This is a genomic window from Ramlibacter sp. (assembly GCF_035548915.1).
Taxonomy (GTDB): Bacteria; Pseudomonadota; Gammaproteobacteria; order Burkholderiales; family Burkholderiaceae_C; genus Ramlibacter.
The window spans coordinates 1-56,886 of sequence record NZ_DASZSE010000001.1 but is presented as its reverse complement, the minus strand read 5'-3'; the positions used below and the strand labels follow the sequence as shown (position 1 = coordinate 56,886).

The 56,886-nt window shown below is 66.7% G+C and carries 52 protein-coding genes and 1 other RNA gene (1 of these 53 only partly in view); 32 read left to right on the top strand and 21 right to left on the bottom strand.

The window, feature by feature from the left end; all coding sequences use genetic code 11:
- The 3 genes from VHA82_RS00265 to VHA82_RS00255 all read right to left on the bottom strand — a co-directional run.
- On the bottom strand, positions 1 to 716 hold the 5' portion of the coding sequence (locus tag VHA82_RS00265; protein ID WP_325539062.1) for a CoA ester lyase. It extends 175 nt beyond the left edge of the window; 716 of the gene's 891 nt are visible here — the first part of the coding sequence; the start codon lies at positions 714 to 716; its stop codon lies off the left edge, out of view.
- Between the two features lie 10 nt (positions 717 to 726).
- Positions 727 to 1,611 carry an FAS1-like dehydratase domain-containing protein gene (locus VHA82_RS00260; protein WP_325539061.1) on the bottom strand — a complete coding sequence of 295 codons (885 nt, stop codon included), beginning with the start codon at positions 1,609 to 1,611 and terminating at the stop codon, positions 727 to 729.
- 125 nt (positions 1,612 to 1,736) lie between these two features.
- Complete coding sequence (locus VHA82_RS00255; protein ID WP_325539059.1) at positions 1,737 to 2,480, bottom strand: TetR/AcrR family transcriptional regulator; 744 nt, start codon at positions 2,478 to 2,480, stop codon at positions 1,737 to 1,739.
- Between the two features lie 125 nt (positions 2,481 to 2,605).
- On the opposite strand from VHA82_RS00255, the gene VHA82_RS00250 reads away from it, so the two are divergent.
- The 16 genes from VHA82_RS00250 to VHA82_RS00175 all read left to right on the top strand — a co-directional run bounded on the left by VHA82_RS00250 (position 2,606) and on the right by VHA82_RS00175 (position 18,805).
- Positions 2,606 to 4,240, top strand: coding sequence for a 3-(methylthio)propionyl-CoA ligase (locus VHA82_RS00250; RefSeq protein WP_325539057.1), 1,635 nt, complete (start codon positions 2,606 to 2,608; stop codon positions 4,238 to 4,240).
- Between the two features lie 82 nt (positions 4,241 to 4,322).
- On the top strand, positions 4,323 to 5,549 hold the full coding sequence (locus VHA82_RS00245; RefSeq protein ID WP_325539056.1) for an ABC transporter substrate-binding protein: 1,227 nt from the start codon (positions 4,323 to 4,325) through the stop codon (positions 5,547 to 5,549).
- A gap of 20 nt (positions 5,550 to 5,569) precedes the next feature.
- Positions 5,570 to 6,469 carry a branched-chain amino acid ABC transporter permease gene (locus tag VHA82_RS00240; RefSeq protein ID WP_325539054.1) on the top strand — a complete coding sequence of 300 codons (900 nt, stop codon included), beginning with the start codon at positions 5,570 to 5,572 and terminating at the stop codon, positions 6,467 to 6,469.
- A 2-nt stretch (positions 6,470 to 6,471) separates the two neighbouring features.
- Entirely contained in the window at positions 6,472 to 7,482 is a 1,011-nt protein-coding gene (locus VHA82_RS00235) for a branched-chain amino acid ABC transporter permease (protein ID WP_325539053.1), read from the top strand.
- Complete coding sequence (locus tag VHA82_RS00230) at positions 7,479 to 8,243, top strand: ABC transporter ATP-binding protein (RefSeq protein ID WP_325539051.1); 765 nt, start codon at positions 7,479 to 7,481, stop codon at positions 8,241 to 8,243. The genes VHA82_RS00235 and VHA82_RS00230 overlap by 4 nt, the downstream gene beginning before the upstream one ends.
- Positions 8,236 to 8,943: an ABC transporter ATP-binding protein gene (locus tag VHA82_RS00225; RefSeq protein WP_325539049.1), complete on the top strand. Its 708-nt coding sequence runs from the start codon at positions 8,236 to 8,238 to the stop codon at positions 8,941 to 8,943. The genes VHA82_RS00230 and VHA82_RS00225 overlap by 8 nt, the downstream gene beginning before the upstream one ends.
- Before the next feature lie 25 nt (positions 8,944 to 8,968).
- Positions 8,969 to 9,466, top strand: coding sequence for a (2Fe-2S)-binding protein (locus VHA82_RS00220; RefSeq protein ID WP_325539047.1), 498 nt, complete (start codon positions 8,969 to 8,971; stop codon positions 9,464 to 9,466).
- Complete coding sequence (locus tag VHA82_RS00215) at positions 9,463 to 11,847, top strand: xanthine dehydrogenase family protein molybdopterin-binding subunit (protein ID WP_325539045.1); 2,385 nt, start codon at positions 9,463 to 9,465, stop codon at positions 11,845 to 11,847. The genes VHA82_RS00220 and VHA82_RS00215 overlap by 4 nt, the downstream gene beginning before the upstream one ends.
- Positions 11,844 to 12,722, top strand: coding sequence for a xanthine dehydrogenase family protein subunit M (locus tag VHA82_RS00210; protein ID WP_325539043.1), 879 nt, complete (start codon positions 11,844 to 11,846; stop codon positions 12,720 to 12,722). The genes VHA82_RS00215 and VHA82_RS00210 overlap by 4 nt, the downstream gene beginning before the upstream one ends.
- Positions 12,719 to 13,336: an SRPBCC family protein gene (locus VHA82_RS00205; protein WP_325539042.1), complete on the top strand. Its 618-nt coding sequence runs from the start codon at positions 12,719 to 12,721 to the stop codon at positions 13,334 to 13,336. The genes VHA82_RS00210 and VHA82_RS00205 overlap by 4 nt, the downstream gene beginning before the upstream one ends.
- 45 nt (positions 13,337 to 13,381) lie before the next feature.
- Positions 13,382 to 14,242, top strand: a complete 861-nt coding sequence (locus VHA82_RS00200) for an amidohydrolase family protein (RefSeq protein ID WP_325539040.1) — start codon at positions 13,382 to 13,384, stop codon at positions 14,240 to 14,242.
- On the top strand, positions 14,212 to 14,646 hold the full coding sequence (locus VHA82_RS00195; protein ID WP_325539038.1) for a carboxymuconolactone decarboxylase family protein: 435 nt from the start codon (positions 14,212 to 14,214) through the stop codon (positions 14,644 to 14,646). The genes VHA82_RS00200 and VHA82_RS00195 overlap by 31 nt, the downstream gene beginning before the upstream one ends.
- Positions 14,643 to 15,512, top strand: coding sequence for an alpha/beta hydrolase (locus VHA82_RS00190; RefSeq protein ID WP_325539036.1), 870 nt, complete (start codon positions 14,643 to 14,645; stop codon positions 15,510 to 15,512). The genes VHA82_RS00195 and VHA82_RS00190 overlap by 4 nt, the downstream gene beginning before the upstream one ends.
- 18 nt (positions 15,513 to 15,530) lie before the next feature.
- The gene (locus VHA82_RS00185) at positions 15,531 to 15,857 is read left to right on the top strand and encodes an NIPSNAP family protein (protein ID WP_325539034.1); all 327 of its coding nucleotides are present in this window, start codon (positions 15,531 to 15,533) and stop codon (positions 15,855 to 15,857) included.
- 31 nt (positions 15,858 to 15,888) lie between these two features.
- Positions 15,889 to 17,496 (top strand): hypothetical protein, encoded by a 1,608-nt coding sequence (locus VHA82_RS00180; RefSeq protein WP_325539032.1) that lies wholly within the window; start codon positions 15,889 to 15,891, stop codon positions 17,494 to 17,496.
- A 220-nt stretch (positions 17,497 to 17,716) separates the two neighbouring features.
- Entirely contained in the window at positions 17,717 to 18,805 is a 1,089-nt protein-coding gene (locus VHA82_RS00175) for a porin (protein ID WP_325539030.1), read from the top strand.
- Between the two features lie 180 nt (positions 18,806 to 18,985).
- On the opposite strand, the gene VHA82_RS00170 is transcribed toward VHA82_RS00175, so the two are convergent.
- From VHA82_RS00170 to VHA82_RS00155, 4 genes are read right to left on the bottom strand one after another with little or no spacing between them, the layout of a single operon-like run.
- Positions 18,986 to 19,969, bottom strand: coding sequence for a tripartite tricarboxylate transporter substrate binding protein (locus VHA82_RS00170; RefSeq protein ID WP_325539028.1), 984 nt, complete (start codon positions 19,967 to 19,969; stop codon positions 18,986 to 18,988).
- 21 nt (positions 19,970 to 19,990) lie between these two features.
- A complete protein-coding gene (gene leuD / locus VHA82_RS00165) occupies positions 19,991 to 20,626 on the bottom strand; it encodes a 3-isopropylmalate dehydratase small subunit (RefSeq protein WP_325539026.1) in 636 nt (211 codons plus the stop codon).
- 2 nt (positions 20,627 to 20,628) lie between these two features.
- Positions 20,629 to 22,026, bottom strand: coding sequence for a 3-isopropylmalate dehydratase large subunit (leuC, locus tag VHA82_RS00160; RefSeq protein WP_325539024.1), 1,398 nt, complete (start codon positions 22,024 to 22,026; stop codon positions 20,629 to 20,631).
- Between the two features lie 7 nt (positions 22,027 to 22,033).
- A complete protein-coding gene (locus VHA82_RS00155; RefSeq protein WP_325539022.1) occupies positions 22,034 to 22,885 on the bottom strand; it encodes an isocitrate lyase/PEP mutase family protein in 852 nt (283 codons plus the stop codon).
- 47 nt (positions 22,886 to 22,932) lie between these two features.
- Between VHA82_RS00155 and VHA82_RS00150 the strand changes: the two genes are divergently transcribed.
- Positions 22,933 to 23,664: a GntR family transcriptional regulator gene (locus VHA82_RS00150; RefSeq protein ID WP_325539020.1), complete on the top strand. Its 732-nt coding sequence runs from the start codon at positions 22,933 to 22,935 to the stop codon at positions 23,662 to 23,664.
- A 71-nt stretch (positions 23,665 to 23,735) separates the two neighbouring features.
- Here the strand turns inward: VHA82_RS00150 and ssrA are convergent.
- The 4 genes from ssrA to ompA all read right to left on the bottom strand — a co-directional run bounded on the left by ssrA (position 23,736) and on the right by ompA (position 26,316).
- Positions 23,736 to 24,133, bottom strand: a transfer-messenger RNA (tmRNA) gene (ssrA, locus tag VHA82_RS00145).
- A 15-nt stretch (positions 24,134 to 24,148) separates the two neighbouring features.
- A complete protein-coding gene (locus VHA82_RS00140; RefSeq protein ID WP_325539018.1) occupies positions 24,149 to 24,823 on the bottom strand; it encodes an HAD-IA family hydrolase in 675 nt (224 codons plus the stop codon).
- On the bottom strand, positions 24,823 to 25,533 hold the full coding sequence (gene ubiG / locus VHA82_RS00135; RefSeq protein WP_325539016.1) for a bifunctional 2-polyprenyl-6-hydroxyphenol methylase/3-demethylubiquinol 3-O-methyltransferase UbiG: 711 nt from the start codon (positions 25,531 to 25,533) through the stop codon (positions 24,823 to 24,825). Before ubiG ends, VHA82_RS00140 begins: the two co-directional genes overlap by 1 nt.
- A 105-nt stretch (positions 25,534 to 25,638) precedes the next feature.
- Entirely contained in the window at positions 25,639 to 26,316 is a 678-nt protein-coding gene (gene ompA, locus VHA82_RS00130) for an outer membrane protein OmpA (RefSeq protein ID WP_325539015.1), read from the bottom strand.
- A 241-nt stretch (positions 26,317 to 26,557) separates the two neighbouring features.
- Here ompA and gyrA point away from each other — a divergent pair, with 241 nt between their 5' ends.
- From gyrA to VHA82_RS00075, 11 genes are all read left to right on the top strand, one after another.
- Positions 26,558 to 29,194, top strand: coding sequence for a DNA gyrase subunit A (gene gyrA / locus VHA82_RS00125; RefSeq protein ID WP_325539014.1), 2,637 nt, complete (start codon positions 26,558 to 26,560; stop codon positions 29,192 to 29,194).
- Between the two features lie 10 nt (positions 29,195 to 29,204).
- Positions 29,205 to 30,299 (top strand): prephenate dehydratase, encoded by a 1,095-nt coding sequence (gene pheA / locus VHA82_RS00120; protein ID WP_325539012.1) that lies wholly within the window; start codon positions 29,205 to 29,207, stop codon positions 30,297 to 30,299.
- Positions 30,300 to 30,560: 261 nt separating this feature from the next.
- Complete coding sequence (locus VHA82_RS00115) at positions 30,561 to 31,433, top strand: prephenate dehydrogenase (RefSeq protein WP_325539010.1); 873 nt, start codon at positions 30,561 to 30,563, stop codon at positions 31,431 to 31,433.
- 31 nt (positions 31,434 to 31,464) lie between these two features.
- Positions 31,465 to 33,462: a bifunctional 3-phosphoshikimate 1-carboxyvinyltransferase/cytidylate kinase gene (locus tag VHA82_RS00110; RefSeq protein WP_325539008.1), complete on the top strand. Its 1,998-nt coding sequence runs from the start codon at positions 31,465 to 31,467 to the stop codon at positions 33,460 to 33,462.
- The gene (gene rpsA, locus VHA82_RS00105; protein ID WP_325539006.1) at positions 33,423 to 35,252 is read left to right on the top strand and encodes a 30S ribosomal protein S1; all 1,830 of its coding nucleotides are present in this window, start codon (positions 33,423 to 33,425) and stop codon (positions 35,250 to 35,252) included. Before VHA82_RS00110 ends, rpsA begins: the two co-directional genes overlap by 40 nt.
- A gap of 107 nt (positions 35,253 to 35,359) precedes the next feature.
- Positions 35,360 to 35,659 (top strand): integration host factor subunit beta, encoded by a 300-nt coding sequence (locus VHA82_RS00100; RefSeq protein ID WP_325539004.1) that lies wholly within the window; start codon positions 35,360 to 35,362, stop codon positions 35,657 to 35,659.
- Between the two features lie 26 nt (positions 35,660 to 35,685).
- Positions 35,686 to 35,967 (top strand): LapA family protein, encoded by a 282-nt coding sequence (locus tag VHA82_RS00095; RefSeq protein WP_325539003.1) that lies wholly within the window; start codon positions 35,686 to 35,688, stop codon positions 35,965 to 35,967.
- Entirely contained in the window at positions 35,957 to 37,090 is a 1,134-nt protein-coding gene (gene lapB / locus VHA82_RS00090) for a lipopolysaccharide assembly protein LapB (protein ID WP_325539001.1), read from the top strand. Before VHA82_RS00095 ends, lapB begins: the two co-directional genes overlap by 11 nt.
- Positions 37,087 to 38,019: a D-glycero-beta-D-manno-heptose-7-phosphate kinase gene (gene rfaE1 / locus VHA82_RS00085; RefSeq protein ID WP_325538999.1), complete on the top strand. Its 933-nt coding sequence runs from the start codon at positions 37,087 to 37,089 to the stop codon at positions 38,017 to 38,019. Before lapB ends, rfaE1 begins: the two co-directional genes overlap by 4 nt.
- Before the next feature lie 148 nt (positions 38,020 to 38,167).
- Positions 38,168 to 39,172 (top strand): ADP-glyceromanno-heptose 6-epimerase, encoded by a 1,005-nt coding sequence (gene rfaD, locus VHA82_RS00080; RefSeq protein WP_325538997.1) that lies wholly within the window; start codon positions 38,168 to 38,170, stop codon positions 39,170 to 39,172.
- Between the two features lie 93 nt (positions 39,173 to 39,265).
- Positions 39,266 to 39,706, top strand: a complete 441-nt coding sequence (locus VHA82_RS00075; RefSeq protein WP_325538995.1) for a ComEA family DNA-binding protein — start codon at positions 39,266 to 39,268, stop codon at positions 39,704 to 39,706.
- A gap of 93 nt (positions 39,707 to 39,799) precedes the next feature.
- Here VHA82_RS00075 and VHA82_RS00070 read toward each other — a convergent pair whose 3' ends face one another.
- Complete coding sequence (locus VHA82_RS00070; RefSeq protein ID WP_325538993.1) at positions 39,800 to 40,339, bottom strand: DinB family protein; 540 nt, start codon at positions 40,337 to 40,339, stop codon at positions 39,800 to 39,802.
- A gap of 63 nt (positions 40,340 to 40,402) precedes the next feature.
- Positions 40,403 to 44,119: a hydantoinase B/oxoprolinase family protein gene (locus VHA82_RS00065; protein ID WP_325538991.1), complete on the bottom strand. Its 3,717-nt coding sequence runs from the start codon at positions 44,117 to 44,119 to the stop codon at positions 40,403 to 40,405.
- A 69-nt stretch (positions 44,120 to 44,188) separates the two neighbouring features.
- Between VHA82_RS00065 and VHA82_RS00060 the strand changes: the two genes are divergently transcribed.
- Complete coding sequence (locus VHA82_RS00060; RefSeq protein ID WP_325538989.1) at positions 44,189 to 44,698, top strand: TRAP transporter small permease; 510 nt, start codon at positions 44,189 to 44,191, stop codon at positions 44,696 to 44,698.
- Complete coding sequence (locus VHA82_RS00055) at positions 44,691 to 45,986, top strand: TRAP transporter large permease subunit (RefSeq protein ID WP_325538987.1); 1,296 nt, start codon at positions 44,691 to 44,693, stop codon at positions 45,984 to 45,986. Before VHA82_RS00060 ends, VHA82_RS00055 begins: the two co-directional genes overlap by 8 nt.
- On the opposite strand, the gene VHA82_RS00050 is transcribed toward VHA82_RS00055, so the two are convergent.
- Positions 45,916 to 46,719 (bottom strand): aspartate/glutamate racemase family protein, encoded by an 804-nt coding sequence (locus VHA82_RS00050; RefSeq protein ID WP_325538985.1) that lies wholly within the window; start codon positions 46,717 to 46,719, stop codon positions 45,916 to 45,918. The genes VHA82_RS00055 and VHA82_RS00050 overlap by 71 nt on opposite strands.
- A 26-nt stretch (positions 46,720 to 46,745) precedes the next feature.
- On the opposite strand from VHA82_RS00050, the gene VHA82_RS00045 reads away from it, so the two are divergent.
- A complete protein-coding gene (locus VHA82_RS00045; RefSeq protein WP_325538983.1) occupies positions 46,746 to 47,714 on the top strand; it encodes a TRAP transporter substrate-binding protein in 969 nt (322 codons plus the stop codon).
- A 195-nt stretch (positions 47,715 to 47,909) separates the two neighbouring features.
- Entirely contained in the window at positions 47,910 to 48,554 is a 645-nt protein-coding gene (locus VHA82_RS00040; RefSeq protein WP_325538981.1) for a glutathione S-transferase, read from the top strand.
- 3 nt (positions 48,555 to 48,557) lie between these two features.
- Here the strand turns inward: VHA82_RS00040 and VHA82_RS00035 are convergent, their stop codons facing one another.
- From VHA82_RS00035 to VHA82_RS00005, 7 genes are all read right to left on the bottom strand, one after another.
- Positions 48,558 to 49,367 (bottom strand): class I SAM-dependent methyltransferase, encoded by an 810-nt coding sequence (locus VHA82_RS00035; RefSeq protein ID WP_325538979.1) that lies wholly within the window; start codon positions 49,365 to 49,367, stop codon positions 48,558 to 48,560.
- 4 nt (positions 49,368 to 49,371) lie between these two features.
- Positions 49,372 to 50,124, bottom strand: a complete 753-nt coding sequence (locus VHA82_RS00030) for a hypothetical protein (RefSeq protein WP_325538977.1) — start codon at positions 50,122 to 50,124, stop codon at positions 49,372 to 49,374.
- A gap of 23 nt (positions 50,125 to 50,147) precedes the next feature.
- Positions 50,148 to 51,920 carry a sensor domain-containing diguanylate cyclase gene (locus VHA82_RS00025; RefSeq protein WP_325538975.1) on the bottom strand — a complete coding sequence of 591 codons (1,773 nt, stop codon included), beginning with the start codon at positions 51,918 to 51,920 and terminating at the stop codon, positions 50,148 to 50,150.
- Positions 51,917 to 54,055 (bottom strand): carotenoid biosynthesis protein, encoded by a 2,139-nt coding sequence (locus tag VHA82_RS00020; RefSeq protein ID WP_325538973.1) that lies wholly within the window; start codon positions 54,053 to 54,055, stop codon positions 51,917 to 51,919. Before VHA82_RS00020 ends, VHA82_RS00025 begins: the two co-directional genes overlap by 4 nt.
- Positions 54,056 to 54,150: 95 nt before the next feature.
- Positions 54,151 to 54,405: a hypothetical protein gene (locus VHA82_RS00015; protein WP_325538971.1), complete on the bottom strand. Its 255-nt coding sequence runs from the start codon at positions 54,403 to 54,405 to the stop codon at positions 54,151 to 54,153.
- Positions 54,406 to 54,708: 303 nt separating this feature from the next.
- Positions 54,709 to 54,999, bottom strand: a complete 291-nt coding sequence (locus VHA82_RS00010) for a hypothetical protein (protein ID WP_325538969.1) — start codon at positions 54,997 to 54,999, stop codon at positions 54,709 to 54,711.
- The coding region (locus VHA82_RS00005; protein ID WP_325538967.1) for a LysM domain-containing protein at positions 54,999 to 56,886 on the bottom strand (1,888 nt) is incomplete at its 5' end. The genes VHA82_RS00010 and VHA82_RS00005, both read right to left, overlap by 1 nt.

Below are 56,886 nucleotides of genomic sequence, written 5' to 3'. Positions count from 1 at the left end.
GGAGAGAACGCCGTATTGACCGCCGTCACCTGCGACGGATGGATGCACAGCTTGGCGCCGAAGCCGAACGCGCGCGCCCGGCGGACGTCGGTCGCGAGGCGCGCTTCGTCGGTCGTCGTGACGGTCACGCCGTCGACCGGCGCGGGCAGCGCCGCGCGGCGCGACGCCGCCACGAGCGCGAAGCGCACGGATGCGAGCTCGGTCTCGTCGGGCTCGCATCGCATGCCGAGGTCCAGCTGGAAATCGAGATGCCCGAACGCAAGCCGCGCGACCTGCGGCGCGCGCGAGAGCGCATCCACGGCGTCGAGCCCGGCAAGGGATTCGATGAGCGGGAGCAGCAGCGCTCGCGGCCCGAGGGCGTTGCCGATGGCCTGCAGCGCGTCGGCGTGGCCGGCCTTGGGCACGACGACCGCGGCCAGGCCGCGCCGCGTCCACTCACCGAGCAAGCGCAGGTCTTCGGCATGCCACGGCGTATCGGCGCCGTTCACGCGCACGAGCGTGCGTGCGAGTTGCTCCGCGGTGAAAGCGGCGAAGCGATCGGCGAGCCGGTTGCGCGCCGCGGCCTTCTCGTCGGGCGCGACGGCGTCCTCGAGGTCGACGATCACGCAATCGGCGGCGCTGTCGAGCGCCTTGCCGAAGCGCTCGGGACGCGTGCCCGGCACGAAGAGAAAGCTGCGCGCTCGCGCGAGGCGGTGTTGCGTCGAATTCATGGTCATGTCACGCGCCTTAGTCGAAGCGGACGTCCGCCTGCATCGTGAGGAAGCCGTCGTGGTCGCACCCCCAGAGCCGCGCGCTCCTGTCGTCCTCGGCGAGCGCGCCGCACACGCGAAACGGGTGGATGTCCAGCGTGGGGCGGATCGCCTTGAAGCTGAACGACGCGAAGCGCACATCGGGTCGCTCCCGCCGCGCGAGGTCGGCCAGCAGCGTCGCGATGAGGGGCCCGTGCACCACGAGGCCTTCGTAGCCTTCCTCGCCGGTCGCATACGGCCGGTCGTAGTGGATGCGATGCGCGTTGAACGTGAGCGCCGAATAGCGGAACAGCAGCACGGGATCGGGGCGGATTTCGCGCGACCACGCGGCCGATTCGGGCGCGGGCCGCGGCGAGGGCGCGGCATCGCCCGGCCGGGTGGGCGCGCGATAGACGATGTCCTGCTCTTCGGTGAGCACGGCGCCGCGTTCGTTGCCGATCTCGTGGCGCACGGTGACGAACACGAGGTCGCCGGTGCGGCCGGCCTTGTGCGCGATCGACTGGATGGTGGAGACGCGGCGCAGCCGGTCTCCGAGCCGCAGCGGCGCATGCCACTGCAGCCGGCCGCCTGCCCACATGCGCCGCGGCAGCGGCACGGGCGGCATGAAGCCGCCGAGCTTCGGATGCCCGTCGCCGCGCAGCATGTGCTGCGCAGCCCGCGGCAGAAAGTAAAGCCAGTGCCACAGGGCGGGAAGCTCGCCCGCGGCGCCGAGCGGCGCAGGCTCGATGTCGAGCGTGGCGGCCAGGCCGCGCACGGGCGCTTCCGTCGCCTCGTCCTCGAGGACTTCGCTGCGGCCCTCCCAGCTCTCGAGCTCGGCCATGCGCTCGGGGGTGAGGGGCTCCTCTGCAGTCGTGTCGTCCATCGCGAGATGATGCCCGATGGGTGCCTGGGCCCGGTTGGAAAATTCCGAAGGCGGGCTTCGCCAAAATCGGACCGCGGCGAGGCGACGAGCACGTGGGCCCGTCGCCGATGCCGGGCCTATCTCGGCTAGAGCATGGCCGGCGCGCGTTGACGCTCAATGGCCGACTTGCCCTTTCGCGCCGCGGCCGAGGAGGCAATGACTGCGCTGGAACGGCTTCGCGCATCGCGCGCCGAGATCGCCTGGGAACGCGCCGCCGCATCCCGGATGCCTGCCGCGATGAAATGGATCAGCAACTGGTTGGCATCGACGGCCCCGGCAACCTTCTTGTCCTGGCACATGCGTTCGGCGCGCCCGTTCAGGGCTTGGGCCTGCATGCGCGCGCCGATGGCGAACAGGTAGCACCACACGGCAGTCCCCTTGTCCAGCGCCGGGATGGCGCGCCGGAATTCATCGACAAAGCGGTGGCCGATCGGGTCGAAGTACCGGGCGACGACCTTCCTGGAGCGTTCGTCGTTCGCGACGTCCACGGCCGCGACCATCTGGACGTACTCGGTGAGCTCGGCGCGGTCGCGTTTGGAGCCGCCCTCCACCGGGGTGAACAGGACCGCGAGCAGCTCCTCGAGCGAAGGGACCGGGTTCGTGGCAAGCAGTTCATCGAGCAGGTGCCCCCGATGCCCGACGCTCTTTTGCGAGCAGTACTCGAAGACCGCGTCGTAGAGGCCGTCCTTGCTCTTGAAGTGGTAGTGCAGCAGCCCCTGCGTCACGCCGGCCGCCTCGGCGATCTCGCGCATGGACGCGCCGGCGTAGCCGAGCGAGCTGAAGCAGTGGAGGGCGCCCCTCAGGATGAGTTCACGGGTTGAACTTGCCATGCGCGAGATTCCTCTGGTCGTCCGGGGCATTCTAGCCGCCACCCCCAAGGCGTTTGGTCGTTCGAGCAATTATGCTACGGTTCTTGATTGATCGACCAACCTGTTAACCCGAAGGAGCGCCGGCGATGGAAGGACTGATGCAGCAGCAGCCGTTGTTGATTTCAACCCTGCTCGAACACGCCTCGCGACACCACGGCGCGACGGCCGTGGTGTCCAGACGCACCGAAGGCGGGTTCTTCCGCACTACGTGGCGCGACACCGCGGTGCGGGCGCACCGTCTCGCACACGCGCTGGACGGCCTGCGGCTCGCGCCGGGCGAGCGGGTCGGAACTCTCGCATGGAACACCCACCGGCATCTCGAACTCTATTTCGGCGTGTCGGGCTCGGGCCGCGTGCTGCACACCATCAATCCGAGGCTCCACGCGCAACAGGTGGCGTGGATCGTCAACCATGCGCAAGACCGCGCCGTCTGCTTCGACCTCGCGTTTCTCGCGCTCGTGCGGGAAATCCTTCCACTGTGCCCGCACGTGCGCCACTGGATCGCGCTGTGCGAGGACGACCGGTTGCCCGCCGACACGGGCATCGCCGGCCTGGCGAGCTATGAAGCGCTGCTGGGCACGGGCACGGCCCGCTACCCCTGGCCGGCGCTCGACGAGAACAGCGCCTCGACGATCTGCTACACGAGCGGCACCACCGGGCCTCCGAAAGGGGTCCTGTACAGCCACCGGTCCGCCGTCCTCAATGCGTATGCGGCGGCGACCCCCGACGCGATGAACCTGAGCGCGCGCGACGCCGTGTTGCCGGTCGTTCCCATGTTCCACGTCAATGCGTGGGGCATGGTCTACGCCGCCGCGCTCGTCGGGGCGGTGCTGGTGCTGCCCGCGCAGGCGCTGGGCGGAGAGGCGCTGTACGAACTGATCGAGGCGGAGCAAGTGACGTTTGCGGCCGGCGTGCCCACGGTCTGGCAGGGCCTGCTCGATCACATGGCCTCGCGCGAGCTGCGCTTCACCGCCCTGGGGCGCGCCATGATCGGCGGCTCGACATGTCCGGAAAGCATGATCCGCGATCTTCAAGAGCGCCACGGCGTGCAGGTGATCCACGCATGGGGCATGACCGAAACGAGTCCGCTGGGCATCGTGTGCACGCCCAAGCGCGAGCACCTGGGCCTTGCCGCCGACGAGATGGTCGCGCTGTGCGCCAAGCAGGGGCGGGCGATCTTCGGGATCGACATGCGCATCGTCGGCGACGACGGCCATGAGCTTGCGTGGGACGGCAAGAGCTGCGGCGAGCTGCAGGTGAAGGGCCCCGCGATCGTCCGCGACTACTACGGCAACACGGAAGGCTCGCCGCTGCGGGATGGATGGTTTCCCACCGGGGACGTCGCGACCATCGATGCGCAGGGGTACGTGCAGATCACGGATCGCAGCAAGGACCTCATCAAGTCCGGCGGCGAATGGATCAGCTCGGTGGCGCTCGAAGCGGTGGCCTGCGCGCATCCGGCGGTGAAGTACGCCGCGTGCATCGGCGTCGCGCATCCCCGATGGGGCCAGCGCCCCGTGGTGGTTGCCGTGCTGAAACCCGGGGCCGCCCTCGGCCGCGACGAGCTGATCCGCTTCTACGAGGGCAAGGTTGCGAGGTGGCAGATCCCGGACGACGCGATCTTCCTGGACGACATGCCGCTCGGCCCGACGGGGAAGGTCCTCAAGTCGGCGCTGCGCGAGCTCGTGGCTTCGCGCGCGCCGCCTCGATCCCCGGGTTAACCCCGAAGCCGCACGGGACGCGGAGTGGGATCATCCGAAGCGGAAATTGACTGATCGACCGACCAAATATCAGGAGACAGGCATGCGCAGATCGATTCAATCCGGCCACGGTTTCATGCGCGCGGCCGCAGTGCTCATCGCCGCGGCCGCCCTCGCCGGCGCGTCGTTCCGCGCGGCGGCGGAACCCGGCGTCACCGACAAGGAAATCGTGATCGGCATGTTCGCGCCGATGTCAGGGCCGCTCGTTGCCTACGGTCTCGACCCGGCCCGCATCGCGCAGACGCTGTACGAAGAGGTCAACCAGAAGGGCGGCATCCACGGCCGGAAGATCCGCGTGGTGACTGAGGACGACAAGTGCCAGCCGAACCCGCTGGTGGCCGCAGTCAAGAAACTCGTCACCGTCGACAACGTCTTCATCCTCCATGGCGGCTCCTGCACTGCGGCGGTCACCGCGGCGCAGGAGTTCATCACGCGCGAGAAAGTCCCGCTCGTGATGCTCGCGGCATCCGGCGACAGCGGCGTCTTTCCTCCCACACGCTACATGTTCGGCTCGTTCATGGGCACGCAGCGCGCGCATGCGGCAGGGCTCACCGAGTTCGCCGCGAAGACGCTCAAGGCGAAGCGCCTGGGCGTCATCGTGCACGACGACGAATACGGCAACTCCAGCCTGGCCACCATCCGCTCGGCGGCGGAGCGCTTCGGGATGGAGGTGGTCGCGGTCGAGCGGATCCCGCTCAACATCAGCGACGTCACCGCGCCGATGCTCAACCTGCGCGCCGCGAAGCCCGATGCCATCCTCTCGGGCGGCTACCCGGCACCCTCGGTGCTCATCGTGCAGAAGTACGCCGAGTTCGGCATGTCCGCCACGCCCATCATGCTGATGATGCAAGGCGTGCCGACGCCCTCGGTGTTCGCCAAGAACGTGGGCAACGAAGCGGCCTTTCGCAATCTCTATCTCTCCTGGGGCCCGAACGACCTCGGCGACGAGGCGCTGCACCAGAAGTGGATCAACCTCTACAAGAGCAAGTACACCGACCGCGAGCCGGGCGGCTTCATGATCGTCGGCGTTCCACCCGCGCAGGCCATCATCGCCGCGCTGGAAAAAGCCGGCCCCAACCTGACGCGCGAGCGTTTCGTCGAGGCGATGGAGTCGCTCGAACTGAACTCCGAGCTCATGCCCGGCCCCATCAAGTTCGCGCCCGGCCGCCGCGACGCGACGCGCCACGAGAACGTCGTGAAGTTCGACGGCGTGAAGGTCACGCGCATGCCCGGCGTGTATTCGTGGAACGGCATGGACGGCAACAAGTAGGCGGGCGGTCCGCGCATCCCATGTTCCTCGCGGTCCTCCAGGCGCTCGTGAGCGGCCTCGTCACGGGCTGCGTCTACGCCCTCGTCGCGCTGTCGATCTGCATCGTCTACAAGTCGTCCGACCTGCTCAATTTCGCGGGCGGGGAGTTCGTGATGGCCGGCGGATACCTGGCCCTGCTGGGGTCCGTCGCCTTTGGCCTGGGCTATGCGGCGATCTTCCCGCTGGTGATCCTGGGCGCGTTCCTGATCGGCGCCGCGTTCGACCGCGTCACGCTCCACAAGGTTCGCTCGCTGTCGCGCACGGATCACGCGGCGCACGTGCCGATGATCGTCGCCACGCTCGGGCTGTCCTATATGCTCAAGGGCGCGGCGCGGGTCATCCCGTACACCGAGGAGCCGCGGCGGCTCGCGCCGCTTTGGAGCGGCGATGCGATCTTCATCGGGAGCGTGGTGCTGCAGCGCCAGGACGTCGTCATCGTCGGCGTGACCGCCGCGATCATGATGGGCCTGCTCGTCTTCTTTCGCTACACGATGGCCGGCAAGGGCCTGCGCGCCATCAGCCAAAGCCCGCGCGCCGCGGCCCTCGCCGGCATGCCGGTCTCGCGTTTCAGGATGGGCGCATGGGGGCTTGCTTCGGCCATCGCGGGCATCGCCGGCATCCTGCTCGCGTCCAAGCTGCTCGTGACGCCCGACATCGGGTCCATCGTGATGATGGCGTTCGCGGCGGCGGTGGTCGGCGGCATGACGTCGCTGCCCGGCTGCGTGGTCGGCGGCATGCTCATCGGCGTGCTGCAGAACCTGGTCGGTTTCCTCATCGCGCCGCAGGCCATCGCGATCACGCCGTTCTTCATCATCATGGCCGTGCTGCTCCTGCGTCCGCAGGGGCTCTTCGGCGACGGCCAGGCGCCGAAGAAGGTCTGAGCGTGTTCGGCAGCCCCTCCCCCAGGCAACTGGCTCCGGCCTTCGCCCTCATCCTCCTCGGGCTCATCCTTCCTCACCTGCTGCCCCAGTACTTCCTCTATGCGGGCAACCTCTTGATGATGTATGCGGTGCTCGCCCTGGGGTTCGACATCCTCATCGGCTGGTCGGGGCAATTCGCGTTCGCGCACATCGCCTTCTTCAGCGTGGGCATCTACGGCACGACCCTCCTGCACACCCGGCTCGGAATCCCGTTCGTCGTCGGCATGCCAATGGCCGCTCTCGCTGCGGGAGTGATCGGCTTGGTCATCGGCATCCCCGCGGCGCGCTTGCGCAGCGTCTACCTGGCCCTCGCCACGTTCGCGTTCGCGGAAAGCGCCTCCTGGGTGCTGCGCTCCTGGGATTCCGTGACGAACGGAACGGATGGCGTGAAGATCGTGCCCGCGAGCGTGTTCGGCTACATGGTGGGAACCGATCGCAACGCGTTCCCCGTGGCCGCGACGATCCTCGCTCTCGTTCTCGTCGCCACCAAGTTCCTCGCGCGCTCGGCATTCGCTCGCAGCCTGGCGGCCGTTCGCGAAAGCGAGCACGTGGCCACGGCGTCGGGCATCGACGTGGCGCGTACGAAGGTGCTGGCATTCGCCATCTCCGCGGTCTACGCGGGCATCGCGGGCGGCATGTACACACTGTTCCAGTCGTTCGTGAATCCCGACTCGCTCGATGCGACGCTCCTGATCCTGCTGCTGTCGATGCTCGTCGTGGGCGGCACCGGCTCCATCGCGGGCGTCCTCGTGGGTGTGGTCTCGATGGGCGTCTTGCCGGAGGCGCTGCGCTATGCGCCGCGCAACATGCTCGTGTGGCAGGAGTTCATCTACGGCCTCATCCTCGTCCTGTGCATGATGTTCATGCCGCGTGGCGTGTGGGGCATCATCCTGGCCCGACGCCAGCGCCGCGCTTCCTCGGCAGCCCGGCAGCCGGCCGCGCCCGCATCGCCGCCACCCCGGGAAGCCGCATGACGGCGTTCCTCTCGATCCGCGACCTTTCGATCCGTTTCGGCGGCTTGCAGGCGCTCGACCGCTTCTCGATGGACGTCGAGCGCGGTGCGATCCATGCGCTGATCGGCCCGAACGGCGCGGGGAAGTCCACGGTGTTCAACTGCATCTCGGGTTTTTGCAGCCGGTTCGACGGTGAAATCCTGTTCGACGGCGCGCCGCTCGAAGCCCGGCCCCACCGGCTTGTTCATGCAGGTCTTGCGCGCACCTTTCAGCACGTGGACCTGCTGCGCCAGCTCACCGTGCTCGAGAACGTGCTGGTGGGGATGACGTCGCGCGTGCGAAGGTACTGCGCCTTCACGCCGGGATTCGGGCGGGCCGCCGCCGAGCGCGACGCGATTGCGCAGGCGGACGAGGTGCTCGAGCGCACGGGGCTTGCGAGGTACCGCAACTTGCTCGCGGGGGAACTCGACTTCGGCCACCAGAAGCTGGTCGACCTCGCGCGCGCCGTGGCGGCGCGCCCGCGGCTGCTGCTGCTCGACGAGCCGGCGGCCGGGCTGCGCAACCGCGAGATTTCAGAAGTGGTGGAACTGCTGGGCGATCTCGCGCGCGGGCAGGGCATGACCATCGTGCTGGTCGAACACGTGATGCAGCTCGTGATGTCGGTGGCCGACCGGATCACCGTGCTCAGCTTCGGCCAGAAGATCGCCGAGGGCGAACCGCACGAGGTGAGGTCGAACCCGTCTGTCATCGAGGCCTACCTGGGACGCGAGCACCATGCTTGAAGTCGTGGACCTGCACGCCTCGTATGCCAACGTGGACGCGCTGGAGCGCGTCGCGCTGCAAGTGCACGCGGGCCAGATCGTCTGCCTGCTCGGTGCGAACGGCGCGGGCAAGTCCACCACGCTCAATTGCATCTCGGGCATGGTGCCGGCGACGCGCGGCCGCATCCGGTTCGAAGGCGAGGACATCACCAACCAGGCGGTGAACCGGATCGTCGCGCGGGGCATCGTCCAGGTGCCCGAAGGCCGGGAGATTTTCCCCAGCCTGAGCGTGGAGGAAAACGTCCGGCTCGGCGGTTGGCTCTATCGCCGCGACCGGCGGTTCGGCGCGGACGTGGACCGCGTGTACGGGCTCTTTCCCCGCCTGGCCCAGCGCGCGCGCCAATTCGCCGGCACGCTGTCCGGCGGCGAACAGCAGATGCTCATGATCGGGCGGGCGTTGATGGCGCGGCCCCGGCTCCTGATGCTCGACGAGCCGAGTCTCGGCCTGTCCCCGGTGCTGGTCGACCAGGTGTTCGACATCATCCAGCGCATCAACGCCGACGGCATTTCCATTCTGCTGGTCGAGCAGAACGCGCGCATCGCATTGCGCACGAGTTCGTACGGCTACATCCTGGACAACGGCGAGGTGAGGCTGCACGGCGAAGCGTCCAGCCTGGCCGGCAATCCGCGCGTGCAGGAAGCATACCTGGGGGGTTCTTGAATGACTCGAGTTGGCTGGAGTACCCATGGCAAGGAATGATCACGAGGCAACGGTCGAAGTCAGGCTGCGCGTGAACGGCATCGACCACGAACTGGAGGTGCCTCCCCGCTACGCGTTGTCCGACGTGCTGCGCGACCGGTTGCGCCTCACCGGGCTGCACACCGGCTGCGAGCAGGGGGTGTGCGGCGCGTGCATGGTGCTGGTCGACGGCGAGCCCACGGTGAGCTGCCTCACGCTCGCGGTCGAGGCGCAGGGCGTGGAGATCCACACCGTCGAACATCTCACCGGCCCCTCGTCGAACCCGGGGCGGCTGGAGCGCAGCTTCATGGAATGCGGCGCTTTCCAGTGCGGGTTCTGCACGCCCGGGTTCCTGGTCATCGGCCATCACATCCTGCGGCAGGCGTGGCGCGGCGACCGCGCGGCGATTCGCGAGTGCCTGAGCGGCAACGTCTGTCGCTGCACCGGCTATGAGCCCATCATCGACGCGATCGCCGCGGCCGCGCACGACGGAGAAGAGCCATGAGCGCGCGCGAGGAAATCGGCGGTGCGCCGTTCGTGTACCACGCCGACGGCGCGGCCCTCGTCACCGGTGAGGGCGCCTACATCGCGGACATCGCGCTGCCGGGCATGGTCGAAGTCGCGTTCGCGCGCAGTTCGATCGCGCGCGGGCGCATCTCCATCGACACCGAAGCGGCTTCGCGGATGCCGGGCGTGTTGCGCGTAGCCACCGGCAGGGAGATCGCCGCATCGGTCCCGAACCGCCTGCCGCGCGCATCGATGGTGCTGCATGCGAGCGAGGATGCGCCGGAAACCTTCAACCTGCCCGCCTACCCTCTGCTGCCCGTCGATGACGTGCATTTCGAGGGCGAGGCCGTCGCCATCGTCGCCGCGGAAACACGCTACCTCGCGGAGGATGCCGTCGAGGCGCTCGAAATCGACTACCAGCCCCTTGCACCGGTCCTCGATCCGGAAGCCTCGCTGGCGCCGGGCTGCGACCAGCTGTTCGAGGACGTCGCCGGCAACCTCGCACTGGAGGGCCGCTACGGCTCGACGCAGGAGCCCGGGACGGTGTTCGACGACGCGGCCCTGGTGCTGCGCCGCCGCTACCGCATGAACCGCAGCGGCAATCCGCCGCTGGAAACGCTGGGGGTCATCGCGCATTTCGAGAACCGGCGCCTGACGGTGTGGTCCACCATCCAGCGGCCGCACATCCTGCGCATCGCGCTGGCCGACATTCTGGGAATCCCCGCGTCGCGGGTGCGCGTCATCGCGCCGCAGAACATCGGAGGCGGCTTCGGCTGGAAGTCGCCGATGCACCGCGAGACGGCGGCCATCGCCTGGCTCGCGATGCAGCTCGAGCGCCCGGTGCGCTGGATCGAGGACCGCACCGAAGCGCTGAAGAAAGGCATTCACGAGCGCGACCAGATCTGGGACATGGAGGCGGCGTTCGATGCCGCCGGGCGCCTGCTGGCCTTGAAATCCGAAGTGATCGCCGACGTGGGAAGCGTGCTGGTCGACATGTACGGGCTCGTGCCGTCGCGCATCTCGGCGACCTTGCCGTTCCCCTACGACATCCCCTGGGTGCGGACGCACTTGCGGTGCGCCATCACGAACAAGGCGCCGATGGGACTCAACCGGCCCGCCGGCCGCATGCCCGCCGTGTGGGCGATCGAGCGGCTGATGGACGACGCGGCGCGCGAACTGAAAATCTCGCCCGCGCAGATCCGCCTCGACAACTTCGTGCGCAGCTTTCCCTATGCGTCGCCGATCGCGGGCGCGCTGGGCGGACGCCTCACCGATTCGGACTACGCCGGGACCCTGGGCAAGCTGCTGGACCAGTGGCGCTATGGCGAGCGCATGGAAGAGGCGAAGCGGCTGCGAGCGAGCGGGCGCTGGGTCGGCATCGGGCTTGCGGCGTGTGTGGAAATCTGCAGGCCGGTGTGCTCGATCGGCGGGGTGCTGTTCTACAACCAGCCGCAGTTCGCGGCCGTGACCTTGCGCATGTATCCCGACGGGTCCCTGTCCATCATGTCCGGCGACGCGCCGCAGGGGCAGATGCGGCACACGACGATGGCCAAGGTGGCGGCCGAGGAACTGGGCATCGACCCCGAGGTCATCGAAGTCCACACGGGCGACACGCTCCTCAGCCCGATCACCAACTCCAACACCGATGTCGCTTCGGTGTGCGCCGTGGCGGCCCGCAAGCTGCGCGCCCGGATCATCGGGATCGCGGCCCACCTCATGCGCGTCCCCGCCGACGAGGCGAACTTCAGCTGCGCCCACGGTGTCGTCACGCATTCGCCCGACGGACGCGTGCTGACGTACCGCGAAATCGCCTGGACGACGATCATGCGGCCCTTCCTGCTGCCTGCGGGCAGCACGCCGGACCTGATGGAGTCGGCCTACGTGGAAGCGCCGTACTCGCCGACCAGCTTCGCCGCGCATGCGGCCATGGTGGAGGTCGATCCGCACCTGGGCAAGGTGCGAATCCTCTCGTACGGATTCGTGGGGGACAGCGGCAAGAAGCTCAACCCGCGCGGGCTGCGCACCGCAATCATCGCCGGCATCGCCACCGGCATCAGCAACACGACGCACGAGGCCTACATCTACGACGAACAGGGCCAGCTCGTCACGTCCAACATGAAGGACTACGCGATGCTGACGGCGGACGAGATGCCGCTGGAGCTGGTCATCGGCCACAACGACACGCCGACCGCCGCGACGATCTACGGTCACAAGCGGATGATCTCCGAGGGCGTGCCCACCGGCGTGCCGCCCGCCATGGCCAACGCCATCATCGACGCATTCGGCGGGGCCGTGGACATCACCACCATCCCGTTTTCGCCCGGTGACCTGTGGGCCACCGTGAACGAAGCGGCGAGCGCAGCGAAAGGCCGGCGATGAAACCGGGTCCCTTCATCTACCACACGCCCCGGGCCATGGGCGAGCTGCTCGCGCTGCTGGCCAGCCACCAGGACGACGCCGCGATCATCGCGGGCGGCCAGAGCCTCGTGCCGCTGCTGCGCTTCCGGCTCGCGCAGCCGCAGCACGTGATCTCCCTCCGCGGCATGGCAAGCGAGTTCCCGGCGGTCGTCGTGGACAACGGCAAGCTGGTGATCGGCGCTTGCGTCACCTACGCCGCGCTCCAGCGCAGCGAGGCCGCGGCGCAGGCGTGCCCGGCGTTGCCCGCCGCGATACGGCTGGTGGCCACGCCCGCGGTGCGTTCGCGCGGAACCTTGTGCGGCAACCTTTGCCAGGCGGATCCCGCGTCGGAGCTGCCGGCCGTATGCCTCGCGATGGATGCACAGCTGCGGCTGCGAAGCGCCGGCGGCGAGCGGGTGCTTCCCGCGCGCGAGTTTTTCATCGGGCCCTACACCACGGCGCGGCGGCCCGACGAAGTGCTGGTGGCGGTCGAGATCGCCCGGCGCCCCGCGGCCGAGCGCTTTTCGATCAAGGAAGTCACGCGGCTGCGCGGCGGGTTCCCCATGGCCGGCGTCGCGGTGGCGCTGATCCCGGGCGCCGGCGATGCGGTGCAGTCGGTGGCCATCGCGTGCTTCGGCGTGCATGCCGTCCAGCTGCGCATCCCCGAGGCCGAAGCGAGCCTGAGGCGCAATGGATGCACGCCGCGGGGCGTCGCGCAGGCAGCCGATGCGATCGACGCCGCGGTCCATCCGCACGGCGATGCGTTCGCGTCCCCCGCTTACCGGCGCGCGGCGCTGCGCGAACTGTTCGCGCGGGCCATGGGTGAGGTGCGTGGACCGGCGCCGGAGCACGCATGATCCTCAAGAACGAATTCACCGTGCAAGCACCCGTCGACCGGGTGTGGGCGCTGCTGGACGACCTCGAAAGGGTCGTGCCGTCCATGCCGGGCGCGTCGTACCTCGGACGGGAGGCCGGTGACGAGCACCGCGTGGCGATCAAGCTCAAGGTCGGCGTGATCGCCACGCATTTCCAGGGGCGCGTGCGTTTCGCGCAGAAGGATCCCGTGCGCCACACGGCGCGCATCGAAGGCAGCGGCAAAGACACCGGCGGCAAGGCGTCGGCCTCGGCGGCGATCCTCGTCAACCTCGAGGACTTCGCGGGGCAGGCCACGCGCGTCCTGCTGGAGACGGACCTCGCGCTGACGGGCAAGCTCGCGCAGTTCGGCAGCGGCGTCATCGAAGACATTTCGGCGCGGATCATTTCGCAGTTCGCCGAGAACCTCCACCGTGCGGTCGAGGTCTCGCCGCCGCAGGCCGCGCCCCCTGCATCGCCACCGCCGACCCCGCAACCCGCGGCATTCGACGTGGGGCACGCGATGGCGCCGATCGCGCGGAAGCTGGCCTGGCGGTACCTGCTCGTGCCCGCGATCGCCTTCATCGCCGGCTGGCTCGCCTGCCGCTTCTTTCACTGACCCTCGACCCTTCATTTCCTCAACAAGAGAGAGCACTCGACACCCATGATCATCGATACCCATCAGCACTTCTGGCGCGTCGGCGAGCCGACCGAGAAATCCCCCGAGGACTACCGCATTCTCGCGACCCCCGTCGGCATCACGGGCGTCATCCTGCGATGGATGGAAACGCAATGGTCGCTGGACCTGGCGGCCGCCGAGCCCTGGATCGTCGGCGTGTGCGGGCAGATCGCGAGCGGCCCGCGGTTCGAGGAGGAGCTGGAGAAGTTCTCTGCCAACCCGCTGTTGCGGGGCATCTGCCTCATGGGCCAGGACATCGAGGACGTCGAGAGCGGCAGCCTGCTCTCCGACATGAAGAAGCTCGCGGCCAAGGACCTGCAGCTCGACCTCTTGCGCGTGTGCCCCGGGTTCTTCGGCGGGCCGAAGGCGATGCAGGCGATCTACAAGGGCACGCCCAGGAGCCTGGAGGGCATGTTCAGGATCGCGGAGAAAGTGCCGGACCTGCGCATCGTCCTGGAGCACACCGGCGGCATGGCGATCGACGGCCAGCCGATCAACAAGGAGTGGGAGAAGATCTTCCGCAGGCTGGAGGCGCATCCGCAGATCTTCGTGAAGATCTCCGGCCTGATGGAGCGGGTCGAGCGCGCGCCCGGCGAGCGCGCGACCGAGCGCCTGAGCTTCTATCGCCCGGCGCTCGAGGCGGTGTGGGACATCTTCGGAGAAGACCGCCTGATCTACGGCAGCGACTGGCCGGTGTGCGAGCACGCCGGGGATTTCATCGCCAACGGCCTGAAGATCCTCACCCCTTTCTTTGCCGAGAAGGGCTCGCAGGCAAGCGAGAAATTCTTCTGGAAGAACTCGCAGAAAGCCTACAAGTGGAAGGCCCGGCTGCCTTCCCAGCAGTAACGGCAAACGGAGACGAAGCCATGGAACAGCAAGACAACGAAAGCAAGAAGGCGCAACTGCTCGACGGCATGGCGAAGGAGCGGGGCTACATGCATCCCTCCTTCCTTTATCTGGCGGACAAGGATCTGAACTTCCTGGCCGCCTACAACGCGCTTTATGGCTGCGCCTTGAACGAAGGCAAGGCCCTTCCCGTCAAGACGCGCGAATTCATCGCCATGGGAATCCTCGCCTACCGCGGCCTGGCCGACGGCGTCTTCGAGCATGCCAAACGCGCGATCCAATACGGCGCCAGCGAGCAGGAGCTGCTGGAGGCATTCGAGACCATGGTCATCCCCGGCGGCACGCCCACCTTCGCGACCGGCCTCACGGCGTTGATGAGGATCCAGGCGGCGGGCAAATCATGAGCGGCGTACGCACCGAAAGCGTCACCTTCTTCTCAGGGCCGGGGGAGAAGATGGCCGGCACGCTGTATCGGCCCGATCCGGCGGACGACCGGCACGCGGGCGTCGTCTTCTGTCACGGCTTCAGCACCGTCAAGGAAGGCGTGCCGCCCGGACTGGGCGCCTACCTCGCCGCGGATGGCTACACCATGCTCGCCTTCGATTACCGCGGATTCGGCGGCAGCGGCGGCGCGCGGGGACTGCTGTCGCCGCAATACCAGGTCGAGGACACGGTGCATGCGCTGGAGTTTCTCGCGCAATGTCCCGGCGTGGACCCGCAGCGGATCGGCCTGTACGGAACGAGTTTCGGCGGCGGCGTGGCGGCCATCGCGGCCACGCTCAGCGACCGGCCCAAGGCGCTCGTCATCTCGGTCCCCGTGGTGTCGGGCAGCCGATGGCTCGGCAGCCTCACGCGACACTACGAATGGATGGAACTCATCCGGCGCTCGAAGGCAGCGTTCGCCCGGAAGGTGATGTCCGGCGACATCGAACTGGTCGATCGCTTCGAGATCATGCTGCCGAGTCCGCAGGCCGCAGCGCGCTACCCGGACAAGGTAATGATCTCCCTGGAAACAGCTTGCCACCTGATGTGCCATGAACCGGTGCTCATCGCGGCCGATATCCGGGTGCCGACCCTCATGATCTGTGTGCGGGACGACACGCTCACGCCCTACGACCAGATGGAGGACTTCCATGCCCGGCTCTCGTGCAAGAAGGCGCTCAAGACCTTCGAGCATGGAGACCATTGGGCCGTCTACGACACGGTGCTTCCCGACGTGGCCGCGGCGACCCTGGCCTGGTTCGGCACGCAACTTTGCGCCAGCGATTAGCAGACGAAGGAGAAAAAGATGATCCACGAACTGCGAATCTACAACTGCGTGCCGGGACGCATGCCCGACGTGCTGGCCCGTCTGGAGACCGCGGGCCGGCACTTCTTCAGGAAGCATGGCATCGAGCCGGTCGGGTTCTGGACGGTGATGGTCGGCGAATCGAGCCAGCAGATTTACTACATGCTGCGCTGGCAATCGCTGGCCGATCGCGAAGCGAAATGGGCCGCTCTGGTGAGCGACGAAGAGTGGCTCGTGAAGCGCCGGGAAACTGAAAGCAACGGCCCGATCGTGGCGTCCGTGTCCAACACCTTGCTCTCGCTCACCGCGTTTTCCCGACCTGTCTGACAGGCGTAGCGCTCCGGTACGCGAGCACCTCGTGGCGAACAGCGAAAACGCAGGCGATGGTGTGCTCACTACGCAGGTGACGAGCCTCGAGGATATCCGGCTCAGAGACGCCGCAAAGCGTGGCGACGCCCAGGCTTGCCTGGCGATGGCAGAGCGCCTCTTCAGCGGAAGCAAGCGGCTTTCCCGCAACTACCTCCTCGGGTTGGCATACCTCCAGCAGGAGCTGAACAGGAAGAGCAAGGCGGCCATCTTGCTTCTGGCGAACTCGGTTCCGCTCGATATCCTTCTGGCTCAGCAGTTGCACCCCTACCTGCGCGAGGCGGCGGCCCTCGGGTCGTGCCTGGCCACGCTCAAATTGGGCACGCTGCTTGCCCTGCGGAGTGAAAGTCGTGGCGAAGGCACACGATTGATCAAGAGATCCGGAATCTGTGAGGGCGTCATCGGCGATCTCGAGTTCGATGATCCCTGCGCGGTTGCGCGATTCCTGAAGCAGCTGCCGCCTCGAGTTGCCAATGGGCCCGAGTTGGCCTTGTGGGGAGCGCGCGCGGCTCTGAATGAGCAGAGCGTCGAGCACGCATGCTATTTCGTCGCGGTCGCAGCCAATTCAATGCCTCTCGACTACAGGCTTGCGAAGATCGTGTCGTCAACGGTGCATCTCGCCGCGGCTTCGCAGCGCACCCGTCTCGACTTGCCGGTCGACCTCGTGGAGCACAGCCTGCTCGCGTGCAGTGCCCGCGGTGAGATCGACGCCCAGTTCGTCCTGGGATGCGCTTTTGCGGGCATGCCGTATGGGCAACTGATGCCGCAGCGGATCGTACGAACCCGAAACTTCGAGAAGGCGGCCGCCTTGCTGCTCAGGGCTGCCGATGCCGGGGAATGCCAGGCTTGGTTGAAGCTGTCGCAGATGACCCCGAGTTTCCGCGGCGCAATCTCCAGCAAGGGAATTGCCAGGTTCTTTCTGGAAAAAGCGGCCCTCGCCGGCGTGCTGGAAGCTCAGACGAAACTGGGCGCGGCGCTCTTGAAGGAGGCAACCACGCTCGAGCGTGCCGAAGAAGGCATAGCGTGGCTCGGTCTTGCGGCGCGGAAGTCGTGCCCGATGGCTCGCGAACTGCTTCGGACACTTGTCCTTCCCATCCACGAGCTTGCGCCCGACTACGAGAAATCAATGGTTGAACGGATCAGGGCAATCGACCCGGAACTGGGCGTGCGCGTATCGCTGGCGCGAGCGTTGCACCTCACAAGACGCGAAGCCATGACCTTCAACGCCAGGCGCGACATCAGGCCATGGGGGCTTCGCATCCCGGGCGCGTCCCATGAAAACCCCAAAGGCCGACTCGCGCCTGTCGTGTCACCGGAGATGGAATCGGAGCTTCAACGGGCATCGGAATTCTTCGCCGCCTCCAGCTCGATCGAGGACATGCTGTTTGTGCAGAGAAGCCGCGCGCAGCGCCGCATCTTCAAACTGCTCTCCATCCCCGAATCGATTTTCTTCGCCGACGAGATCGGCAGATCTCTCTCGCACTACGGATATGGCCGCCATTGGGCATGCCGCTCGGCTCCTGTGCTGGCGAAGTTGTTTGGCGATACGCCTTATCCTGGACAAATCGACATGACAAGTACTAGAGGCGTTGACGGCTAATTCTCTTGTTATGTCGAGGAAGGAGTAGTTGTTTTGCGACGGTATGACAGCAGGCAAAGCGATTTGAACGTGAAATGGTTTTGCGACCGAGCACGGTGTCTGGTGCAATGAATTGCAAGTTCCGAAGACGGAATTTGCCTTCGCTCCACGGCGCGCGATGACGCAGGTTCCCGTCGGCGCGCCCGAAGCTCAATGTCCAAAACCTGGAGATAACCTTTCAATGAAAAAGTCCCTGATGGCATTCGCCGGACTTGCCGCGCTGAACGCCGGTCCGGCGCTCGCGCAGTCCTCGGTCACCCTGTTCGGCGTCGTTGACGCCACCCTGGCTCATGGCTCGGGCAGCGCCAGCAGCAAAACCTTTTTGACCAATTCGGGCTTCAGCAGCTCGCGTGTGGGTTTCCGTGGGACGGAAGACCTCGGCGGCGGCATGTCGGCCTCGTTCTGGCTCGAAGCCGGCGTGAACAATGACAATGGTGCTGGTGGCACAACCAACACCAACAATCAGTCGACAGGTGCGGCTCCCCCAGCCGCCGGTGGCCAAGGACTGACATTCAACCGCCGCGCGACGGTCAGCCTGGCCGGCAATTGGGGCGAATTACGCCTGGGCCGCGACTACACCCCGCAATACTGGACGCTGGGCTTGATGGATCCGTTCGGCAGCAACGGTGTCGGTACGAGTCAGACCGTCAACTCCCTCACCGTCCTGACAGCGGTCCGTGCATCCAACACGATCGGCTATCTTCTGCCCCGCAATCTGGGCGGCTTCTACGGCCAAGCCCAGTACTACCTCGGTGAGAACAATTCCAATGCGGGCACGCCCGCCGGCTCGACGAAGAATGACGGCAGTGGCTACGGCTTGCGCCTTGGCTTCGCGAGTGGCCCCTTCGATGTCGTTCTGGCACATGGCCTCACTCGGTACGCTGTCGGTGACTTTCACCAGAACAACATTGGCGCCGCGTACGACTTCGGCGTTGTCAAGCTGGTGGCGCATTTCAGTTTCGACAAGAACGACATAGCGACCAGCGGCAAGGGCCGTGGTTATCTGGTTGGCGGCCTGATCCCGGTTGGCGCCGGTCAAATCCGACTGTCCTACTCGCGCTACCAGATCGAATTGGCTGCCGCGAAGCCGACCGCAACGAAGTTCGCGATCGGCTACAACTACAACCTGTCCAAGCGCACGGCTCTCTACGCAACATTCGCGCACGTGAGCAATAGCGGTGGCTCGGGCCAAACCCTGAACGGCGCGACATTGGCGAGCCCCAACGACTCGTCGAGCGGCTACGACTTCGGCATTCGCCATTCCTTCTAGCAATCGGCAGCGAGCGCAACAGCCATTTCGCGTGATTCGCAACTCGATTCTCCCGGCGAAATCACGCCTACCTGTTGACCGGATGAAATTGCAAGTTTCTCCACGGTCAAATTTCGACCCGAACGCTTGCGCCGACGGGTCTTCTTTTTTTTGGTTCTTCGCCAAGCGCGCGCGGACCGCTCACTCGATCGGATAGCGCTTGGCCAGCGCGCCGAAGCGATCGCTTTCGGCGCGAACTTGTGCCGCAAATTCAGCGGTGGTATTGGCCACGGGCTCCGCGCCCGCTGCCGCGAACGCCGATTTGACTGCGGGTTCCTTCACCGCTTCGCGCACAGCGGCGACGATGCCCTGGATGACCGCGGGAGGCGTTCCCTTCGGCGCAAAGAGTCCGAACCAGGTGACGATACGGAATTGCGGAAACCCGGCTTCCGCCGAAGTCGGGACATCTGGCAGCGCGGTCGCGCGTTTGACGTCCAGGGTGGCTATTGCCCGCAGTGTTCCTGCCTTGTGGTAGGGCAGCGAAGCCGATATCCCCATGAAGGACATGTCGACTGCGTTGGAGATCATGTCGTTGATGAATGCGGAATTGCCGCGGTAGTTGGCGACGATGAGGTTCGGCAGTCCCGCCTCCTCCGCGAGCTGCCGGGCCATGAGGCGCGAGGTTGTCTCTCCCGATGCCAGCGAGCAGGGCTTGACCGAGACCTTGCAATAGTGGATGAACTCGGCGAGTGTCCTGGCCGGAACCTTGGCACTGATGACCGCCATGCCCGGCGATTGCGCAACGGACGTGATCGGCTCCAACCGCTCCAGCGGGTCGACGCCCTGCACGCCGGGCATGTATTTGGTCAGCACAATGCTCTGGACCTGCATCAGCAGGGTGTAGCCGTCCGGTCTGGCTTCGATGACTCGGCGCGTCCCGATGAGGCCGTCGGCGCCGGGCATGTTTTCCACTGTGACGGGTTGCCCCCACACCCGCGAGAGTTGTTGCGCCACCGCGCGAGCATTGGCATCCGTGCCTCCGCCTGCCGAATACGGCACCACGAGGGCGACGGGCCGCTCTGGCTTCCATGGCGCATTCTGCGCAGCCGATGGCACTGCTGCCATCGCAATCCATATCGCGCCCAAAGCCGCGGTGACGCGGCGGGTGATCGATTCCGGGTTCATGATTTCTCCTTCGGTTGTCGGCTACCTGGATGGCGGGTCGTTTCCCGTTTCCTCGACGGCCCAAGCCCAGGGGCGTTGCCGCCTGTCGTTTGCCTGCCAATGCGCTATGCGTTCAGCCGCACGCAATGTCAGGCCGATGCCATCCAGCCCCCGCAGCAGGAATTCCTTGCGCACGGGGTCGACGCTGAACGGGACAATGCAGCTTGAAATGCGGATTTGCTGGCGCGGCAGATCGACCTGGAAAATGCGCTCGCTTGCCGCGTCGTCCAGCAGAGTCGCCACGACCGGCGCTGGCAGGGCGATGGCCAGCATGCCGTTGTGGAAGCAGTTGTTGAAGAAGATCTCGCCGAAACTCGGTGCGATCACGCAGCGAATCCCGAGGTCCATCAAGGCCCAGACAGCGCCCTCGCGCGATGACCCGCAACCGAAATTCTCTCCCGCGACAAGGATCTTCGCCTCTCGGAAGGGAGCCCGGTTCAGGATGAAACCCGGGTCTTCGGTTCCATCGGCGCGATATCGCAAGGCCTCGAACGCGTAGGGGCCGAGCTCGGTGCGCTGAAGCGATGTCAGGCGTTCGACCCGGACGATGACGTCCGTATTGAGATTGGGAATGGGAAGAGGGACTGCAACGCTGCCGAGGAAATCGAAGACCTCCATGGTCAGAAACTCCTTGCATCGACGATGGCACCGGCCATGGCTGCCGCGGCGGCCATGGCCGGACTCGCCAGATGCGTGCGGGCCCGCGGGCCTTGTCGTCCCATGAAGTTCCGGTTCGAGGTCGAGATGCAACGTTGTCCGGGCGGGACGGTCTCGCCATTCGACCCGGCGCACATGCTGCAGCCGGGGCTGCGCCACGCAAAGCCCGCGCGCAGGAAGATCCTGTCCAGGCCGAGGCGCTCCGCCTCCTGCTTCACCGACTCGGAGCCCGGAACGATCCATGCCGTGACACCGGGCGCTACGTGCCTGCCTCGGACCACGTCGGCTGCCGCTTCGAGGTCCGACAGTCGCGCGTTGTTGCACGACCCGATAAACACCCAATCCACCGGTGTGCCGATCAAGCGGTGACCTGGCTCGAGCCCCATGTACTTGTAGGCCGCCACCGCGGCGCTGCGGTCGACAGGGTCCTCGAAGGAAGACAGTTCCGGCATCACTCCATCGATGGGGATGGCTTGTGCCGGACTGGTTCCCCAGGTGACTGTCGGTGCGACGCCGGTCACGTCGATGGTCACGTCGACGTCGAACCGCGCATCGTCGTCGCTGTGGAGCTCGCGCCAGTCGATGACGGCCTGCTCGAGCTGGGCGCCGGCAGGTGCATGGCGCCGGCCCCGCACGTACTCGATGGTTTTCGTGTCCGGCGCGATGACTCCGAAGCGCGCTCCCATCTCCACAGCCAGGTTGCAAACCGTGAGCCGACCCTCGACCGGCATCGCCCGAATGGCGGAGCCCGCGAATTCGATCGCGTGCCCCGTGCCGGCGGCGGCGCCCAGTGTTTGAATGATGTGCAAGGCGACATCCTTTGGCGTGACCCCCGCGCCGATCCTCCCCTGGAGGTCGATTCGCATATTCCCCGGCTTCTTCAGCCGCAATGTCTGCGTCGCCATCACATGCGCGCAGTCGGTCGACCCGATGCCGATCGCCAGTGCGCCCAATGCTCCGTTGGTGCACGTGTGGCTGTCGGCACAGGCGACACTCAGGCCGGGCAGCACGATCCCCAATTCGGGGCCGACGACGTGGACAATGCCCTGGCTGCCGGAGTTCACGTCCAGCAAGCGGATTCCGGCGGCGGCCGTATCCCGTTTCAGCGCGGCGTAGTGAGTACGCCCGGCGAGCGACGTGAGGCCGGTCCGTCCGGGAGCGCTGGAAACACCGTGATCCGGAGTCGCAAACGCGAGTCCGGGGTTGAACGGCCGCACGCCGCGACTTTCAATTTCGCGCATCGCATCCGGACCCGAGAAGTCATGGAGCAGGTGCCGGTCCACATGGATCAACGCCCAACCGTCTCCCAATTCCTCGATGACGTGGATGTCCCAGAGCTTGTCAAACAATGTTCGACTCATGGCTTCCTCAGGGCATCCTCAGGGCGTCCCACTCGTCGGAGCCGAAGCGCCGGTGCAAGTCTGCGATCGTCATGCCCGCGCCTTCGTGACCCGGATACCGGTGGCTTGCGAGTCGCTGGAGCGCGGCATCGCAGGATTCGATGATCGCCGTCACCAGAAGGCCGGGGACGAGGGCCAGTCTGTAGCCCATTTCTTCGGCGTCCTCGAGCCCGATCACGGGGCCGTTCCCGCCGGGAGCGATGCAATGCAGGCAAGGTCCCCGGATGAGGTTCGGAATGGCAGCGATCTCGTCGACGGACTGGGGTGCTTCCACGAAAGCCACGTCGGCCCCGATCTCGAGCGCGCCGTTTGCCCGCGCCACTGCTTCGTCGAAGCCCGCGACAGTGCGCGCATCCGTTCGCGCAATGATCAAGAAGTCAGGCGTGGTCCTTGCGCGCACCGCAGCGCGAATCTTGCTCAGATACTCCTCGCGTCCGACGATCTCCTTTCCCTCCATATGGCCGCATCTCTTGGGGGACACCTGGTCCTCCAGGTGAATTCCCGCCACGCCGCGCCGCTCGTATTCGCGCACCGTTCGTGTGACATTGAGTTCGTTTCCATAGCCGGTATCGGCGTCGGCCAGCACCGGGATGGCAACCGATCGAGCGATCACGCCTGCGTTCTCGACCATCTCGCTCATGGTGAGCAGCCCGAGATCGGGAAAGCCCCGCGACAAGGAAGTGCCCGCGCCCGTCATGTAGACCATGGGGAAACCGGCCTGCTCGATGAGTTTCGCCGTCAGTCCATCAATGGCTCCGGGACCGACCATCATGGGCCCTTTTTGAATGAGGTCGCGCAATCGTCCCGGACGCGTTTGCATTGGAAAGAGCTCCATGACAGATTGTCCTAAAAGATTGTAGGGCAATCGTGTCTGCAAAGCAAATGCGAGAATGGTTCGGGGGCCAGATCAAGACAATGCCTACGCCGCTCAATGAACACGGTCTGACGGTTGCCGCAACACAGAGGGGCGGCAAGGTGAATCAGCTTCACCTGTTGATTCGAAACGCGATTCAGGATGGGCAGTTCGCCCCGGGTCAGCGCCTGGTTGAATCCGACCTCACGGAAGAATTCGGCGTCAGCCGCGGTCCGCTTCGCGAAGCGCTTCGATTGCTTGCGAAAGAGGGGTTCGTCGACATCGTGCCGAACCGTGGCGCCGTCGTGCGGCGGCTCACGCTGGACGAGATTGCAAATACGATGGTGGTCCGAGAGGCTCTGGAGGGTCTTGCTGCCGCTCTAGCGGCCAAGAGGATTGGCGTCGAGGGGCATCGAGCGAAGCTCGAGCGATTGATCGCACAGCACTCTCTTGGGGAGCTCAAGCCGCTTGAAGAGTTCCTCAAGGAGAACAAGGCGCTTCATCAGGTTCTTGTCGAATTCGCTGACAACCCTCGATTGTCCGAGCTGATCGATCAGATGCATTTGAATTCCTTCCCGCGGCGCGTGGCCAGAGGTGCCGGCGACGAGGCGTATCGCCTTGCCTCGACGAAAGAGCATCTGGCCATTGCCCGGGCCGTCCTCAAGGGCGATGAGGACAAGGCAAGATTGGCGATGCAGAAGCACTTGCACAATGCGCAGCAACGCATCCTGCGTTTTCCGCCTTGACGGGAGGCGCTTTCCGACCCGATGAAAAACGCCGTCCACTGGATTCAGTTGGACGGCGCTGGAGGGATAGTTGGTGGAGCTGGCGGGAATCGAACCCGCGTCCGCAAGCCTTCTACGAACAGTTCTACATGCTTAGCGATCTGATTTGAGTCTCGCCGCCCGCGTCGCGCAGTCGCACGCTACGCAGGAAGCCAGTGCCCTATTTTCTCGCCAGGACCCAAGGCACCCGGGTCCAGGCCAGCCGATGTGAATGACCTCGCTGCTCGGGGCTTACGCCCTTTGCCCAGCCCATCGACAAGCTGGTGCGAGGAAGACGCGATTAGGTACCGTACTTAAGTTCGGGCACGAAATCGTCGTCGTTGGCTGCTACTTGGTTCGCAGTTGGTTTGTTTCAGCGGATTAACGAGGTGACTGAACCTCGGCATGCCCTGCTGCGTGTCCGAACCCACGTCGAGACCAGTGCAGCCCCAGGGAAGTACGTAGTTTACGCCGGAACGCCCGTTTTCAAGAGCGCGAGCAAATCGAGCGGACGCTGGATGTGGGCATCCGCACCCCAACTCGCGGTCTCGCCCTTCGCGCCGAGATACCCATAGCCCGCCACCACCGTGCCCATGCCCGCCGCGCGCCCGGCCATCACGTCGCGCTCGTCGTCGCCCACGTAGACACAGCAGTGCGCAGGCACGCCCAGACGCCGCGCGCCCTCGAGCAGCGGCTCAGGATGAGGCTTCGTGTGCGGCGTCGTGTCGCCCCCGATCACGGCACGCGCGCTGCGAAACAACGGCATCGCCTGCGTGAGGGGCCCCGCGAAGCGCATCGACTTGTTGGTCACCACACCCCACGCGACGCCGAGCTCCACCAGCGCATCCACAAGTTGCGCCACCCCGTCGAATTCGCGCGTGCGCTCTGTCAGGCAGGCCTCATAGTTGCGGAAGAACTCCTCGCGGTACACGGGGAACTCGGGATGATCCGGCGTCATCTCGAAAGCAACGCCCAGCATGCCCCGCGCGCCCGCACCGCACATCGGGCGATAGCGCTCGAACGGGATCGAGGGCAAGCCGCGGTCCGTGCGCAGCTTGTCGGCGGCGGCGCCCAGGTCGGGGGCGCTGTCGATCAGAGTGCCGTCGAGGTCGAACAGCACGGCTTGGAGATTGGCGAACATCAGGTCTTCCGCGCTGCGACGAGGTAATTCACGCTCGTGTCGCCGGACAGGCGATAGCGCCGCGTGAGTGGGTTGTATTCGAGACCGCGAGCCTGCTCCCAGTCGAGGCCGGCTCCCCGGCACCAGGCCGCGAGTTCGCTCGGCCGGATGAACTTCAGGTATTCGTGCGTGCCCCTGGGCAGCATGTTCAGCACGTACTCCGCGCCGACGATCGCCAGAAGGAACGCGCGGCCGTTGCGGTTGAGCGTCGAGAAGAAGGCTCGGCCGCCGGGCTTCAGCAGCGCCGAACACGCCCGCACGACGCTCGCGGGATCGGGCACGTGCTCGAGCATTTCCATGCACGTCACCACGTCGAAACTTCCGGGCTGCTCAGCGGCGAGTGCCTCCGCGCTCACTTCCCGGTATTCCACGTTGGGCGTGCCCGCTTCCAGCGCATGCAGCTGCGCCACGCGCAGCGCCTTCTTCGACAGATCGATGCCCAGCACCTGAGCGCCCTTGCGCGCCATCGAGTCCGAGAGGATCCCGCCGCCGCAGCCGATGTCCACGACGCGCTGTCCCGCGAGCGGCGCGAGCGAGTCGATCCAGCCGAGCCGAAGCGGATTGATCTGGTGCAGCGGACGGAACTCGCTCGCCGGGTCCCACCAGCGATGCGCCAGTTCGGAGAACTTGGCCAGCTCGCTCGGGTCGGCGTTCAGGGCGGCATCGGTCATGGCGCGCCATTGTCGCCGCAGCGGCTCAGCTTTGGAAACGGTGGAGGTGTAAAAAAGAAAAAGGCCCCGCAGTGCGAGGCCTTTCGTTGAGACGCAGAGCGTCGCTTACTGGCTCGAACGCGTGCCGACCACTTCGATTTCCACGCGGCGGTTCTTCGCGCGGCCTTCGGCGGTCTTGTTGTCGGCGACGGGCTGCTTCTCGCCCTTGCCTTCGGTGTACACGCGGTTCTTCTCGATGCCCTTGGACACGAGATAGGCCTTCACGGCTTCGGCGCGGCGAACCGACAGCCTCTGGTTGTAGGCGTCCGTGCCCACCGCGTCGGTGTGGCCGACGGCGATGATCACTTCGAGGTTGATCGCCTTCACCTTGTCGACCAGGTCGTCCAGCTTGGCGCGGCCCTCGGGCTTCAGCACGGACTTGTCGAAGTCGAAGAAAGCGTCGGCAGCGTACGTCACCTTGGTCGCGGCGGCCGGGGCCGGGGCCGGAGCCGGCGGCGGGGGCGGCGGCGGGGGCGGCGTCATGGCAGGCGGCGGCGCCATCGGAGGAGGCGGAGGAGCCGCGACCACGAGAGCACCATCGCAGCCTACAGCTGCCGTGGCGGGCGTCCAGTTGGCGTCACGCCAGCACAGTTCGTTGGTTCCGTTCTTCCAGACCAACTGGCCAGTACCGTTCTGCCAATTGTCCACGCGGTTGCCGCCGTCGGCCGCCCGCACCTGGGCGCCGGCCGACGTCGCCAACGCAGCGGCGGCGAACAGCAGCGCCACTTTGTTCAGTTTCTTCATGGTTCTCCTCTTGGGGGGAAAAAGCCGCAGCCGCGCTGCGTGAGCACTACGTGTTCAGTGACCAATTCACCAAATACGTCCAAACTATTGTGCCATACGGCCTTGGACAATCAACGGTTCAGGCTGGCACCCCACGTAGGACAAAACCTGAATCCGACCGCCTGTTGCTGCGCAGCGACATGGCCCGCGGAAGTAAAATGTCCGGCTTCGCACGCGTTCCAGCGAGCATCTCCTCCCCTTCATGACCCAATTCGCCAAAGAGACCCTGCCCGTCAGCCTCGAAGAGGAGATGCGGCGCAGCTACCTCGACTACGCCATGAGCGTGATCGTGGGCCGCGCGCTGCCCGACGCGCGCGACGGCTTGAAGCCCGTGCACCGCCGCGTGCTCTTCGCGATGCACGAGCTGAACAACGACTGGAACCGGCCGTACAAGAAGTCCGCGCGCATCGTGGGCGACGTCATCGGCAAATACCACCCGCACGGCGACCAGTCGGTCTACGACACGATCGTGCGCCTCGCGCAGGACTTTTCCATGCGCCACATGCTGGTGGACGGCCAGGGCAACTTCGGCTCGGTCGACGGCGACAACGCCGCGGCCATGCGCTACACCGAGATTCGCCTTGCCAAGATCGCGCACGAGATGCTTGCCGACATCGACAAGGAAACGGTCGACTTCGGCCCCAACTACGACGGCAGCGAGAAGGAGCCGCTCGTCCTGCCGAGCCGCCTGCCCAACCTGCTCGTGAACGGCTCGGGCGGCATCGCGGTCGGCATGGCCACGAACATCCCGCCGCACAACCTGAACGAGGTGGTCGACGCCTGCCTGCACCTGCTCGGAAACCCCGAGGCCTCCATCGACGAGCTGATGGAAATCGTGCCCGCCCCCGATTTCCCGACCGCCGGGATCATCTACGGCATCTCGGGCGTGCGCGAAGGCTACCGCACGGGCCGCGGGCGCGTGGTGATGCGCGCGAAGTGCCACTTCGAGGAAATCGACCGCGGCCAGCGCACCGCGATCATCGTGGACGAGCTGCCCTACCAGGTCAACAAGAAGACCCTGCAGGAGCGCATGGCCGAGCTCGTGAACGAAAAGAAGCTCGAGGGCATCAGCCACATCCAGGACGAAAGCGACAAGTCCGGCATGCGGCTCGTGATCGAACTGAAGCGCGGCGAGGTCCCCGAGGTCGTGCTGAACAACCTCTACAAGCAGACCCAGCTGCAGGACACCTTCGGCATCAACATGGTGGCCCTCGTGGACGGCCAGCCGAAGCTGTGCAACCTGAAGGACATGATCGACATCTTCCTGCAGCACCGCCGCGAGGTGGTGACGCGCAGGACGGTCTTCGCGCTGCGCAAGGCCCGCGAACGCGGCCACGTGCTGGAGGGCCTGGCGGTCGCGCTCGCCAACATCGACGAATTCATCCGCATCATCCGCGAGTCGCCCACGCCGCCCGTCGCGAAAGCCGAGCTGATGCTGCGCCCGTGGGATTCGTCTCTCGTGCGCGAAATGCTCACGCGCGCCCGCGAGGACGGCTCGGTGGTGAACGCCGACGACTACCGCCCCGACGGGCTCGAGAAGCAGTACGGCCTGGGCGCGGACGGCCTCTACCGCCTGTCGGACACGCAGGCGCAGGAAATCCTGCAGATGCGGCTGCAGCGCCTCACCGGGCTCGAGCAGGACAAGATCGTCGCCGAATACCGCGAGGTGATGGCCGAAATCGAGAACCTGCTGGACATCCTCGCGAAGCCGGCGCGCGTCTCCTCCATCATCGGCGAGGAGCTCGGCGCGCTCAAGCACGAGTTCGGCCAGACGAAGGCGGGCGCGCGCCGCAGCGTGATCGAGCAGAACGCGCAGGACCTCGCCACCGAGGACCTCATCACCCCGCAGGACATGGTGGTGACGCTCTCGCACTCGGGCTACATCAAGAGCCAGCCGCTGTCCGAATACCGCGCGCAGCGGCGCGGCGGCCGCGGCAAGCAGGCCGCCGTGACGAAGGAAGACGACTGGATCGAGCAGCTCTTCATCGCCAACACGCACGACTGGATCCTCTGCTTTTCCGACCGCGGCCGCATGTACTGGCTGAAGGTGTGGGAAGTGCCGGCGAGCTCGCGCGGCTCGCGCGGCAAGCCGATCGTCAACATGTTCCCGCTCGCCGAGGCCGAGAAGATCACGGTGGTGCTTGCGCTCACCGGCGAATTCAGGAGCTTCCCGGCCGATCACTACGTCTTCATGGCCACCTCGATGGGCACGGTGAAGAAGACCGCGCTCGACGAATTCAGCAACCCCCGCAAGGCGGGCCTGATCGCGGTGGACCTCGACGAAGGCGACTACCTGATCGGCGCGGCGCTCACCGACGGCCATCACGACGTGATGCTGTTTTCCGACGGCGGCAAGGCGGTGCGGTTCGACGAGGAGGACGTGCGGCCGATGGGCCGCAACGCGCGCGGCGTGCGCGGCATGGCGCTCGACCCGGGCCAGAGCGTGATCGCGATGCTCGTGGCCGAGGACGAGGAGCAAAGCGTGCTCGCCGCCACCGAGAACGGCTTCGGCAAGCGCACGCCCATCGCCGAATACACGCGCCACGGCCGCGGCACCAAAGGCATGATCGCGATCCAGCAGAGCGAGCGCAACGGCAAGGTCGTGGCCGCGACGCTCGTGCACACCGACGACGAGATCATGCTGATCACCGACCGCGGCGTGCTCGTGCGCACGCGCGTGAGCGAGATCCGCGAGATGGGCCGCGCGACGCAGGGCGTGACGCTCATCAGCCTCGACGACGGCTCCAAGCTCACCGGGCTGCAGCGCATCGTGGAAAACGACGCGGCCGACGCGGCCGGCGCCGAGGGCGAGGAGCCCGCGGCCGGCAGCGGCAAGTAGGCCTTCGCCCATGACGAGCCAGCCCACGCGAACCCTCGCCGAACTGCGCGGCGCCATCGACTCGGTCGATCGCGAACTGCTCGAGGCGCTCAATCGCCGCGCGGCGCTTGCCAACGAGGTCGGCGACCTGAAGCGCGCCGAAGGCTCGCACGTGTTCCGGCCCGAGCGCGAGGCCGAGGTGATCAACGGCCTGCAGTCGGCCAACCGGGGGCCCCTGAAGGACGGCAACGTCGCGAGCATCTGGCGCGAGATCATGTCGGCCTGCCGGGCGCTGGAGGCGCCGCAGCGGGTCGCCTATCTGGGGCCGGCGGGCACCTTCAGCGAACAGGCCGCGGTCCACTTCTTCGGCTCCAGCATCGAGCACATCCCCTGCGCCAATTTCGACGAGGTGTTCCACGCGGCCACGTCGGGCGCGGCGGATTACGGCGTCGTGCCGGTGGAGAACAACACCGAAGGCGTGGTCACGCGCTCGCTGGACCTCTTTCTCAATTCACCGCTGCACATCGTGGGCGAGGTGAGCCTGCTCGTGCGGCACCACCTCCTGCGCCGCACGAATTCGCTGGAGGGCGTCGAAGTGGTGCTCGCCCACCCGCAGGCGCTCGCGCAATGCCAGGGCTGGCTCACGTCGCACTTGCCGCGGGCCGAGCGGCGCGCCGTCTCGAGCAACGCGGAAGGCGCGCGGCTCGCGGCCACGAATCCCGCATGGGCCGGCATCGCGAGCGAACGCGCGGCCTCGCAGTTCGGGCTGCACATCGCCGCGCACGCGATCCAGGACGACGCCTTCAACCGCACGCGCTTCGCCGTCGTCTGTCTGCCGCAGACGCTGCCCGCGCCGGAAGCCTCGGGCAAGGACTGCGTGAGCCTGATCGTGTCGGTGCCGAATCGTCCCGGTGCGGTGCACGACATCCTCGTGCCGCTCAAGCAGCACGGCGTGTCGATGACGCGCTTCGAATCGCGTCCGGCGCGTTCGGGCCAGTGGGAATATTATTTCTACATCGACATCGCGGGCCATCCCTCCCAGCCGCACGTGGCCGCCGCGCTCCAGGACCTTCAATCGCTGTGCGCGTACTACAAGGTGCTCGGCACCTATCCGGTCGGAGATTGATGAAGCAGCCAAGTGTCATCCCGTCGAGACAACCAGCCGTCATGTCGCCGGGACAGCCCGCCGTCATGTTGTCGAGACAACCCACCGTCATCCCGCCGACACAGCCAGCCGTCATGTCGCCGAGACAGCCCGCCGTCATCCCGTCGAGACAGCCAGCCGTCTTGTCGCCGAGACAACCAGCCGTCATTCCCGCGAACGCGGGAATCCAGCGTCTTTCCAGGCGCAGTCACCGGCTCCCCGCATCCGCGGGGATGACGCCGAGTGTTTGAGCAACTCGGCCTCATCGGCTGCGGCCTCATGGGCGGCTCGTTCGCGCTCGCGATGAAGCGCGCGGGCCTCGTGAAGCGCGTGGTCGGCTACAGCAAGTCGCCCTCCACCACCGAACGCGCGCGACAGATGGGCGTGATCGACGTCGAGGCGCCTTCGGCGCTGCTGGCCGTCTCCGGCGCCGACATCGTGCTGCTCGCCGTGCCCGTGGCAGCGAGCGAGGCGACCTTCAAGGCCATCCGTCACCTGGTCACCAACGAGATGCTGGTGATGGACGTCGGCTCCACCAAGCGCGACGTCGTCGATTCGGCGCGCCGCGTGCTGCGCGACCAGCTAGGCTGCTTCGTCCCCTGCCATCCGATCGCGGGCAAGGAAGTCTCCGGCGTCGAACACGCCGACCCCGACCTGTACGCGGGCCGGCAGGTCATTCTCACGCCGATCGAACGCACGCTCGTGGCGCAGCTCGGCCGCGCGACGCAGCTGTGGGACGCGCTCGGCGCCAAGGTGAAGCAGATGTCGCCCGAAGCGCACGACGCCGCCTTCGCCGCCGTGAGCCATCTGCCGCACCTCGTGGCCTTCGCGCTCATGAACGGCATCGCGGGCCAGGCGCAGGGCCGCGAATTCCTTTCGCTCGCCGGACCTGGCTTTCGCGACTTCAGCCGCATCGCCGCGAGCGACCCGAAGATGTGGCGCGACATTCTGCTCGCCAACCGGCAGGAACTGCTCGCGCAGCTCGAAATCTTCGAGCACGGCGTGGCCGACATCCGCCGCGCGATGATCGACGGCGACGCGGACACGCTCGAGACGCTGATCGACCGCGCGAGCGCCGCGCGCGCCCATTGGCGCATGACGCAGGCGAGGAAGTAGGCGCGAACCGCGCAAGCCGGACCCCGCGCAGATGTACGACACGGCCTTTCTCGACATTCCGCCGCTCGCGGGCGCGGGCGGCACCGTGGTGCTGCCGGGCTCCAAGAGCATCTCCAACCGCGTGCTGCTGCTCGCGGCGCTGAGCGAAGGCGCGACGCGCATCCACGACCTGCTCGATTCCGACGACACGCGCGTGATGCTCGATGCGCTGCGCGCGCTCGGCTGCAGCGTCGTGCACCGTGCGGACGTCGTCGAAGTGACGGGCCTCGGAGCGAAGCCGCCCGCATCGCCCGCGCGGCTCTTTCTCGGCAACGCCGGCACCGCCATGCGCCCGCTCACGGCGGCGCTCGCGCTTCTGGGCGGCGAATTCGAGCTGAGCGGCGTCGCGCGCATGCACGAGCGACCGATCGGCGACCTGGTCGATGCGCTGCGCGCGCTCGGCTGCCGGATCGACTGGGAAGGCGCGCAAGGCTATCCCCCGCTGCGAATCCATCCGCACGCCGGGCTCGCCCTCGATCGGCCGATCCGCGTGCGAGGCGACGTGTCGAGCCAGTTCCTCACCGCGCTGCTGCTCGCCTTGCCGCTCGTCGCCCGCAGGGACGTCGTCGTGGAGGTGGTGGGCGAACTCATCTCCCGTCCCTACGTCGAAATCACGCTGAACATGCTCGGGCGTTTCGGCATCGACGTGCGGCGCGAAGGCTGGCAGCGGTTCACCATTCCGGGCGGCAGCCGCTACACCTCGCCCGGCGAAATCCACGTCGAAGCGGATGCGTCGTCGGCCAGCTATTTCGTTGCGCTGGGTGCGATCGGAGCGGGCACGCCGGCTTCGGTGCGGATCGTCGGCGTCGGCGCGGACTCGATCCAGGGCGACATCCGTTTCGTCGACGCCGCGCGTTCGATGGGCGCGGCGGTGGCGAGCGGCGCGAACTGGCTCGAAGTCTCGCGCGGCGCGTGGCCGCTGAAGGCGATCGACCTCGACTGCAACCACATCCCCGACGCGGCGATGACGCTCGCGGTCATGGCGCTCTATGCCGACGGGCCGACGACGCTGCGCAACATCGCGAGCTGGCGCGTGAAGGAAACGGACCGGCTCGCGGCCATGGCGGCCGAGCTGCGCAAGCTGGGCGCGCAAGTCGACGAAGGCGCGGACTCCCTGCGCGTCACGCCGCCGAAGGCGTGGCGGCCGGCCGCGATCCACACCTACGACGACCACCGCATGGCGATGAGCTTTTCGCTGGCCGCGCTCAATTCGCAGGGCTTGCCGGTGCGCATCCTCGACCCGAAGTGCGTGGCCAAGACCTTCCCGGACTATTTCGAGACGATGTTTCGCGTCGCGCGCGCCGAAACCGAGCGCGTGCCGGTGATCTGCGTGGACGGGCCGACCGCTTCGGGCAAGGGCACGCTCGCCGCCGAGGTCGCCAAAAGGCTGGGCTTCCACTACCTCGACTCGGGCGCGCTCTACCGTGTGACGGGCTACGCCGCTTCGCGGGCGGGCCTCGCGCTGGACCTCGCGCACGAGCGCGAGATCGCGCAGCTCGCGCAGACGCTGCCCGTGCGCTTCGACGCAAGCGCCGTCTTCCTCGGCAACGAGGAAGTGACGCACGAGATCCGCACGGAAGAAGCCGGCATGAACGCCTCGCGCGTCTCGGCGCTGCCGGCCGTGCGCACGGCGCTGGTGGCCCTGCAGCACTCGTTTCGCACGCTCCCGGGGCTCGTGGCCGACGGGCGCGACATGGGCACCGTCATCTTTCCCGGCGCGGCGCTGAAGGTCTACCTCACCGCCAGCGCCGCACGCCGCGCCGAGCGGCGGCATAAGCAATTGATTTCAAAAGGGATTTCAACTACAATCGAGACCCTTCGCGCCGACCTCGAGGCGCGCGACCTGCGGGACTCGTCCCGCGCGGTCGCGCCCTTGAAGCCCGCGCAGGACGCCCTCCTTCTCGACAACTCGGGGCAGACCGTCGAAGAATCGGTCGCGCGAGTCATCGAATGGTGGGAAGCCAGGCAGCCTTTCGAGAAGGCGGCCTGACGCCCAAGAGGCCCACACGGCTCCCTCCGCGCAGCAGCGCATCGGCCGTGTGGATCATCAACCTGACCCGTGGTCCGAAAGGATCACAAAAAGCCAACTCAATGTCTGAATCTTTTGCCGCCCTGTTCGAAGAATCGCTGAAGCGCTCGGAAATGCGCGCCGGCGAGGTGATCACCGCCGAAGTGGTTCGCGTCGAACACAGCTACGTGGTCGTGAACGCCGGCCTCAAGTCCGAGGCGTACATCCCCATCGACGAATTCAAGAACGACCAGGGCGAAGTGGAAGTGCAGGAGGGCGACTTCGTGTCCGTCGCCATCGACGCACTCGAAAACGGCTACGGCGACACGATCCTGTCGCGCGACAAGGCCAAGCGCCTCGCCTCCTGGATGAGCCTCGAGAAGGCGCTCGAATCCGGCGACTTCGTGACCGGCACCACCACCGGCAAGGTGAAGGGCGGCCTCACGGTGCTCGTGAACGGCATCCGCGCCTTCCTGCCCGGCTCCCTTATCGACACGCGCCCCATCAAGGACCTCTCCCCGTTCGAGAACAAGACGATGGAGTTCAAGGTCATCAAGCTCGATCGCAAGCGCAACAACGTGGTGCTGTCGCGCCGCGCGGTGGTCGAGGCGTCGATGGGCGAGGAACGCGCGAAGCTGATGGAAACCCTGAAGGAAGGCTCCATCGTCCGCGGCGTGGTGAAGAACATCACCGAGTACGGCGCGTTCGTGGATCTGGGCGGCATCGACGGCCTGCTGCACATCACCGACATGGCGTGGCGCCGCGTGCGCCACCCGAGCGAGGTGGTGCAGGCCGGCCAGGAGATCACGGCCAAGATCCTCAAGTTCGACACCGAGAAAAACCGCGTGTCGCTCGGCCTGAAGCAGATGGGCGACGACCCGTGGCTCGGCGTTTCGCGCCGCTACCCGCCCGGCACGCGCATGTTCGGCAAGGTCACGAACATCGCCGACTACGGCGCCTTCGTCGAACTCGAGCCCGGCATCGAAGGCCTGGTGCACGTCTCCGAAATGGACTGGACCAACAAGAACGTCGCCCCCTCCAAGGTGGTGTCGCTCGGCGACGAAGTCGAAGTGATGGTGCTCGAGATCGACGAGGACAAGCGCCGCATCAGCCTCGGCATGAAGCAGTGCAAGGCCAACCCGTGGCAGGAGTTCGCGCAGAACACCAAGCGCGGCGACCGCGTGAAGGGCCCGATCAAGTCGATCACCGACTTCGGCGTGTTCGTGGGCCTCGCCTCGGGCATCGACGGCCTCGTGCACCTCTCCGACCTCTCGTGGAACGAGCCGGGCGAGCAGGCCGTGCGCAACTACAAGAAGGGCCAGGAAGTGGATGCCGTGGTGCTGGGCGTGGACGTGGACCGCGAGCGCATCAGCCTGGGCATCAAGCAGCTCGACGCCGACCCGTTCACCACGTTCACTTCGGTGCACGACAAGGGCTCCATCGTGAGCGGCAAGGTGAAGACGGTGGATGCCAAGGGCGCCGAGATCGACCTGGGCCACGACATCATGGGCTACCTGCGCGCCTCCGAGATCGGCCGCGACCGCGTGGAAGACGCGCGCAACGTGCTGAAGGAAGGCGACGAGGTCTCCGCGATCGTCACCAACATCGACCGCAAGACCCGCAACATCCAGCTGTCGATCAAGCAGAAGGACATGGCCGACGAGCAAGGCGCGATGGCGGCGCTCTCGCAGCAGTCGCAGCGCGAGCAGGCCGGCACCACGAGCCTGGGCGCCTTGCTGCGCGCGAAGCTGAACGATCAGGACAAGTCGTAAGGCGGTTCACCGCAAAGACGCGAAAGGACATCGAGTGCCGCTTCCGGATTGTCCGGACCCCTCTTCGCGGCCCTCTGCGTCCTGCGCGCCTCTGCGGTGAAATCAACATGACCCGAAGCGACCTCGTCGAAGAACTGGCCGCGCGTTTCAGCCAGCTCACCCATCGCGACGCCGAATACGCCGTGAAGACGATTCTCGACGCGATGAGCGAGGCGCTCGTGCGCGGCCACCGCATCGAGATTCGCGGCTTCGGCAGCTTTTCGATCAACCGCAGGCCGCCGCGCATGGGGCGCAATCCGCGCTCCGGCGAGAGCGTGCAGATTCCCGAGAAGCGCGTGCCCCACTTCAAGCCGGGCAAGGCGCTGCGCGAATCGGTGGACCAGCGCACCAAGGAAATGGGTCATTAGAATCCTCGGCATCGAGGACAGCCCCGATGAAATACCTCACATGGCTGCTCAAGGCAGCCATTTTTTTTACCTTGTTCGCCTTCGCGCTGAACAACCAGCAGGACGCCACGGTGCACTTCTTCTTCGGCACCGAGTGGCGCGCGCCGCTCGTGCTGGTGGTCCTGGCCGCATTCGCGACGGGGCTCGTCGTGGGCGCGCTCGGCATGGTGCCGCGCTGGTGGCGGCACCGCCGCGAGGCCTACCGGGCCCGCCGCGAGGCGCCGATCGTCCCCGAGACACCGCCGCCCGCGTCGCCGCATGGACTTTGACCTTTCCTGGCTGTTCTGGGGCCTGCCGCTCGCCTTCGCGCTCGGCTGGATCGCCTCGCGACTGGACCTGCGGCAGCTGCGCATCGAAAACCGGCAGGCGCCCAAGGCGTATTTCCGCGGGCTCAACTTCCTTTTGAACGAACAGCAGGACCAGGCGATCGACGCCTTCATCGAGGCGGTGCAGAACGACCCGGACACGTCCGAGCTGCACTTCGCGCTCGGCAACCTCTTTCGCCGCCGGGGCGAATACGAGCGCGCCGTGCGCGTGCACGAGCATCTGCTCTCACGAGCCGACCTCGACCGTGAGGAGCGGCATCGCGCGCAGCACGCGCTCGCGCTCGACTTCCTGAAGGCGGGCCTGCTCGATCGCGCCGAGGAGGCGTTGCGCAAGCTCGAAGGCACGCAGTACGAAGGCCAGGCGCTCCTCGCCCTGCTCGGGCTCTACGAGCGCGCGCGCGACTGGCTGCTCGCGGCCGAGACGGCCGAAAAACTGGAGAAGACGGGCCAGGGCAATTTCAGCGGGCGGCGGGCGCACTTCCTGTGCGAGCTCGCGGCCGCCGCACCGCCGGCGGAAGCCGAGATGCTGCTCGCCGAGGCAGCGCGCATCGCGCCCGCGGCGCCGCGCCCGGCGATCGAGCGCGCGGCCCTCGAGCGCACCGCGGGCAATGTGACCGCTGCGTTCGAGACGCTCGCCCAGCTCGCCAACGCCGCGCCCGCGACCATCCCGCTGCTCGCGAAGCCGCTCACCGAAGCCGCGATCGCATGCGGGCGGCGGGAGGAGACCTCGGCCATCCTTCGCGGAAGCTACGAGCTCACGGGCTCGCTCGACGTGCTCGAGGGGCTCGCCGCGCTGGAGGCCAACGCCGAGGCCGCGCGCGGCTGGTATGCGAAGCACGTGCATCGCGAGCCGTCGCTCGTGGCGGCGTCGCGCTGGCTCGCGGGCGAGAAGCTCGAGCACGAGCAGTACCATCCGGACGTGCAGCGTGCGCTGGATCATGCGGCCAAGCCGCTGATGCGCTACCGCTGCGCGGCCTGCGGCTTCGAGGCGAAGCAGCATTTCTGGCAATGCCCCGGCTGTCTCGCGTGGGACAGCTACCCCGCGCGCCGTGTCGAGGAACTATGAATCCGACCAAGGAACAACTCGCGAAGGCTCGCGTGCTCGTGGTGGGCGACGCGATGCTCGACCGCTATTGGCACGGCGCGGTGGAGCGCATCTCGCCCGAGGCGCCCGTGCCGGTCGTGAAAGTCGCGCGGCAGGAAGAGCGCATCGGCGCCGCGGCGAACGTCGCGTACAACGTGGCGACGCTCGGCGCTCAGGCGAGCTTTCTCGGCGTGGTCGGCAACGACGAGGCGGGCCACACCCTCGAAGCGCTCCTGAAGGAAACCGGCATCCGCGCGCACCTGAAGCGCGACGAAAATCTGCGCACGACCGTGAAGCTGCGCGTGATCGGCCGGCAGCAGCAGCTCTTGCGCATGGATTTCGAAAACGAGCCCGATCACGAGGTGCTCGCGCTGCAGACCGAGAAATTCGCCGAGCTCGCGCCTCGGCAGGACGCGGTCCTCTTCTCCGACTACGGCAAGGGCGGGCTCACGCACATCCGCTCGATGATCGAAGCCGCGCGCGCGCTCGGCAAGCCCGTGCTCGTGGACCCGAAGGGAGACGACTATTCGCGCTATCGCGGCGCGACGGTCATCACGCCCAACCGGGCGGAGCTGCAGGAAGTCGTGGGCCGCTGGCACGGCGAGGACGATCTGCGCGGGCGCACGCAGGAGCTGCGCGCCTCGCTCGGACTGGATGCGATCCTCGTCACGCTGAGCGACGCGGGCATGACGCTTTTCGACGCCGAGGGCGAGCTGCACGTGAAGGCGCAGGCGCGCGAGGTATTCGACGTGACGGGCGCGGGCGACACCGTGATCGCCACGCTCGCATCGATGGTCGCCGCGGGGCTCAGCCTGCGGGAGGCCGTGCCCATTGCGAACAAGGCGGGGGGCATCGTCGTGGGCAAATTCGGAACGGCGACGGTGGCCTACGAAGAATTGTTCGGGGGCTAGGGGCTCTTTGTTCACCGCAGAGGCGCAGAGAGCCGCAGAGGGCCGCAGAGGATTCCTTTATTTCATTTCTCTGCGGCCCTCTGCGCCCTCTGCGCCTCTGCGGTGAATCCAAACGGAAGATTTGTACATCCATGTCGAGATCGAAACCATGCGAATCGTAGTGACCGGCGCCGCCGGCTTCATCGGCAGCAACATCGTCCGCGGCCTGAACGCCCGCGGCATCGACAACATCATCGCCGTCGACGACCTGACGCAGGGCGACAAGTTCCGCAACCTTGCGGACCTCTCCATCGACGACTACATCGACGCCGACGAGTTCTACGGCGCGTTCCAGGACGGCGCCTTCGGCAAGGTCGAGGCCGTGTTCCACGAAGGCGCCTGCAGCGACACGATGGAGACCGACGGCAAGTTCATGATGGATAACAACTACGGCGTGTCCTGCGCGCTCTTCGAGACCTGCCGCGAACGCGGCACGCGCCTGCTCTATGCCTCGTCGGCCGCGGTGTACGGGGGCTCGGACGCCTTCCGCGAATCGCCGGAGTTCGAGCGGCCGCTCAACGTCTACGGCTACTCCAAGCTGCTGTTCGACCAGCGCATGCGGCGCGAGCTCGGCGCGGACTTCCGCAAGGGCCGCACCGGCAAGGGGCGGCAGGTCGTGGGCTTTCGCTACTTCAACGTCTATGGGCCGCGCGAACAGCACAAGGGCCGGATGGCGAGCGTGGCGTTCCACCAGTTCAACCAGTTCCGGGCCGAAGGCCGGGTGAAGCTCTTCGGCGAGTACGGCGGCTACGCGCCGGGCGAGCAGAAGCGCGACTTCGTGTTCGTGGATGACGTGGTGGCGGTGAACCTCTGGTTCTTCGATCGCCCCGAGAAGTCGGGCATCTACAACCTGGGCACCGGACGGGCGCAGCCGTTCAACGACGTGGCGGCGGCGGTCGTGGGCACGCTCACGGGCAAGGCGTGCGACACCGCGTCGGCGGTCGCCGCGGGGCTCGTCGAGTACATCCCATTTCCGGATGCGCTGCGCGGAAAGTACCAGTGCCACACCGAAGCCGACCTGTCGGCGCTGCGCGCGGCGGGGTGCGAGCATGCCTTTGCCGATGTGGCGACGGGGGTGGCGAAGTACATGGGGGCGCTGTCGCAGCAGGATTGATCGGGCGGCGGGCCGCCTCGTCAACCTGAGCGCATCACGGCCGTTAGAGTGAAGCCGGCCGGGGGGCCGAGCCATCCAACCAGGAGAAATTCCATGCTCAAGAAACTGCTAGTGATCTTCGCCCTGCTCTGGGCATCCGTCAGCGCATTCGCCGCCGTCGACGTGAACAAGGCGAGCGCCGCCGAACTGGACGGCATCAAGGGCATCGGCCCCGCCAAGTCCAAGGCCATTCTCGACGAGCGCAAGAAAGGCGGCGACTTCAAGAGCTGGGAAGACCTCATCAAGCGCGTGAAGGGCATCGGCGAAGCCACGGCCGCCAAATTCTCCGCCGACGGGCTGACGGTGGGCGGCGAGTCCTACAAGAAGGCAGCCGGCGCCAAGAAGGACGACAAGGCGGCGAAGAAGGAAGACAAGATGGAAGAGAAGGCCGCGAAGAAAGACGAGAAGAAGGACGAAAAGAAGGACGAGAAGAAGGACGACATGGCGGGCAAGAAGGGCGCCGCCAAGTCGCCTGCCAGCGCCGCGAAGAAGTGACGCCGCGAAGTCGCGGAAACCGCGGAAACCGCTGAAACACTGCGATCCCCGAGGGCGGGGATTCGGAGCAGGACCCGCCGAGGCGGGTCTTTCCTATTTCGGCGGAGCCATCGCTAGCAGATCCGTCACGCCCGGATCCACCCCGGCTTGCATGAGCAGCGTGCTCACCTGGCCCCGGTGATGCGTCTCGTGGTTGAAGAAGTGCGTGAGCGCCATCCACATCGGGTGCTCGCGCTCGATGCCTTGCGTGTTGGCGTAGCGCATCGTGCGCTCGGGAAAGTCCTCGGGCATCGCATCCACCCAGAGGACGATCGCGTCGTCCAGCCGGTGGCGCATGTCTTTGAGCGCCTGCCAATCTTCATGCAGGAGCGTAGCGTGCTTCGCATGGGCCGGCAACGCGAGGAGCTCGGGCGTGAGGGACGCGAATTCGACGCCTTGCGCCGCGAAGCGCTTCAGCCAGAGCTTGTCGGCCCAGACGAGGTGATTGAAGGTGCCATGGATGGAGCGGAAGAACGCGCCGCGATCGGCCTTGCGCTGCGCATCCGTGAGCTTCTCGCTTGCCGCGTAGAGGCGCTCGTTGATCCAGCGGTTGTAGACAGCGAGGAAGCGGTAGTTCGCGGCAAAGGGGTTCATGGCCGCATTTTTACCGGCGCGGGACGCAACCCGCTAGTCCAGTCGTCCGCGGATTCGACCCGTTCAGCTTCCGACCCCAAACCCTCCACCGCCCGGCGTGTGGATTTCGAAGACGTCACCCGCTTGCATCTGCGCCTGCCCGATGTGTTCGAGCTCTTCGACGCGCCCATCCGCGCGCACGACCCGGTTGATGCCGACCTGCCCCGCTTCGCCGCCTGCCACGCCGAACGGGCCGTGCCTGCGGCTGTTCGACAGGATGCTCGCCGTCATCGGTTCCAGGAAGCAAACGCGTCGAATGCCGCCGTCGCCGCCCTTCCAGCGTCCCTGACCGCCCGAGCCCTCGCGGATCTCGAAGCTCGCAAGCCGCACCGGAAAGCGGAATTCGAGCACCTCCGGGTCGGTGAGTCGCGAGTTGGTCATGTGTGTCTGCACGACGCTCGTGCCGTCGAAGCCGCCCGTGAGGTGCCCCTCATCGTCGAATTCGCCGCCCGCGCCGCTGCCGCCTGAAATCGTTTCGTAGTACTGGTAGCGGTCGTTGCCGAAGGTGAAGTTGTTCATCGTGCACTGGCTCGCGGCCATCACGCCGAGCGCGCCGAAAAGCGCGTTGGTGATGCACATCGAGGTCTCCACGTTGCCGGCCACGACCGATGCCGGCGGGTTCGGGTTCAGCATCGAGCCCGCCGGGATGACGACCTTCAGCGGCTTCAGGCAGCCGGCGTTCAGCGGGATCTCGTCGTCGACCAGCGTGCGGAACACGTACAGCACCGCGGCCATGCACACCGCCCGCGGCGCGTTGAAGTTGTTGGTCTGTTGTGCGCTCGTGCCGGTGAAGTCGATCTCGGCGCTTCGGCTGGCTGCGTCCACGCGGATCGACACGCGGATTTGCGCTCCGTTGTCCAGCGGCAGCGTGAACTCGCCGTCCTTCAGCCGCGTGATGACGCGGCGCACGGACTCTTCGGCGTTGTCCTGCACGTGCCCCATGTAGGCCTGCACGACGTCGAGCCCGAACTGGTCCACCATCCGGCGCAGTTCCTGCACGCCCTTCTCGTTGGCCGCGATCTGTGCCTGCAGGTCGGCCATGTTCTGCGCGGGATTGCGCGAGGGGTACTTGCCGCTTCGCAGGAGCGCGAGCATTTCCGCTTCGCGCAGCACGCCGCGATCGACCAGCTTGAAGTTGTCGATCTCCACGCCCTCTTCTTCGATGCGCGTGGAAAAGGGCGGCATCGAGCCGGGCGTCACCCCGCCGATGTCGGCATGGTGGCCGCGCGAGCCTACGTAGAAGAGGGGGCGCATGCCGCCGCCCTCACCCCCGCCCTCTCCCGCCAGAGCGAAATGGGGGTCAGATTCCAATTTCCCCAGATAGACCGGCGTGATCACCGTCACGTCCGGCAGATGCGTCCCGCCGTGATACGGATCGTTCAGCACGTACACGTCGCCCGGCGACATCTTCCCCGCGTTCTCGCGGATCACGGTCTTGATGCTCTCCCCCATCGAGCCGAGGTGCACCGGCATGTGCGGCGCATTCGCGATCAGGTTGCCCTCGGCGTCGAAGAGCGCGCACGAGAAGTCGAGCCGCTCCTTGATGTTGACCGAGTACGCCGTGTTCTGCAGCTGCAGCCCCATCTGCTCGGCGATGTTCATGAAGAGGTTGTTGAAGACCTCCAGCAGCACAGGATCGACCTGCGTGCCCGCCGCGAACTTCACCTCGCGCGGCACGCGCCGCTCCATCAGGATGTGATCGAGCGCGGTGATCCGCGCCTCCCATCCCGGCTCGACGATGGTGGTCGCGTTCTTCTCGGCGACGATCGCGGGGCCCGCGATCGCGTCGCCCGGGCGGAGGTCTTCGCGCACGACGAGCGCGGCGTCGTGCCACCGGCCGCCGGAATACATGCGCACCGTTTCGCGCCTTGGCGCCTGCCGCGCTTCGCGCAACGCGTGGCGCGGCTCGGACGGCGCATCGCCCGCCACCACCGCCTCCACCGACACGGCCTCGACGATGAGACGCTTGCCCAGCATCAGGAAAGAGAAGCGCTGGCGATACGCCGCTTCGAATGCCGCCTGAACCTCCGCCAGCGTCCCGAAGGGCACGATGAGCGCCGAGTCGGTGCCCTCGTAGCGCACGTGCACGCGGCGCCGCACGCTCACCGCGTTCGCGCCGACCTGCTGGCGCTGCAGTTCGGCCCCCGCGGCCGCGGCCAGCGCATCGAGCGACGCGGCCACCTGCGGCAGCGACGACGCGAGCAGCGGCAGCTCGATCGCCTGTTCGCGGATCGCGTTCTGATCCGCGAGCCCCATGCCGTACGCGGACAGCACCCCGGCGAGCGGATGGACGAAGACGCGGCTCATCCCGAGCGCATCCGCGACGAGGCATGCATGCTGCCCGCCCGCGCCGCCGAAGCATTGCAGCGTGTAGCGCGTGACGTCGTAGCCGCGCGCGACCGAGATCTTCTTGATGGCATTGGCCATCTGCTGCACGGCGATGTCGATGAACCCCTCGGCCACGGCCTGCGCCGTGCGGCCCGTCCTGCGCGCCAGTTCGTCGAACCTGTCGCGCACCACGTCGAACGCGAGCGGCTCGTCACCGTGCGGCCCGAACACCTTCGGGAAGTAGCGCGGCTGGATCTTGCCCACCATCACGTTCGCATCGGTCACGGCCAGCGGGCCGCCTCGCCGGTAGCTCGCGGGCCCCGGATTCGCGCCCGCGCTTCGCGGCCCCACGCGAAAGCGCGCGCCGTCGAACTCGAGGATCGAGCCGCCGCCTGCCGCCACGGTGTGGATGCTCATCATCGGCGCGCGCATTCGCACGCCGGCCACCTGCGTTTCGAATTCACGCTCGAACTCGCCCGCGAAGTGCGACACGTCGGTGGAGGTGCCGCCCATGTCGAAGCCGATGACCTTCACGTGACCGCCGGCCGCATCCGAAGGGTCGCCGAGCGCGAGCTGCGCGGTGCGCGCCATGCCGACGATGCCGCCCGCGGGCCCCGAAAGAATCGCGTCCTTGCCCTGGAACGCGTGCGCGTCCGTCAAGCCTCCGGAAGACTGCATGAAAAACAGCTTCACACCGGGCATCTCGCCCGCGACCTGCTCGACGTAGCGCCGCAGGATCGGCGACAGATACGCATCCACCACCGTCGTGTCGCCGCGGCTCACGAACTTCATCATCGGACTCGTTTCGTGCGACGTGCTGATCTGCGTGAAGCCGACTTCACGCGCGATCGCGGCGGCTTTCTTCTCGTGCGCATGAAACCGCCAGCCGTGCATGAAGACGATGGCGACGCTGCCGAGGCCGCGCGCGAGCGCCGACTGCAGTTGCCGCCGCAGATCGTCCTCGTCGAGCGGCTGCACGACTTCGCCACCGGCGCCGACACGCTCCGCGGCTTCGATCACTTCGCGATACAGCAGCTCGGGCAGCACGATGTGCCGCTCGAAAAGCCGCGGCCGGTTCTGGTAGGCGATGCGCAGCGCGTCGCGAAAGCCCCGCGTCGTGACGAGCAGCGTCGGCTCGCCTTTGCGTTCGAGGAGAGCGTTGGTGGCAACCGTCGTCCCCATCTTCACGCATTCCACGCGCTCGGGCGTGATCGGCTCGCCGGGTTTCAGCCCCAGAAGATGGCGGATGCCCGCGACGGCGGCGTCCCGGTACTGCTCGGGATTTTCGGAGAGCAGCTTGTGGGTGGCGAGCGTGCCGTCCGGCCTGCGCGCCACCACGTCGGTGAAGGTGCCGCCGCGGTCGATCCAGAACTGCCAGCGGCGCGCGACAGCGCCGGAAGATGAGTCTTGCATGGTCCGAGGTGCTTCCTGCTCCAGGAACGCAATAATGCCCCATCCTCGACAACGACCAAGGAAGCGGGAATGAGGCGCTTGCTCGACCGGCTCTACGACGCCGCCGCCTGGCTCGCGGCGCTTGCCATGATCGGCGTGCTCGCGATGGTGCTGCTGTCCATCGTGAGCCGGCAGCTCGGGTTCAACGTCCCCGGCACCGACGCCTACGCCGGCTACTGCATGGCCGCCGCGGGCTTTCTCGCGCTCGCGCACACGCTCAAGAAAAACGAACACATCCGCGTGACGCTCTTCCTCGGCCGGCTGCACGGCGGCGCGCGCCATGCGCTCGAGATGTGGGCGCTCTCCGCCGGCGTCGTGCTGGGGGGCCTCTTCGCCTTCTACTCCGTGCGGCTCGCGTGGGTCTCGCACAGGATCAACGACATTTCCACCGCGAACGACGCCACGCCGCTCTGGCTGCCGCAGATCGCCATGGCGCTCGGCACGCTCGTGCTGCTGATCGCCCTGGCCGACGAGTGGGTGCTCGAGCTGCGCGGACAGCGGCGCACGATCGATTCCGAGGAGGCTCTGCACAATGAGTGACGTCGCGATCACCACCCTCCTCATCGTTTCGCTCTTCGCGCTGCTCGCGAGCAGCGTCTGGATCGGGCTCACGCTCGCGGGCGTCGCGTGGATCGGCATGCAGCTGTTCTCGTCGCGCCCCGCGGGCGACGCGATGGCGGTGACGGTCTGGGGCTCCGCGTCGAGCTGGACGCTCACCGCACTGCCGCTTTTCATCTGGATGGGCGAGATCCTCTTTCGCACGAAGCTGAGCGAAAGCATGTTCCGCGGCCTCGCACCGTGGGTCTCGCGCCTGCCGGGGCGGCTCCTGCACACGAACGTGATCGGCTGCACGATCTTCGCGGCCGTGTCGGGCTCGTCCGCAGCCACCTGCGCGACCATCGGCAAGATGACGTTGCCCGAGCTCGCGAAGCGCGGCTACCCGGAGGAAATCACCATCGGCTCGCTCGCGGGCGCGGGCACGCTGGGCCTGCTCATTCCGCCTTCCATCATCATGATCGTGTACGGCGTGACGGCCGACGTGTCGATCGCCAAGCTCTTCATCGCCGGCATCTTTCCCGGCATCCTGCTCGCGTCGCTTTTTTCCGCCTATCTCGCCGTGTGGGCGGGGCTCAACCGCCACAAGGTGCCCACGCCGACCGACTCGCTCACGTTGCAGGAAAGGCTCTACGAGTCGCGGCATCTCATCCCGGTCGTCGCGCTCATCGCCGCCGTGCTGGGCTCGATCTACAGCGGCGTCGCGACCGCGACCGAGGCGGCGGCCGTCGGCGTCGTCGGATCGATCATCCTCTCGGCGGTGCAGGGGTCGCTGTCGTGGGCGACCTTTCGCGATTCGCTCATGGGCGCCACGCGCCTTTACTGCATGATCGCGCTGATTCTCTCGGGCGCCTCGTTCCTGACACTGTCGATGGGCTACATCGGCTTGCCGCGGCACCTGGCGGAATGGGTCGCGACGCTCGGCCTCACGCCCTTCATGCTGATCGTCGCGCTCGCGGTCTTCTACATCGTCCTGGGCTGCTTCCTCGACGGCATCTCGATGGTGGTGCTCACCATGGGCGTGATCCTGCCCACCGTGCAGTCCGCGGGCATCGACCTGCTCTGGTTCGGCATCTTCATCGTGATCGTGGTGGAGATGGCGCAGATCACGCCGCCCGTGGGCTTCAACCTCTTCGTGCTGCAGGGCATGACGGGCAAGGAGATCACCTGGATCGCGCGCGTGACGCTGCCCTTCTTCATCCTCATGTGCGCGATGGTGCTGATCCTGTGGTGGGTGCCGCAGCTCGCGACCTGGCTGCCGGGTCATATGTAGCGAGTGAGGTAGCGAGCGCGTCGCGCAGATCGAAGAGTTCGAAGCCCGTCTCGTCTCGCACAGCCTGCGCGTAAGGCGGCATGTTGGTGCATTCGAGGACGACGCTGCGCACGTCGGGTGCGCGCGATTTCAGAAGAAGCGCCGCGGCCACGACGTCGTCACGCGCCCGGCCGAGGTCCATCGTCGCGCGGTTGCCGAGAATCGCGCGAGCGAACTCGCCCTCACCATCGACACCTTGCACCACCACGTCCGCGAGCCGCGGCCCGGTGACGCCGGCGCAGCGCAGATAGTCCGCCGTGAGATGAACAGCGCTGATCGTGAGCACGCCCACACGCCCTTCGCGTTCGAGGAGCGACGGCAACAGCAGCAGGCTCGAACTCACCACCGGCACGCGCGCCGCGCCCTGCAGTTCGCGTTGCAGCAGGACGAGAAATCCGCAGCTCGTCGTGATGGCGAATGCGCCTTCATCCTCGAATTCATGCAGCGCATCGACGAAGCGGGTGGGCAGCGTGCTCGCCTTCAGCGTCTCGGCCGACGTCACCACCGCGCGCGGCCATGCCCCGTCGATCACCTTGTAGCGCACATCCGCTGCGAAGGTGGCGGGATGCCCCACGTCCCCCGGTGGCCGGGGAAAACGCGTGTCGAGCATCAGCACGCCGAGGAAGCCACCCGCCGCTTCGGGTAACACCGCATCGGCAGGCCCGGGAATTGCACTTATTCTGGTCGGGTCCATCGAACCCGCATTCTCCCGGAGCCGCAATGAAACTCAAGCTCGCACTCGCCGTGGCCGCTTTCGCGCTCGCCACGCAGGTTTCCGCCCAGACGAAATGGGATCTCCCCGCCGCGTATCCGGCGAGCAATTTCCACACGGAAAACCTCGTTCAGTTCGCGAGCGACGTGGACAAGGCCACCGGCGGCAAGCTCAAGATCACGGTGCACGCGAACGCCTCGCTCTTCAAGGCGCCCGAAATCAAGCGCGCCGTGCAGGGCGGGCAGGCGCAGATCGGCGAGATCCTGCTCGTGAACTTCGAAAACGAGTGGAAGATCTTCGGCGCCGACGGCATCCCCTTCCTCGCCGACAGCTACGACGAATCGATGAAGCTGTACAAGGCGCAGAAGCCGCTTCTGGACAAGAAGCTCGGCGAGCAGGGCATGATGCTCCTCTACGCCGTGCCATGGCCGCCGCAGGGCATCTACACCAAGCGCACGCTCAATTCGGCGGCCGACATGAAGGGCCTCAAGTGGCGCGCCTACAGCCCAGCCACCGCGCGCATCGCCGAACTGGTCGGCGCTCAGCCCGTCACCGTGCAGGCGGCCGAACTCTCGCAGGCCATGGCGACCGGCGTCGTCGACTCGTACATGTCCTCGGGCTCCACCGGCTACGACACGAAGACGTACGAGCACATCAAGAACTGGTACGACACGCAGGCCTGGCTGCCGAAGAACGCCGTGATCGTGAACAAGGCCGCTTTCGACGCGCTGGACAAGGCGGCGCAGGCGGCCGTGCTCAAGGCGGGCGCCGAGGCCGAAGCGCGCGGCTGGGTCATGAGCAAGAAGGTCAACACGGACATGATCGACAAGCTCAAGGCCAACGGCATGAACATCATTACCCCTTCGGCGCAGCTGAAGACCGACATGAAGAAAGTCGGCGACACGATGCTGAAGGAATGGCTGGAGAAGGCCGGGCCCGAGGGGCAGCAGATGGTGGATGCGTATCGCAAGATGTAGGGTCGCGGGAAGCCACTGGATCCCCGCGTGCGCGGGGATGACGGTTCCTTCCCGGCTGGACGGTTCCTTCCCGGCTGGGTCCCCTCGTACGCGGGATTGACGGTTCCTTTCCAATTGGATCCCCCGCACGCGCGGGGATGATGGTTCCTTTCCAGAGGTGACGCCCGCGAGCGGCGATGACGACGAGCCCAAACCATGTACCTTCTCCACGGCTTCAGCCAGTCCGGCAACACGTTCAAAGTCGCCTTCATGCTGCGCGCGCTGGGCGTGCCGTGGGAGGCGGTGTTCGTCGACTACATGCGCAGCGGCCAGACGCGCGACCCGCAATGGCGCGAAAGCGTCAACGAGATGGGCGAGGCGCCCGTGCTCGAAGCCGACGGCAAGCGCCTGTCGCAGTCCGGCGCGATCCTCACCTGGCTCGCGGACCGGCACTGCCGCTTCGGCGGCCGCGATGCCGACGAGAAGTACGAAGTGCTGCGCTGGCTCCTCTACGACAACCACAAGTTCACGAGCTACTTCGCGACGTGGCGTTTCATGAAGTCGTTCGCGCCGTCACCGCCGGACCCGGCCGTCGCCGCCTTCCTGAAGGCGCGCATCGAGACCTGCTTCGGCATCGTCGACAGGCACCTGGAGCGCGGGCCGTTCATCGTGGGCGACGAGCCCACCATCGCGGACATGTCGCTTTCGGGCTATCTCTTCTTTCCGCCGGAGGAAAGCGGATACGACGTCGCGGGGCAGTATCCGCAGATCGGCGCATGGCTCGCGAGGCTGCGGGAGATTCCGGGCTGGGCCGATCCCTATGCGGTCTTGCCGGGGGAGCGCATCGCGCCGAAGTGGTAGCGCCTAGCGCTCGATCTTCAGACACCCCGGCCAGAGCCGCTCGACTTTCCGGGCCGACTTTCGCACACGCTCGGCCACCCGTTCCTCGATGTCGTGGTGATACCTCGGCGTCACGCCATCGAACCACTGGAACTGCTGCCACTCGCGCGACGGCTTGAAGCTGAGCGCGAGCTGCGTGGCGAGCAGCTCCGCATAGAACGGATCGACGTCGCGCCAGCGGTCCAGCGCATCCGATATGCGCGCCGTGATCGAGTGCGCCGAGTCCGGCGGCAGGCCTCGCAGATAGAAGCTGATGTTTCTGCGCCAGGCGAAAGCCGGCGGATAGACGTAGATGAGAATCGTGCCGCGCGGCTTCGTGACCCGCAGGAGCTCGTCGAGCGCGCGGTCCGGATCGTCCATGTGGTGCAGCGCGCCCCAGCAGATCGTCGCGTCGCTCATGCGGTCCGCGAGCGGCAGGTCCGTGCCCGAGGCGCGAACGAGCACGAACTCGCGCGGGCGGCGGATGTATTTCGGAAACGCGTAGATCGCCTCCGACAGGTCGACGCCCACGTAGCGCTCGCACTGCGGCGCGACGATCCGGCCGATGCGTCCGTTGCCGCATCCCACGTCCACGACCGACTTGCCGCGGAAGAAGTCGCGCGGCAGCAGGAAGCGGCCGAAGAGATGGCCGTGCGCGAGCACTTCCCGATCGGCGAAGCCGTCGATGCGGGTCCACTCGTACCCGAAGCTTTCCACGTACGACGCATCGCCCAGGCGCGGGTCCGCCAGCACGTCGGCGTCGGTCTCGCTTTCGCGCATTTCTCGCGTGAACATGCCTTCAGCCCTCCGCTTCGCGCACGAGCCGCATCGCGAGCTGGTCGCCCGCTTCGCGGACTTCGATGCCGATGGGCCGGTCGGGCGTGGCGAGCATCTCGTGGCCCGCCGCGAACGCCTCGGGAAACATCCGCCGGTCGATGAGAAGCTCCCTCGAATTGAAATCGAACGAACTGCGGGCCGGCCCGGCATCGATCACGATGCGTCCGAGCGCCTCCATTCCCACGACCTCGATCGCGAGGCCGTTGGCGGCGCGCACCGTGGCGGCATCGTGCGACTGCTCGACGTCGGCGCCGATGCCCTCCCGGGCGAGCATGAAGCGCAGGCATTCGGCGACCTGGTCCGCCACGGAATCCTCCGCGTCGAATGCCGCGGATTCTCCGAGGAAGCGGAACCAGGGAAAGTACGTGAGCGCGAAGGTGCTGCTCGCAAGCCGCGAGGCGATGGCGCGGAAATCGAACGTGCAGCGCGTCACGTCCTTGTCCTTGCGAACCTGCTGCGGCAGCGCGAGATCCGCGACGCGCGACACGAGCTCGCCGCCGGCCACCGTCAGCACCGAAAACGGCACCGGAAACCATGGGGCGACCGTGACGGTGCCGATGCCCTCGACGATGGTGCCGCGCGCGACCACGGGCGAGCGCAGCAGGTCGAGCGGCGCGTCGTTGCGCGTCGCCGCCGAGCCGATGAGCACGCCCGCGGCGAGCACGGCCCAATGCGAAAGGCGTGCGCAGATATTCCTGGCCGAAGGCGGCTGCATGGGCCTTGTGTCTTCCTTCCTCTTCATGCAGTTGCGGCGGCGGGCTGGGACACAGCGTCGGGGCGCGGCTCGAGATGATGCACCACCCGCTTCGGCTCTTCAAGTAGCCGGTCCAGCGCGAAGTTGAGCATCTGCATGAGCACCTGCTCGCCCACCCCGCTCGACGGCGCCGCCTCGGCGGAGGCGTCGGGCACCCAGGCCGACACGGCGCGAAAGCGCAGGGCGAGATCGGGCGGCAGCTGCGCAACGCGTTCGAGTCCGCGCGCCACGATGTGCTGGGCGAGCGCGCGGCGCGACGCCTGCGGCTGCGGACCTTCCACGAGGATCGCGAAGCGCGCGTTCGCGATGCGGCAGACCGTGTCGACTTCGCGCACCACCGACGACAGCCGCGAGGCCGCGACGACGAGCGAGCGGTCCCCCGCCTCGCGGCCTTCCTTCGACACGATCTCGGCGTGATTCGCGAGCTCCACGAGCAGCAGCGAGCAGCGGTGGTCCGCGCGGCGCGCGCGCCTGAGCGCATCCCGCAGGCGCAGCATCAGGACGGGCGTGGCCGTGAGGCCGGTGAGCGGATCGGTGCTGTCCAGGGCACGCATGCGCGCGCGATTTTCGCTGAAGTCCTTCGCGCGCGCGTGCAGGATCCACAGCAGAAGCGGAATCTCGATCGCCGAGCCGATCAGCACCGCGTACTGCGTGGCCCAGCTGTCGGGCAGCACGCCGGCGGCGCGCAGCGCGGGGAACGGGTAGGCCAGGTGCACCGGCAGGAAGCCGAGGAAGAGCCAGAACGAATAGCGCTCGCCGCGCCGCCAGGTCCAGAGGCACAGCGAAATGCTGAGGATCACCGACAGCAGCCCGTACACGTTCAGGATCGCGTAGACGAGCGGCCCGTTGAAAAGCACGTAGAAGACCGGAAACACGAAGCCGAAGCTGAAGAAGGCGACCACCGCGCGATCGAGTTTGCGGCTGTGCCGCTGCAGGGCCGTCGATTCGCGGATGAACCAGATGCCCGAGCCCACCATCACGAGCATGAAGAGCGCGGGCGCGGCGTCGTTGAACCACCACCACTGCGGCCAGAGAAAGACACCGCCCAGCCCCGTGAACGAGAGCTGGAAGAGGAGCATGCACGCGACGTAGATGCAGTAGACGTCGAACACGGCCTCGCGGTAGAGCCTGCCGTGCATCAGGCCCACGATGAAGACGAGCAGGCCGAAGCCGAGATAGCCGCCCACGAGCAGATCGGTCCACTGGCGCGTCTTCTGCAGGCCGTCGTCGCTCAGCAGCTGCACGAAGGGACTCGTCGGCGCGGGCCGGTTCTCGAGCCGCAGCCACACGGTGCCGCCCTGCGGCGGCGCGAGGAAGAGCGGCGTGAAATTCGGGTGGTCCCATTGCGCCACGGCGACGTGGTCACCGGCGCGCTGTTCCTGCCAGCGGCCGTCGGCCGCGCGCGTGAAGAGGCTCGCGCGGTTGATGAACGCGGCCCCCGTGAGCATCAGGTACCAGCGCTGCGCGGGGTCGTGCGCGCCCAGGTCGAAGCGCATCCACAAGGCGCCATTGCCGAGCGCGAAAGCGCGGTGGCGGTCCATCGATTCGAGCTTCACGCCGCCGCCCGACGCCTGCTCGATCGAGGCCCGACCCGTCTCGTCGATCCAGTAGCGGCCCTGGAGTGTGATCTCGCCCTCGCCGCCGCCACCGCCCTCGCCCCCGCCCTCGCCTTCGGCCGCGCGCGCGGCCTGCGCCGCGCCGAAGAGCATCGTCACCGCGACCACGGCCAGGCACGCCAGCGCGCGCAGCGCGCTCACTCCGCCGTCCTCCATTCGCCGTGGGTCGTGAGGCGATCCTCCAGCCGGTTCATCCACCGCGGCGCGCGCGGGTGGTCGTGCCAGGTGGCGACCGTCTCGCGCATCGGCTTCAGCACTTCCTCGGGCAAGGCGAGCGGGCGCGTCTGGTCCAGCAGGAACTGCGTCATGAAGTGGTAGCCCACCACGCGCGTGAACATGCGCGTGAGAGAGAAGTCCGGCACCACGAGGCGCGCGAGCGCATCGAAGACGCGCACCGATACCATCGCGAAGGCGAAGAGAAGACGCGTGAGAACGCCCACCCGTTCGTTCACGCCGATCTCGCGCGCGGTCGCGCGGCCCACGAGCCAGCGCGTGAGCGGCACCGGCAGTCCGCGGATCACGGGCAGCGTGAGCGACTTTTCCATCGTGGCCATCAGCGCGCCGCCCAGCGCGGGGCGAACGTCGGGCTCGATCGCCTCCTCGCGCGCCAGCTCCTGGATGCTTTCGAACATCGCTTCGGCTTCGGCCATGCTGTGCGCCATCAGGTCGCTGCGGATGCCGAGCACGTGGCCCGCGACGTTCCAGGCGTGCAGATACGCGATCTCCTGCGGGTTCGTGAGGCGCATGCCCAGCGTGCGCAGCCCCCTCAGGAACACGTAGCTGAAGGTGAGGAGCGTGTAGGCGAGTTCCAGCTGGTTGCAGGGCAGGCCCTGCGTGCGGACGTCCCAGCCGCAGGCGAGCAATGCGCGGTGCAGGCTGCGCCCGCCCGGCACCTGCGGCAGCGCCTCGATGCGGCCCGCCGCGAGCTCGGGTGGGCCGCGCAGGATCAGGTGGCGGATCGTCGCGTGGATGAGGCGCACCTTCAGCACCTGCGCGACGCCGCCGCCGTCGCCCGCCGTGAGGCCGCCTTTCATCATCACCGGGAACACCATTGCCGCCGTCTGGCGGATGCGGTGTTCGGTGTGCGCCTCCAGCTGGCCCGCCACGTGCAGCACCTGCGCGAGGTGCGGCAGCACGTAGCATTCCGGCAGGCTCGCGCAGAAAAGCAGCACGCACGAGAGCGGGCCGTAGTCCATGAAGAGCGCCTCGGCGCCTTCGATGTCCGCGGTGCGCGCCCACTCGGGCAGGCCGCGCGCCTCGTCGAGATAGGTGCGCAACGCGGCGACGATCGCCGGGTCGGCATCGGCGGGCGACCAGCTGTCCAGGCTGCCATTGGTGGTCCAGGCCGCCATCAGCTTGGTCGCGTCCGCGAGCCGCGCGAGCGCGCGGCCGTTGTCCGCGGACACGGAGTCGTTGCCGACGATCGCGGCCACGGCGCGGTCCGCCACGGGGTCGGCCACGCGCGTCATCGCAAGCCAGTGCGTCGCGCGACCCCGCGTGGTCTGTTCGCGCTCGCCGCACCAGCGCGCCCAGCCCGCGGCTGCGACGAGCGAGGGAATGCCCATCGCGAAGAAGGCGACCGCGCGCAGTTCGGGCTGCGCGAGGAAGAGCATCTGGAACACCATGAGGCCGGCGAACATCGCCACCGGCAGCAGGCCCGCGATGCGGTCGGTCTTCGTCTTCGGCGAGGCGGCGCGAGGCGCGACGTTCGCGAGGAAGAGCGCGACGATCGCGAAGCCCACGATCATCCAACCTTCGAAGCCTTGCACCGGCTCGCCGAACCAGTCGCCGTGGGTTTCGGCCATGATCCAGGCCTTCAGCTGGTACACGAAGTACGGATCGGCGCCGAGATCGAACGCGGTGACGAGCATCGCCGCGAGCAAAGCCGTGAGCGTGACGTCTTTCCAGCCGAAGCGGCGCGGCGACGCGTCGCGCCAGAGCGCGAAGGACGCGACGACGAGCGTCATGTGCGCGAGCCCGAACCACATGAGCGGGATCACGAGCGGGACGGAGCCCAGTTTCGGGCCGAGCACGTCGGTGTAGAAGTAGCTGCCGAAGAGCCAGCCTTTGGTCGAGCCGAGCTCCTCGGCCACCCAGCCGAGGGGCACGGCGATGACGAGAAAGAGGGTGGCCGCCTGCGCACCGAAGAGGCGCCGGCAAGACCAGAGGCTTGCGCCGCTCATGGCGAGCGATGCGAGGACGAGGGCGGCGGTCTGGCGTGGATACGAGGCGAGCGTCCACAGCAGCCAGGCGGCGCCTGCTGCAACGAACGTCAAGACATCGCGATTCGAGTGCGTTCGCGCCCCTTCCTGCATGGGCCCGTTTGTAGCATCAAATCATGGGCGTGAAGGTGCGTGCAGTCCCGCGGCCTTCAAGTGGCGTTCATGCGGGCCATGTCGTGGAGGACTTCGGCGGAGGTCTTGCGGCGGGCGCGGCGCAGCACGCGTTCGTTTTCGCGGCGCAGCCACTCGGTGCGGTCCATGAAGTGGCGGCGGAAGTAACTTTCGGCGTAGCTGGCTTCGCGGGTGCGGTCGTCGAGCGGTTCGATCACGACGCGGCGCTGCCCGTCGTCGCCGACCTGGATGTCGGAGATGATCCATTGATTCTGCGGAAACGCTCTTTCCACCCAGACCCGTTCCCGCCGCAATCCTCCGCGTCTGAGCGCGGATAAATAGAGGACAGTCATTGTTCGTTTCCCAAGCTGATGGGGAGAATTTACACGGGTTGGGTTACCGGTTCTTGAAGATGGGGAATTAGAACTTTTTGGCGATACGAGCGAGCATCGCGCCGCTTGCCGCCTGTGTGCCTCCGACGGCAATCCGATCGCTCCCGGCGATGGCTTCGGCTGAGGGAAGCCCTTCGGCTTCGTCAGTGCCGAGCCGATAGATCAAGCTGCGAAGCAGAATTGGAAGTATGAAGTGTCAACCATCTACCTAAGGGTCTCAACCTTCAAGTTATAAATCGACCAAGCGGCCTTGCGTCCCTTGTCTTTCTCACCCGACTCGAACGCCGCGAACATTTCTTGCAACTTCTGGTCGATGAATCGCACCTTCTCAACATCGCTAGTGATCTGTCGCCGAATTTCGGACCACAGCTCCTTGAGATCGGCCATGTGGGATTCGTACGTCATGTGGCCCCACTCCGGGTATTCGTCCGGTGCTCTCGTGGCTGCACCGCCGACAGATCCTGCGAAGTCTTCCAGCTGTTCTTTTAACGACATCAGATGGCCCTTCCCACAGGTCTGAACTGAGGGATCGACATCCGCGGTATGACATACGGTCCACCAAGGGCCGAAGGGCGGATGATCAGAAAGTTGCCAGCGCGGATTTCGTTCCACTTCATGATTTGCGGTGTGGTCGCGTTCTTCCGGGCTAACGTGGTATCCGCATACAGGTTGAAGCCAAGCCGGCTATCTGGAATTCCGATGTCGTATTCGTTCGCGATGCGCCGATTGACTGCCCAGAGTTTCGACATAGAGCTATCGTTGATTCCCTCGGCCTTGGCGAAGAATCGAAGGTCAAGCCGAACCTGGCGGTCAATGAAGGTACCAAGTTCCTTTGCATACTCACCGGCCTTGACCGCCAAGTCGCCCTTTGCAATGGACTCCACACCCGCCGCGTATGCACTGTCAGTCGACTTCATGTGGATGTCGAGTACTTTGTTTTCGAACTCCTGTACTGTCATCTGCGATTTCCCGATGCGCAGGTCCCGGTAATTGTCTCCCCAGGTCTCGCGCAAGCGCTGGTCGCGCACATAGTCCTCGTAAACAGATTTCATCTGGTCCAACGTGGCGGCATAGTCCTTCACCACTACACCCGCGCCGTCAGAGCTGGCAACCATTGATTGCACATAGCTACTTGGCACGTTTGAGGCGCCGGATTCGAGCATCATGCCACGCATGCCCTCGATGCGCTGTTCGATCTGTGCGCGGTCGAGCCGCGCGAGGTCCGCTTGCAAGCCAGGGATTTCGCCGAGCAGCCCCAGGGGATCGGCTCCAAGGTTGAGTGCCGCGTCCCAATTGCCGTTGCGCACCATTTCAAAGCCGCCGCTGCCGATACCCCCGCGCATCGGTGCGCGTGCGGCCCCGCCCGTCAGGAACGCCTGCGCGCCTTGGACGGAATCTTCGCGCGCCTCCTGGCCAAGGATTTCCCTGCGCACCTGCTGCTCCACGTTGAGCTTTCTACGAGCAAGCTCGCCGGGCGAGGGGTACTCGTCGCTCTGTATGTCCATCGCGTTGCGATAGGTGTACTCGCTCGCAGGCGTGTAGTTCTCGCTTTGGATATCGACCGCGTTGTCGTACGCGGCGGCATTGTTCCGACTCGAGTCTTGGCCTCCTTGCCCTGCGTGCGGCGACGTTCCACTACTCAACACCGCCTGCACCATGCTCGCCCAGTTGAACGACTGCTGCAGCCCGGTGGCCATCGCGAGCCCTTGGGTGAGCGCACTGCCCACGATCCCGTGCGCAAGCGCATTGCCTGCGGTGCCCGGCGCGCCCCCGAGCCCTTCGGGCAGCAACTGCCCGAATGCAGCCGAGGCCACGCTGAGCGCGAGCTGCCCGATGTCGAAGCCGCGCTGATTGCCAAAGGCCATCTGCACGCCCTGTCCCGCGACGGAGCCGGCTGCCGCCGCGACGGTGGCCGCTGCGAATTGCGCCGTGGCCGTGGCCGTGGTGCTCGCTGCCGTGGCCGTGGCAGCGGTCGTAGCCGCAGCGGCAGTGCTGGGCCCCATGATCGCCCCGAACACTTCCGGCCCCGCAAGCGTCGCCACCAGCGCCGCGACGAACGCCGACAGGAACTCCCCGAACAGGTTGTCGGGCCGCTTGACCTGCAACAGCGCCGGATCGGTGGGCCCCACCACTCTGCTCGGGTCGTAGGGCGTGAAGGTCCCCGCGCCGTTGTGCGAATGCTGCAGGTTCGGCAGCGTGAGCGTCATCCCCACCCGCACATCCGCATCGCCCTCGATGCCGTTGGCCCGCGCCACCTGGTACCACAGGTTTGCATCGCCATAGGCCGCCTGCGCGATGGAGCGCAGGCTGTCGGTGCGCTGCACCGTGTAGCCGCCCAGCTGCGCGGTGGCCGCATAGGCCGCCGCCACCGCCGCATAGCCG

Coding starts and splice junctions, on each gene's coding strand:
- VHA82_RS00260 (WP_325539061.1), bottom strand. CDS start 1,611: ATGGACGACACGACTGCAGAGGAGCCCCTCACCCCCGAGCGCATGGCC.
- VHA82_RS00255 (WP_325539059.1), bottom strand. CDS start 2,480: ATGGCAAGTTCAACCCGTGAACTCATCCTGAGGGGCGCCCTCCACTGC.
- VHA82_RS00250 (WP_325539057.1), top strand. CDS start 2,606: ATGGAAGGACTGATGCAGCAGCAGCCGTTGTTGATTTCAACCCTGCTC.
- VHA82_RS00245 (WP_325539056.1), top strand. CDS start 4,323: ATGCGCAGATCGATTCAATCCGGCCACGGTTTCATGCGCGCGGCCGCA.
- VHA82_RS00240 (WP_325539054.1), top strand. CDS start 5,570: ATGTTCCTCGCGGTCCTCCAGGCGCTCGTGAGCGGCCTCGTCACGGGC.
- VHA82_RS00230 (WP_325539051.1), top strand. CDS start 7,479: ATGACGGCGTTCCTCTCGATCCGCGACCTTTCGATCCGTTTCGGCGGC.
- VHA82_RS00225 (WP_325539049.1), top strand. CDS start 8,236: ATGCTTGAAGTCGTGGACCTGCACGCCTCGTATGCCAACGTGGACGCG.
- VHA82_RS00220 (WP_325539047.1), top strand. CDS start 8,969: ATGGCAAGGAATGATCACGAGGCAACGGTCGAAGTCAGGCTGCGCGTG.
- VHA82_RS00215 (WP_325539045.1), top strand. CDS start 9,463: ATGAGCGCGCGCGAGGAAATCGGCGGTGCGCCGTTCGTGTACCACGCC.
- VHA82_RS00210 (WP_325539043.1), top strand. CDS start 11,844: ATGAAACCGGGTCCCTTCATCTACCACACGCCCCGGGCCATGGGCGAG.
- VHA82_RS00205 (WP_325539042.1), top strand. CDS start 12,719: ATGATCCTCAAGAACGAATTCACCGTGCAAGCACCCGTCGACCGGGTG.
- VHA82_RS00200 (WP_325539040.1), top strand. CDS start 13,382: ATGATCATCGATACCCATCAGCACTTCTGGCGCGTCGGCGAGCCGACC.
- VHA82_RS00190 (WP_325539036.1), top strand. CDS start 14,643: ATGAGCGGCGTACGCACCGAAAGCGTCACCTTCTTCTCAGGGCCGGGG.
- VHA82_RS00185 (WP_325539034.1), top strand. CDS start 15,531: ATGATCCACGAACTGCGAATCTACAACTGCGTGCCGGGACGCATGCCC.
- VHA82_RS00175 (WP_325539030.1), top strand. CDS start 17,717: ATGAAAAAGTCCCTGATGGCATTCGCCGGACTTGCCGCGCTGAACGCC.
- VHA82_RS00170 (WP_325539028.1), bottom strand. CDS start 19,969: ATGAACCCGGAATCGATCACCCGCCGCGTCACCGCGGCTTTGGGCGCG.
- leuD (WP_325539026.1), bottom strand. CDS start 20,626: ATGGAGGTCTTCGATTTCCTCGGCAGCGTTGCAGTCCCTCTTCCCATT.
- leuC (WP_325539024.1), bottom strand. CDS start 22,026: ATGAGTCGAACATTGTTTGACAAGCTCTGGGACATCCACGTCATCGAG.
- VHA82_RS00155 (WP_325539022.1), bottom strand. CDS start 22,885: ATGCAAACGCGTCCGGGACGATTGCGCGACCTCATTCAAAAAGGGCCC.
- VHA82_RS00140 (WP_325539018.1), bottom strand. CDS start 24,823: ATGTTCGCCAATCTCCAAGCCGTGCTGTTCGACCTCGACGGCACTCTG.
- ubiG (WP_325539016.1), bottom strand. CDS start 25,533: ATGACCGATGCCGCCCTGAACGCCGACCCGAGCGAGCTGGCCAAGTTC.
- ompA (WP_325539015.1), bottom strand. CDS start 26,316: ATGAAGAAACTGAACAAAGTGGCGCTGCTGTTCGCCGCCGCTGCGTTG.
- gyrA (WP_325539014.1), top strand. CDS start 26,558: ATGACCCAATTCGCCAAAGAGACCCTGCCCGTCAGCCTCGAAGAGGAG.
- pheA (WP_325539012.1), top strand. CDS start 29,205: ATGACGAGCCAGCCCACGCGAACCCTCGCCGAACTGCGCGGCGCCATC.
- VHA82_RS00110 (WP_325539008.1), top strand. CDS start 31,465: ATGTACGACACGGCCTTTCTCGACATTCCGCCGCTCGCGGGCGCGGGC.
- rpsA (WP_325539006.1), top strand. CDS start 33,423: ATGGTGGGAAGCCAGGCAGCCTTTCGAGAAGGCGGCCTGACGCCCAAG.
- VHA82_RS00100 (WP_325539004.1), top strand. CDS start 35,360: ATGACCCGAAGCGACCTCGTCGAAGAACTGGCCGCGCGTTTCAGCCAG.
- VHA82_RS00095 (WP_325539003.1), top strand. CDS start 35,686: ATGAAATACCTCACATGGCTGCTCAAGGCAGCCATTTTTTTTACCTTG.
- lapB (WP_325539001.1), top strand. CDS start 35,957: ATGGACTTTGACCTTTCCTGGCTGTTCTGGGGCCTGCCGCTCGCCTTC.
- rfaE1 (WP_325538999.1), top strand. CDS start 37,087: ATGAATCCGACCAAGGAACAACTCGCGAAGGCTCGCGTGCTCGTGGTG.
- rfaD (WP_325538997.1), top strand. CDS start 38,168: ATGCGAATCGTAGTGACCGGCGCCGCCGGCTTCATCGGCAGCAACATC.
- VHA82_RS00075 (WP_325538995.1), top strand. CDS start 39,266: ATGCTCAAGAAACTGCTAGTGATCTTCGCCCTGCTCTGGGCATCCGTC.
- VHA82_RS00070 (WP_325538993.1), bottom strand. CDS start 40,339: ATGAACCCCTTTGCCGCGAACTACCGCTTCCTCGCTGTCTACAACCGC.
- VHA82_RS00065 (WP_325538991.1), bottom strand. CDS start 44,119: ATGCAAGACTCATCTTCCGGCGCTGTCGCGCGCCGCTGGCAGTTCTGG.
- VHA82_RS00060 (WP_325538989.1), top strand. CDS start 44,189: ATGAGGCGCTTGCTCGACCGGCTCTACGACGCCGCCGCCTGGCTCGCG.
- VHA82_RS00055 (WP_325538987.1), top strand. CDS start 44,691: ATGAGTGACGTCGCGATCACCACCCTCCTCATCGTTTCGCTCTTCGCG.
- VHA82_RS00050 (WP_325538985.1), bottom strand. CDS start 46,719: ATGGACCCGACCAGAATAAGTGCAATTCCCGGGCCTGCCGATGCGGTG.
- VHA82_RS00045 (WP_325538983.1), top strand. CDS start 46,746: ATGAAACTCAAGCTCGCACTCGCCGTGGCCGCTTTCGCGCTCGCCACG.
- VHA82_RS00040 (WP_325538981.1), top strand. CDS start 47,910: ATGTACCTTCTCCACGGCTTCAGCCAGTCCGGCAACACGTTCAAAGTC.
- VHA82_RS00035 (WP_325538979.1), bottom strand. CDS start 49,367: ATGTTCACGCGAGAAATGCGCGAAAGCGAGACCGACGCCGACGTGCTG.
- VHA82_RS00030 (WP_325538977.1), bottom strand. CDS start 50,124: ATGCAGCCGCCTTCGGCCAGGAATATCTGCGCACGCCTTTCGCATTGG.
- VHA82_RS00010 (WP_325538969.1), bottom strand. CDS start 54,999: ATGTCGTTAAAAGAACAGCTGGAAGACTTCGCAGGATCTGTCGGCGGT.